This is a genomic window from Pseudomonas sp. R2-60-08W (assembly GCF_003852335.1).
In the GTDB taxonomy this organism is placed as follows: Bacteria; Pseudomonadota; Gammaproteobacteria; order Pseudomonadales; family Pseudomonadaceae; genus Aquipseudomonas.
Map to the genome: position 1 here is coordinate 5,624,677 of NZ_CP027731.1, position 56,706 is coordinate 5,681,382.

The following is a 56,706-nucleotide window of genomic DNA, read 5'->3' on the forward strand; positions in this document are numbered from 1 at the left end:
CTTTTGCGCATTGGGCATCGCATTCAAACGCTCCAGCAGCGCCTTCGCCTTCGGCATTTCAGCCAGCAAATCCAGCCCAAACAGTTTCTCGCCCACGACACAGGCGAGGTTCATGCTGTACATGAAATACAGATCGGCAATGGTGAAGAGCTCCCCTGCTACATAAGGCGCGAACTTGCCGTGCCGACCTAAACTTCCTACCCCAAGCAACAATTCAGCTCGGGCTTTCTCCTTGATCGCCTCCGGCACCTGCATACCAAAGAATGCCTCGGCGAAGCACGCCCGTGCTGGCAATTCAATGTACAACTCGATCTCCCTGCACAACGCCAGCACCTGGGCGCGCTGGAACGGCTCGGCCGGCAGCAGCGCAGGCCCTTCCTGAGTCTGCTCGATGTATTCGAGGATCACGCTGGTTTCATTGATGAAGCCTTGCTTGACGCCGAGCACCGGCACTTTGCCTCGTGGGCTCACCGCCAGGGCTTCAGGCGTTTGTCCTGCATAAAAAGGCACCTCTTCGAAAGGTAGGCCTTTCTCCATCAGCGCCAGCTTGACCATGTTGTAGTAGTTGCTGACCGAAAAACCGTAGAGCTTGAGCATTGCGAACGCCTCCAGGCCGGGTGTGGGGTTGGCTGCAAGCGTTATAGACGCTGAGGCGCGGCCTGACCAGCAGCATCACCCGCCTGAATGGAGTTAGACTGGCGCCCTTTCCTTGAGGAGCCTGCCATGAGCGAGCCGACCGATATCGACAACGACGAAGAAGAATTCACCGAAAACACGCTGATCGAAGCGATTGAAAACCAGATCGAAAGCGACAACCCGCCAGCGGCCAAGGCCACGTTCAACAAACTGACGCTGGTCGGTTATGAGCGCGAAGAAATTCTGAATCTCATGGCCCATGTGCTGGCCTTCGAGATCGATGCAATGCTGGACGAAGACCGCGCTTTTGATACCCAGTGGTATGAAACAGCGCTGCGAGCATTGCCTGAGTTGCCGCCGGAAAAACAATAACCCTCGGGCGCGCAGCAACACGCTGGACAGTTCGGCAAAGTGCGTTCACCTTATGGCCTGCTAGCCTCTAATAAATTTTAGAAAGTCTGGAGTCCTTATGTCGTATACCCCTGAGTTGGTTGCCGAACTGGAAATCCTTGTACTCTTCCCCCTGGACAGCACCAAGGAAGGTCTGAAAGTCCATCAGACCGCCGCCCCCACTGCCATCGCCGCTGCCAAGCGTCTCCATGCGAAAGGGCTTATCGACCAACCGGATGGAGGCTATCTGACCAGCCTTGGCCGGGACGCCGCCGAGCAAGCGCAGACCTTGCTGACTATCTTGACCACCGCCTCCACCAAAGAAGCCGCCTGACACCTGATCCCGCCCATGGAGTCCGCCCCTCTGCGGATTCCACGGGTGTTGCTGTGCAAGGTGCAAAATTCTGGCGCCAACCGCCATTTCCCTCTAAACCTCCTACGCTACTGCCTGTAAACTCCTACACGGCCGCCCACGTCGGGCCCTGCGAGCCACCGAATTCGACATGACCCGCACCCATGAAATCCGCCCCGACCTGGACGAAGGCATCGACCGTAAGGTGCTGACCCAATTGCGCGCGCGCTTCATGGCCCTCAATGAAGGCCGCATGGCCCGGGCCGTCGAAGGGTTGACCCCGCGCCAACAAAGCGTGCTCACCTTGTTGCCGCTGTTTTTCCACGTTAATCACCCTTTGCTGCCGGGCTATGTCTCCAGCGGCACACCGGCCGGGCTGTCGAATTTCGAACCCGATACCCAGGCCCTGGCCGAAGCCCAGCGCCTGACCCGTTCGTTCTCCTACAAGCCGCGCCATGGCAACCCGCCCCGCCCGATCCACGGTCTGTTCCTGATGGGCAGCCTGGGCACGTTGGCCCAGGCGGATCAGAGCGATATGGACGTGTGGGTGTGTCACGCTCCGGACCTGAATGAAAACGAGCTGGCCGAGCTGCGCAAGAAGTGTCAGCTGCTGGAAGCCTGGGCCCAGACCATGGGTGCCGAGGCGCATTTCTTTCTGATCGAACCGACGCGCTTTGTGCTCGGTGAACGGGACGCCCAACTGAGTTCCGACGATTGCGGCACCACCCAACACTATTTGCTGCTGGACGAGTTCTACCGCACCGCCATCTGGCTGGCCGGGCGCACGCCGATCTGGTGGCTGGTCCCGGTGTATGAAGAAAGCCGCTACGCTGAGTTCACCCACACGCTGATCTCCAAACGCTTCATTCGCGCCGACGAAACCCTCGATCTCGGCCATCTGGCGCGCATTCCTCCGGGGAATTCATCGGCGCCGGGCTGTGGCAACTGTTCAAGGGCATCGAGTCGCCCTATAAATCGGTGCTCAAGCTGCTGCTGACCGAGGTCTACGCCAGCGAACACCCCAACGTGCACTGCCTGAGCCTGCGCTTCAAGCGCGCGGTGTTTGCCAATCAACTGGACCTGGACGAGCTGGACCCGTACATCGTGGTCTACCGCCGCATCGAGGAATACCTCAAGGCCCGCAATGAACCCGAACGCCTGGAACTGGTGCGGCGCAGCCTGTACCTGAAGGTCAACCGCAAGCTCAGCGCCGGCCAGCGCACCGCCAGTTGGCAACGACTGCTGCTCGAACGCCTGGCCGATGAGTGGGGTTGGGACCAGCGCCAACTGGCCTTGCTGGACAGCCGCAGCCAATGGAAGGTGCGCCAGGTCGCCTCCGAGCGCCGTGCCCTGGTCAACGAGCTGAACTACAGCTACCGCTTCCTCACCCAGTTCGCCCGTACGGAACAGACCGTCAGCCTGATCAACAAGCGCGACCTCAATGTGCTGGGCCGCCGCTTGTACGCAGCCTTTGAACGCAAGGCCGGCAAGGTCGAGTTCATCAACCCCGGGATTGCCCCGGACCTGGCCGAAGACACCCTGACCCTGGTGCATTCACCCAACCGCAAAGAGCCGGGCCAGCACCACTGGGGCCTGTATAACGGCAACCTCACGGCTCTGGAATGGGAGCACTTCGCGCCGATCAAACGCAGCCGCGACCTGCTGGAAATGCTCACGTGGTGCCATCGCAACGGTGTGATCGACAGCAGCACGCGCCTGGCGCTGCACCCCGGCGCCAGCGACATGACCGAGTTCGAGCTGTTCAACCTGCTGGGCAGCCTGCAACAGACCATTGCCCCGCCCCTGGCCAGCGTCGATGAAGCGCGCCTGTTGCGTTCGGCGGTACCGGAAGAAGTGCTGTTGCTGATTAACGTCGGCGTCGACCCACTCAAGCATCACCGTGACCTGAATATTCTGATGACCACCGAGCGCACCGACTCCCTGAGTTATGCCGGCGTGCGTGAAAACCTGGTATTGACCTTGGACCAGGTCACGGTCAATAGCTGGAACGAGGTGATGGTCAGCCGCTACGACGGCCCCCATGCGCTGCTCGACTGCCTGCGCGACTACCTCAACCAACTGCCGCCGGCTCATTTGCCGCGGTTGCGGGTGCGCTGTTTCTGTCACAACCGAGCGCAGTTCATTGCCCAGCGCGTCGAAGAAATATTCGACACCGCACAGCATCTGCTGCTCGGCCAAAGCAACCACCGCTACCTGCTCCAGGTGCAGCAGCACTATCACGTCATGGAACTGATTCCCGGCCAGGCCACCCACGTGTCACTGCCAACCCAGGACGCCTTGGTCGCCTACCTCAGCGAAGAGCTGGCCAGCTACAGCCCGTGGCACCTGGACGCCATGGCGCTGGAAGACCACGACCTGGCGCTGCTGCTGCCCATGGGCCAGGCCGATTGCGTACAAGTGTTCTATCGGGTCAATGAAGGCTTCGCCGAGCTGTATGTGCTCGACGAATTCAACGCGCTCTGGCAGCAGCGCTTGCCGTTCCATGATGAACAGAGCCTGTTGGCACCGCTGCAGCGGTTCCTGCTGTCGATCATCTATCGCCGCGAAGCGCTGTCACCGCTGGACACCCAACAGCCGCTGGGCGAAGTACAAACGCTGTACTACCAACTGTTGCCATCGGGCAGCGCTCGCGCACGCGTTGTCGAACCAAGGCCGGCGCCGCAACACCCGGCCAACAAGCCGTTTTATGACGTGCAGGCGATTATCGGCAAGGCGGCGCCCGGCCAGGTGGGTGTCACGCTGTACTGCAATCAGCGGGAATTTTCCGAAATGGAGTTTGGCGACCAGCTGTTTGCGGTGGTCGCCCGGGAGATCATCGGGCAGCGCCGCGAGTCCGAGCGTTACCGTTGCTACATCACCGACCTGGACCTGTCGGGCCTGCTGGGCGACGTGCAAAGCCCGAGCAATCTGTACCTGCGCTACAAGGCCGAGCTGGAGCTCGCGCTCAATGAAGCGCTGAGCCAGATTTAAAGCGGGAAGGCGCCGCCGTCTTTGGGCTGGCCTTCGACACTCAGCAATTCAAGCTTGAGGGTCTTGCCGCCCGGTGCGGGCCAATCGATGTGCTGGCCCACTTGCAGGCCCAGCAAAGCACTGCCGACCGGCGCCAGGATCGAGATCTTGCCTTCATCAGCATTCGCGTCCTTGGGGTAAACCAGGGTCAGGTGATAGTCCTTGCCACTGCCTTGTTCACGGCAATGCACGCTGGAGTTCATGGTCACGACAGTTGCAGGCACTTCATCGTGACCAACCACGTCTTCGGCGCGGTCGAGTTCGGCCTGCAACGCTTCGACGCCGGGAAACTCGTCGCCCAAGCGGTCGATCAGTTGCTCCAGACGCTGCACGTCAAGACGGGTGAGAATGATGGACGGTGCGGTGGTCATGATTCAGGCAGACTCCTTTTTTCTGCACAAAAAAGCAAAACCCCGCCAGGAAAAGGCGGGGTTCTCACGGGCCTCGATGAGTTGAGGCGTACCCCGACACTACCACAGCGTCACAAATAAACAAGATGGCGTCAGGTCTGGGCCCGGCGCTGCTCGGCCTGCGCGCAGATCACTCGACGCCGGGCATCGTCGGCGGAGCGCCATTCGCGGATGTCTTCGACATGCCGGAAGCAGCCGAGGCAGACTTTTTGCTCATCCAGGCGACACAAACTGATACAAGGCGACGGCACTGCCGGGCTGACGTTGCTGAACAGCGGCTTGGGCGGGCGTACGAGGGCAGGCTGAGTCACTGTCAGATCTCGTCGAAGTCCAGCTCGGCGCCGGTATATTCCTCGACCAGCCGCGTGAGCATCTCGCCCAGCAACTCTTCACTTTTGTCGCACTGCCATTTGCCGCTGTCTTCGTCGTAGTCGAAGTGAACGCCACCAGAGCGCGCCGCCAGCCACAACTGACGCAGCGGTTCCTGGCGACTGAAGATCAGTTGCTGGCCGCTCTCGAATTTGACGGTCAGCACACCGGCCGAGTTTTCCAGATCCACATCCAGGTCGCTGTCGTCGAAAATATCTTCCAGCTTCTCCTGGGTGGCATCCACCAGGTCGTGAAAACGGGCTTCGGTCAAACTCATTGTGGCAACCTCAAAAGTGTCTGGTTCTGCTCAAGCGCCGCACGATACGGACGCGCCCCGCCGATTGCAAAGGATACCGATTTCAACGCGATTGACGGCGTGAAATATCCTCAAACAGCGTAGTCCGCTTCCCGACCCTCTCGGCAAACCCCCGCCGGACGGGTATTCCGGCGCATAGGCAAGCTGGCGGGTGGTCGGTATACTCGGGCGCAATTAATGCATATTCAAGGATTTCGCCATGAAGCGCCTGATCTCTTCCCTTGCTGCGCTCGTCGCGGTCGCTTGCCTCGTTAGTGCCTGTGGTCAAAAAGGCCCGCTGTACCTGCCCGACGACAGCAAAGACCCGAACGAACAGGCGCAGTCGTCGCAAAAGCCATCGAAAGCGCACAAGCACGACACTTACTAAGGGACCCTCATGGACGCTTTTAACTACCGGGACGGCGAGCTGTTCGCGGAAGGCGTGGCGCTGTCTGCGATTGCCGAGCGCTTTGGCACCCCGACGTATGTGTATTCCCGTGCACATATCGAAGCGCAATACCGCTCGTTCACCGACCCGCTGGAAGGCGTGCCGCACCTGGTGTGCTACGCGGTGAAAGCCAACTCCAACCTGGGTGTACTCAATGTCCTGGCGCGTCTGGGCGCTGGTTTTGACATTGTGTCCCGTGGCGAACTCGAACGTGTATTGGCCGCCGGTGGCCAGGCCGACAAGATCGTGTTCTCCGGCGTCGGCAAGAGCCGCGAAGACATGCGCCGCGCCCTGGAAGTGGGTGTGCACTGCTTCAACATCGAGTCCACCGACGAGCTGGAGCGCCTGCAGGTCGTGGCCGCCGAGATGGGCGTTCGCGCGCCGATCTCCCTGCGCGTCAACCCGGACGTCGATGCGGGCACCCACCCGTACATTTCCACCGGCCTCAAGGAGAACAAGTTCGGCATCGCCATAGCCGACGCCGAAGACGTGTACATCCGCGCCGCCCAATTGCCGAACCTGGACGTGTTGGGTGTCGACTGCCATATCGGCTCGCAACTGACCACCCTGCCGCCGTTCCTGGATGCGCTCGACCGCCTGCTGGCGCTGATCGACCGCCTCGGCGATTGCGGCATCTACCTGCACCACATCGATCTGGGTGGCGGTGTGGGCGTGCGGTATCGCGATGAAGAACCGCCGTTGATCGCCGACTACATCAAGGCGGTGCGCGAGCGTATCGAAGGCCGCGATCTGACGCTGATGTTCGAGCCGGGCCGCTACATCGTCGCCAATGCCGGTTTGCTGCTGACCCAGGTCGAGTACCTCAAGCACACTGAGCACAAGGACTTCGCCATCGTCGACGCGGCGATGAACGACCTGATCCGCCCGGCGCTGTACCAGGCCTGGATGAATGTCACCGCCGTTGCCCCTCGCGACAGCGAAACGCGCGCGTACGACATCGTCGGCCCGATCTGTGAGACCGGCGACTTCCTGGCCAAGGATCGTCAGCTGGCCCTGGAGGAAGGCGACCTGCTGGCCGTGCATTCGGCCGGTGCCTATGGGTTTGTCATGAGTTCCAACTACAACACGCGCGGGCGAGCCGCCGAGGTGCTGGTGGACGGTGATCAAGCGTTCGAAGTGCGTCGCCGCGAGACGGTAGCCGAGTTGTATGCTGGCGAAAGCCTGCTGCCGGAGTAAGCCATGCTGCTGCGTTTTACCAAGATGCACGGGCTGGGCAATGACTTCATGGTTCTCGACCTGGTCAGCCAGCACGCACACATCCTGCCCAAGCACGCCAAACAATGGGGCGACCGGCATACCGGTGTCGGCTTCGACCAATTATTGCTGGTGGAAGCGCCGACCAACCCGGAGGTGGATTTCCGTTATCGGATCTTCAACTCTGATGGCTCTGAAGTGGAACAGTGCGGCAACGGTGCGCGCTGCTTTGCGCGCTTCGTGCTGGACAAGCGTCTGACCGCCAAGCGCCAGATCCGCGTCGAGACCAAAGGCGGCGTGATCGAACTGGATATCCGCAGTGACGGCCAGATCAGCGTCAACATGGGCGCGCCACGCCTGGTGCCGGCGGACATTCCGTTCCAGGCGCCCGAGCAGGCCCTCAGTTATGCGCTGGAGGTGGACGGCAACAGCGTGGATATCGCCGCCGTGTCCATGGGCAATCCCCATGCGGTGCTGCGGGTCAATGACATCAACAATGCGCCCGTGCATGAACTGGGGCCGAAGATCGAACATCACCCGCGCTTTCCGGCGCGGGTTAATGTGGGCTTCCTGCAGGTGATCGACCGTTCCCGCGCGCAATTGCGTGTGTGGGAGCGCGGCGCCGGCGAAACCCAGGCCTGCGGCACCGGTGCCTGCGCCGCTGCCGTGGCCGCGATCAGCCAGGGGTGGATGGATTCACCGCTGCTGATCGACCTGCCGGGTGGGCGCTTGTCCATCGAATGGGCAGGCCCTGGCCACCCGGTGATGATGACCGGGCCGGCCTCGCGTGTATACGAAGGACAGGTCCGTCTATGAGTGAGCCAAGCCAATGACCGATAAGCCTCAAGTACCCGCACACGTCACCCCAAGTGAAAGCCTGGAGGCCGCTGCAGTCGCGGCGTACCTTGAGGCTCATGCGGATTTTTTCGTCGAGCACGAGCAATTGCTTCCGGCCTTGCGCATCCCCCACCAACGCGGCGATACCGTGTCGTTGGTGGAGCGGCAAATGCAGATCCTGCGCGAGCGCAATATCGAAATGCGCCACCGGCTCTCGCACCTGATGGATGTGGCCCGCGACAACGATCGCCTGTTCGACAAGACCCGTCGCCTGATCCTGACCCTGATGGACGCCGCCAGCCTGGAAGAAACGGTGATAGCTGTGGAAGACAGCCTGCGCCAGGACTTCCAGGTGCCGTTTGTCAGCCTGATCCTGTTCAGCGACAACCCGATGCCGGTGGGGCGTTGGGTCAGCGGTGGCGAAGCGCAAACCGCCATCGGCGGCCTGCTTTCCGAAGGCAAGACCATCAGCGGCACCCTGCGCGAGCATGAACTGGACTTCCTGTTTGGTGCCGAACAGCGCCAACAGATCGGCTCCACCGCCGTGGTTGCCCTCAGCCATCAAGGCCTGCATGGCGTACTGGCCATCGCCAGCCGCGATCCCGCGCATTACAAAAGCTCGGTGGGCACCCTGTTTTTGACCTACATCGCCGAAGTGCTGGGCCGCGTCTTGCCGCGTTTCACCACTGCCCTGCGCGCGGTGCGCTAGCCATGGAACGGCAACTGGACGCTTACTGCGCTCACCTGCGCAACGAGCGCCAGGTGTCGCCTCATACCCTGGAAGCCTACCGGCGGGACTTGAACAAGGTCCTGGCCTATTGCGAAAAGCAGCAGATCGCCAGCTGGAAAGCCCTGGATATCCAGAGCCTGCGCAGCCTGGTCGCACGGCTGCACCAGCAAGGCCAGTCCTCGCGTAGCCTGTCGCGCCTGCTGTCGGCGGTGCGCGGCCTCTATCACTACCTGAACCGCGAAGGCCTGTGTGACCACGACCCGGCCAATGGCCTGTCGCCGCCCAAAGGCGAGCGCCGCCTGCCCAAGACCCTGGACACCGACCGCGCTCTGCAACTGCTCGATGGCGCGGTCGAGGATGACTTCCTGGCGCACCGCGACCAGGCGATCCTCGAGTTGTTCTACTCCTCGGGCCTGCGCCTGTCGGAGCTGACCGGCCTGAACCTCGATCAACTGGACCTGGCAGATGGGCTGGTGCAGGTGCTGGGTAAAGGCAGCAAGACGCGGGTGTTGCCCGTCGGCAGAAAAGCCCGTGAAGCCCTGCAACTGTGGTTGCCGTTGCGGGCGCTGGCCAATCCGCAAGACGACGCGGTATTTATCAGCCAACAGGGCCGACGCCTGGGGCCACGGGCCATTCAGTTGCGCGTAAAAGCCGCCGGCGAGCGCGAACTGGGGCAGAACCTGCACCCGCATATGCTCAGGCACTCCTTTGCCAGCCATATGCTGGAGTCGTCCCAGGACCTGCGCGCGGTACAGGAGCTGCTCGGCCACTCCGACATCAAGACCACGCAAATCTACACCCACCTCGACTTCCAGCACCTGGCAACGGTGTACGACAGCGCCCATCCACGGGCCAAACGCATCAAGGGCGGCGACTCATGAGCATCAAGCTGATCACCTTCGACCTGGACGACACGCTCTGGGACAACGTACCCGTCATCATCAGCGCCGAAGCGTCAATGCGCGAATGGTTGGCGCTCAACGCATCCAAGGTCGGCGACTTGCCCCTGGAGCATTTCGCCAGCCTGCGCCAACAGGTGCTGCAACGTCATCCTGAACTCAAACATCGCATCAGTATCCTGCGCCACCGGGTGTTGATGCATGCGTTTGAGGAGGCTGGTTATCCACAGCCTGAGGCCACGGAAATGGCCGACGTGTGTTTTGAAGCGTTCATTCATGCGCGGCATCAACTCACCGTCTTCCCCGAAGCCGAGCCGATGCTCAAAGCCCTGCGCCAGCACTTCCTGCTGGGGGTGATCACCAATGGCAATGCCGACGTACAACGCGTAGGCCTGGCGGACTACTTTCACTTTGCCTTGCGTGCCGAGGATATCGGCATCGCCAAGCCAGATGCGCGGTTGTTTCAGGAGGCATTACAGCGCGGCGGCGTGAAGGCCGAAGCGGCGGTGCATGTTGGCGATCACCCGGGCGATGACATTGCCGGGGCGCAACAGGCGGGGCTGCGAGCAGTGTGGTTCAACCCGGCGGGCAAGGCGTGGGAAGGGGATAAACTCCCGGATGCGCAAATTCGCAGCCTGACGCAATTGCCGGAGTTACTTCGCCGCTGGCAGTAACACCGATGGCCAAATGTGGGAGGGGGCTTGCCCCCGATTACGGTAGATCAGCCAGCCTATTTGGTGATTGATTCTCCGCTATCGGGGGCAAGCCCCCTCCCACATTTTGATCACCACAAGGCTCGAATAAATCAGCAGGCATGAAAAAACCCGCAGCGACGGCGGGCTCTTTCAGCAAGCAGGTGGCTGACCTCAGATAGGACGGCTGCCGTACTTGTTATCCGGCTTCTTCGGTGGATCAGCCACCACGTTGGGCTCGACTTCGACCACTTTGCCGCCTTTGGCGAGGAATTCTTCCATCGCACGGGCCAGGGCATCGCGTTCTTTGTTCTTGGCTTCAACGCTGGGCAGCTCGTCTACCGAAACAGCCGCCTTGGCCTTGCCTTTGGCTTTGGGCGCGACATCATCGCCAGCACTGTCATCGAGGTCTTCGGCAACGTCATCAGCCGCCGCTTCAAGACTTTCCTCAGTGTCGTCTTCGTCACCTACTTCGAGGTCGTCGTTTTCCAGATCATCGTCGCTCATGTTCTACCTCATGACTTGCGAAAAGCAGATTAGTTATAGCCCAGCTTCACCCTCTGTCGAGGTCGCCGGAAAAAAATCAACATCCACTGGATCACCAGTGGCTTATGCCCCTTCACCGTGCAAGGTGGCGAGGACTTTACGAGTACCGCCATGATCACGGTGCTCGCCCAGATAAACACCTTGCCAGGTCCCCATCGCCAAGCGGCCAGCCTTCACCGGCAAACTCAGCTGGCAGCCCAGGAGACTGGCCTTGAAGTGCGCCGGCAGATCATCCGGACCTTCGTCGTTGTGTTCAAACCCTGCATGGCCTTGCGGCACCAGCAAGTTGAAGAAACGCTCGAAGTCACGGCGAACCGCCGGGTCGGCATTCTCGTTGACCGTCAACGAGGCCGAGGTGTGCTGCAGCCACAGATGCAACAGGCCCACGCGACACGCCTTCAATTCAGGCAAGCCGGCGAGCAACTCGTCGGTCACCAGGTGAAAGCCCCGGGGCTTGGCCCGCAGGGTAATCAGGGTCTGTTGCCACATACAGTTCTCCGCCCATCGGCGCGCATTCTAGCGCGCTCTGGAAAAAAACAAAGTGCCGAATACGCCTACATGTCTGTAAGACATTCGCACCCTTAAAAGTGCCGTGTAGATCCCATCACAAAGTTGACGAAAAACCCATGCCACTTATAGGCAGAGACAAACGCCAGACAAAAAAATGCCCGGCAAGCCGGGCATCTTTTTTTCGCGTACTTACAGGTTGTAGCCACGCTCGTTATGTTGCGCCAGGTCGAGACCGACCGCCTCTTCCTCTTCGGTGACGCGCAGGCCCATGACCATGTCCAGCACCTTGAGGATCACGTAGGTGACGATCGCCGTGTAGATCACGGTGAAGCCGACGCCTTTGCACTGGATCCACACCTGGGCGGCGATGTCAGTGGTAGCGGCGTTGAAGCCACCCATCGACGGAGCCGCGAATACGCCGGTCAGGATCGCGCCGAGGATACCGCCGATACCGTGCACGCCGAAGGCGTCCAGGGAGTCGTCGTAGCCCAGCTTGCGCTTGAGGGTAGTGGCGCAGAAGAAACACACCACGCCCGCCGCCAGGCCAATGACCAGGGCGCCCATCGGGCCCACGGTGCCAGCCGCCGGAGTGATCGCAACCAGGCCGGCCACCACACCCGAGGCGATGCCCAGTGCGCTCGGCTTGCCGTGGGTGATCCACTCGGCAAACATCCAGCCCAACGCCGCCGCAGCGGTAGCAATCTGGGTAACCAGCATCGCCATGCCGGCCGTGCCGTTGGCTGCGGCAGCGGAACCGGCGTTAAAGCCGAACCAGCCGATCCACAGCATGGCCGCGCCGATCAAGGTGTAACCCAGGTTGTGCGGGGCCATCGGGGTGGTCGGGAAGCCTTTACGTTTGCCGAGCACCAGGCACGCTACCAGGCCGGCCACACCGGCGTTGATGTGCACCACGGTGCCACCGGCGAAGTCCAGCACGCCCCAGTCCCACATCAGGCCGCCGTTGCCGCTCCAGACCATGTGCGCAATCGGCGCATAGACCAGCGTGAACCAGATGCCCATGAAAATCAGCATCGCGGAGAACTTCATGCGCTCGGCGAAGGCACCGACGATCAGCGCCGGAGTGATGATGGCGAACGTCATCTGGAAGGTGATGAACACCGCTTCCGGGAACAGCGCCGCAGGCCCGGTAATGCTGGCTGGAGTGACCCCTGCCAGGAACGCCTTGCCCATGCCGCCGAAGAAGGAGTTGAAGTTGACGACGCCCTGCTCCATACCGGTGGTATCGAACGCAATGCTGTAACCGTAGACGACCCACAGGATGCTGATCAGGCCAGTGATGGCAAAGCATTGCATCATCACCGACAGAATATTCTTGGAGCGGACCATGCCGCCGTAGAACAGCGCCAGGCCAGGAATGGTCATGAACAGCACCAGTGCGGTGGCGGTCAGCATCCAGGCAGTGTCGCCGGAGTTGAGGACTGGAGCCGCCACTTCGTCTGCCGCCATTGCAAGGCTTGGCATTACGATGGACAACAGGGCTCCGAGCCCTGCGAATGTACGCAGAGTCATAGTGTTTTCTCCTGGGGCGTTGGGGTTTGGCGGCTTAGATTGCGTCGGTATCGGTTTCGCCGGTACGGATGCGGATAGCCTGTTCCAGATTGACCACGAAGATCTTGCCGTCACCGATCTTGCCGGTGTTGGCGGCCTTGGTTATCGCCTCGATAACCCGGTCAAGATCCTTGTCGTCAATGGCGACATCAATCTTCACCTTCGGCAGGAAATCGACCACATATTCCGCGCCGCGATACAGCTCGGTATGACCCTTCTGCCGACCGAAGCCCTTGACCTCAGTAACGGTAATGCCCTGCACGCCGATCTCGGACAGTGACTCGCGTACGTCGTCCAACTTGAACGGCTTGATGATGGCAGTGACTAGCTTCATGAAAACTCTCTCCCGAATTGGTGGACTTGCCCCAGGAAAACAAACCCGTCTCAAGTCTAAGCGCAGTGCCTGGCTTTGTAACGCATCGTCGCCTCGGCATTTACCGTGGCGACGCCAGCGAACCACTGGTGACGAAACCTGTACCCCTGATCCGTCGGCGCACTGCATTCGTCACAGCGACTGCATCAGTGCATGGGTCATGATCGTCTAAGCAGAAACCTTGCCAGCTCCGTAAAAATCACTGAAATCAGTCCGTTGCCCACTCATGCCCACCTGCGGGGCGTTCCGGCGGTGGCGATGCGCATCAAAACAGTGCGAGAGCGCCCATCCCGATGCGCGAAAAGCGTGCGCGCCAGGGCCGTGAAAAGACTATAGACGCTGCGTGATACACTGCCGGCCAACTGTTTTCCGGAATATTTCCCATGCTCGCGCCCAAAGACTTCCTCGACGCCCTGAGCGGCCACGCCTCTCGCCTGTTCAGCGGCGACACCCCGCTGCCCCGCAATGAAATCGAAAGCCAGTTCAAGGCACTGCTGCAAAGTGGCTTCAGCAAGCTCGATCTGGTGAGCCGTGAAGAGTTCGACAGCCAGATGGTGGTGCTCGCCCGCACGCGTGCGCGGCTGGAAAGCCTGGAGGCAAAAGTGGCGGAACTGGAAGCGCGGCTGACGCCACCGTCAGCCGAGTGAACGCAATCAGTGTGGGAGGGGGCTTGCCCCCTCCCACATTAGCCCCGCGTTGTCGCCTGGATACGTTCTGTAAAACCTCCCCCGCTTTGCTTTCCCCACCCTCGTCTACCCTTGAATAACCCGCAGGAAGCGGCCCCATTCAAGGATCGAGCATGTCCCTCGCCATCGTCCACAGTCGCGCCCAGATCGGCGTTGAAGCCCCCGTCGTCACGGTTGAAGTGCATATGGCTAATGGCTTGCCATCACTGACGCTGGTGGGCTTGCCTGAGACGGCGGTAAAGGAAAGCAAGGACCGTGTACGCAGCGCCATTCTCAATTCGGCCCTGCAATATCCGCCGCGTCGCATCACCCTCAACCTCGCGCCCGCCGACCTGCCCAAGGACGGCGGGCGTTTTGATTTGGCGATTGCCCTGGGGATCCTGGCGGCCAGTATGCAGGTGCCGGCGTTGATGCTCGATGACGTTGAGTGCCTGGGCGAGTTGGCACTGTCGGGCGAGGTACGCGCGGTGAAAGGCGTTTTGCCGGCCGCACTGGCGGCGCGCAAGGCCGGGCGCACCTTGATAGTGCCCAGGGCGAATGCTGAGGAAGCGTGCCTGGCATCAGGGTTGAAGGTGATTGCGGTGGACCACTTGCTGCAGGTGGTGGCGCACCTGAACGGGCATGTACCGATCGAGCCCTACCAGTCCGACGGCTTGCTGTATTTGAACAAACCTTACCCGGACCTCAGTGAAGTACAGGGCCAGTTGGCTGCCAAGCGTGCCTTGCTGATCGCCGCTGCGGGGGCGCACAACCTGTTATTCAGCGGGCCACCCGGCACCGGCAAGACCTTGCTCGCCAGCCGCCTGCCGGGTTTGCTGCCACCACTGAGTGAACACGAGGCGCTGGAAGTCGCGGCAATTCAATCGGTGGTCAGCCTGGCACCGCTGAGCCATTGGCCGCAACGGCCGTTTCGCCAGCCGCACCACTCGGCGTCGGGCCCCGCGCTGGTCGGCGGCGGATCGAAGCCGCAACCGGGGGAAATCACCCTGGCCCACCACGGCGTGCTGTTCCTCGATGAGTTGCCGGAGTTCGATCGCAAAGTCCTGGAGGTGCTGCGTGAGCCACTTGAGTCGGGGCATATCGTGATTTCCCGCGCCCGCGACCGGGTGAGCTTCCCGGCACGCTTCCAACTGGTCGCGGCGATGAACCCCTGCCCTTGCGGCTATCTGGGCGAACCCAGCGGCCGCTGTCGTTGTACGCCGGAGCAGATCCAACGCTATCGCAACAAGCTGTCCGGGCCGCTGCTGGACCGGATCGATTTGCACCTGACCGTGGCGCGGGAGGCCACGGCACTGAGCCCGGCACAACAGACCGGTGACAACACCGCGAAAGCCTCCGCAGCAGTGGCCGATGCACGGGAACGCCAGCAACGCCGCCAAGGATGCGCCAACGCCTTCCTCGACCTGCCGGGGTTGCGCGAGTACTGCAAGCTGGCAAAGGTTGATGAAGGCTGGTTGGAAAGCGCATGCGAACGACTGACGCTGTCGCTGCGGGCGGCCCACCGGTTGCTCAAGGTAGCGCGTACCCTGGCGGACCTGGAACAAACAGAGAACATCGCTCGCCACCATCTGCAAGAGGCCTTGCAGTACCGTCCGGCGGCGAGCTCGTGAGCCATGCGCTCGCGCATTCTGAATGGCGGTGGCTTAGCGGAACCGGTCTACTTCATGCCGCAGGCCCGCCGCCAGGGTCTCCAGTTCCTTGGCGGTGATCGCCAGGTTCGACACCACTTCACGCTGCTCGCTGTTAGCCAGCGCAATGCTCTGCAGGTTGCTGCTGAGCAAGGTCGCGGTGCTGCTCTGCTCCTGGGTAGCGGTGGTGATGGCGGCGAACTGCTGACCAGCCGAGCGGCTCTGCTCGTCGATGCGCGCCAGGGCCGAGGCCACGTCGGCATTGCGCGACAGGCCTTCCTGCATCAGCACATTGCCGTGTTCCATGGTGCTGATGGCATTCCCGGTTTCCTGCTGGATGCTCTGGATCATGCCGGAAATTTCATCAGTGGCCTGGCGGGTGCGCGAGGCCAGGTTGCGCACTTCGTCAGCGACCACGGCAAAGCCACGGCCTTGCTCGCCCGCGCGGGCAGCTTCGATGGCGGCATTCAGCGCCAGCAAATTGGTCTGTTCCGCGATCGACGTAATCACGCCAACGATGCCGCCGATTTCCTGGGAACGCTGGCCCAAAGTGTTGATCACCGTCGCGGTGCTGTTCAGGGCGGTGGCGATATGTTCCAGGGACGACGAGGCCTCCTGCATCGAGGCACGCCCGATGCGGGTCTGCTGGGCATTTTCCTGGGCCAGACGCTCGGTGCTGCCCATGTTGTCAGCGATATTCAGGGAGGTGGCGCTGAACTCTTCCACCGCGCCCGCCATGCTGGTGATCTCGCCGGACTGCTGTTCCATGCCTTCATAGGCACCGCCAGACAAACCGGACAACGCCTGGGCACGGCTGTTGACCTCTTCAGCCGCCTTGCGGATGTGCGAAACCATGGTCGACAGCGCTTCGCCCATCTGGTTGAAGCTGCGCGCCAACTGGCCGATTTCATCATGGCTGGAAACATTCAGGCGTGCGCTCAGGTCGCCTGCACCGAGCGCTTCGGCTTGGCGTACCAGGTCACTCAGGGGCGCGAGCTTGCTGCGCAACAGCCACACGGTGGCGCCCACCGCCAACAGCATGGCCAGCACGCTGCCGATGACCAGGCGCAGACCGACGTCCCAGGTCACTGCACGAATCTCAGCCTTCGGCATGCTCGCCACCACCGCCCAGGGGCCGCCCTCGAACGGTACCGAAACACTGTAGAAATCTTCGTTCTTGTCGCTCCAGAAGCGCCCTTCACCCGGCTTCTTCGCCAGGTCGAGCATCACCGGAATGGCTTGATCCAAGGCTTGTACACCGGCCGGCGGCACCAGCCAGTGCTTCTGTTCATCCAGCAACGAGAGAGAGCCAGTCTGGCCGATACGGAAGCGCTTGAGATTGTCGAACTGGGCTTTCTGCTCGTCGGTGTAGTCGAAACCGATGAACAGCACCGCAATGACTTTTCCGCTGGCGTCACGCACTGGGCTGTACTGGGTCATGTACGAGCGATCGAACAACACTGCCCGACCGACGTAGGTCTGTCCGCTGAACACACGCTGGTAGGCCGGCCCCTGGCGGTCCAGCACAGTGCCGATGGCGCGGTTGCCATCCTGCTTGGTCAGGGACGTGCTGATGCGGACAAAGTCATCGCCGCTGCGCACGAATACCGTGGCCACGCCGCCGGACATGTCCTTGAATTCATCCACTTCGCTGAAGTCGTTGTTCAGCAACTGGCTGCCCAGGTAGAGGCTCGGGGTTTGCACACCGGCCACGGCGACTGGCTCGTCTGCACGCACGCTCAAGCCGGCGCCGAAGCGCTTTTCAAACAGCCCGCTCAAACGCTGGGTGCTCTCGCGCAAGGTGCTGTGGAAGGTATTGAGTTGGTCGGCGAGCAGGCGCGCCTCGCTGGCCAGGTGTTCCTCGCGGGTGGCGAGGTTGGCGGTGTCGAGGGAGCGTAAAGCGAAAACGGTACTGCCGCTGATAACGACAGCAAGAATCACGGCCAATGCGAGGCCTAACTGGGAGGCGATCCGAGCGCGAGGTTGAGACATGACAGCTCCTGAGCCGAGGCCAGGATCATCCTGATCTCTTAGCGCTGCTCGGCGAATTATCTGGTGGGAAACGTAAGTGCACGATGGTTCCAACACTCCTACTTCGGCGGAGTTTTACAATACTTGAGCGATTCACAGGGGTATCGCGCAAACGATTGCCGTACACATGCCAAACCCTTCATTCGAGGCGGGCCACTTCGGGCAAAACCATCGCATGCACCTCGCCCTGGAGAAACTCCGCCAAACGCCGCAAGCGCTCACCACCGGGCCGGGTTTTCGGCCACACCAGGTAATAGCTTTCCCCGCTGGCGACGGCCGTTGGCCAAGGCAGGCTCAGGCGTTTCTGGGCGACGTCCTCGGCCACCATCAGCAGGTCACCCATGGACACCCCGTAACCCCGCGCGGCAGCGATCATGCCCAACTCCAGCGTGTCGAACACCTGCCCACCCTTGAGCGAAACCCGGGACGCCAGCCCCATGCGTTCCAACCAGTAACGCCAGTCGCGACGGTCCGGTGTCGGATGCAGCAGTTCGGCCGTTGCCAGCCGCGTCACGTCCCAGGGGCCGTCATCCAAGAGATTGGGCGCGCCCACCGGAATCAGCATTTCGGCAAACAGGTAACTGGCCTCCCAGTCTGCGGGAAAGTGCCCGTTACTGAGCAATACCGCGCAATCGAACGGCTCCTGGTTGAAGTCCACTTCATCGATGCTCATCCACGCACTGGTGAGCTGCACCTCATTGCCCGGCTGCAAGGCCCGAAAGCGACTCAACCGCGCCAGCAGCCAGCGCATGGTCAAGGTGGACGGCGCTTTCATACGCAAGATGTCATCTTCGGCATTCAGGGTATGGCAGGCACGCTCCAGGGCGGCGAAACCTTCGCGCACGCCGGGCAGCAACAAGCGCGCCGCCTCCGTGAGCTGCAGGGTGCGGCCGCTGCGCTGGAAAAGCCGGCAGGCGAAATGCTCTTCGAGCGTACGAATATGCCGGCTGACCGCACTTTGGGTAATCGACAACTCCTCTGCCGCGCGGGTAAAGGAGTGGTGACGAGACGCGGCCTCGAACGCCCGCAGGGCGTAAAGCGGAGGAAGACGACGGGACATTCTGAAAGCTCCGACAGCGCAATCCGCAAACCCTACCAGAATAGTTCAGGCATGAGTTTTAATCATGCAGACGATCGCTTTTATCCTTTTGTGCAATGCGCCCAAAGCGCCGAGAATCAGCCCTCTCCACCTATCTTACCTGTCGAGCGTGATGATCATGCAGCATCCGGTACGTACCGAACTCTGGGCCATTCTGCGGCTGTCGGGGCCGTTGATTGCCTCACAGTTGGCGCACATGCTGATGGTGCTGACCGACACCCTGATGATGGCTCGCTTGAGCCCCGAAGCCCTGGCCGGCGGTGGCCTGGGCGCGGCGAGCTATTCGTTCGTGGCGATTTTCTGCATCGGTGTAATTGCGGCGGTGGGCACCCTGGTGGCGATCCGTCACGGCGCGGGCGACATCGACGGTGCCACCCGGCTGACCCAGTCCGGGCTGTGGCTGGCCTGGTTGATGGCCCTGGCGGCGGCGCTGCTGCTGTGGAACCTGAAGCCAGTGCTGCTGCTGTTCGGCCAGACCGAAACCAACGTGCAGGCCGCCGGGCAATTCCTGACCCTCCTGCCATTCGCCCTGCCCGGCTATCTGAGCTTCATGGCGTTGCGCGGTTTCACCAGCGCTATCGGCAAAGCCACGCCAGTGGTGGTGATCAGCTTGTGCGGCACGGTGGTCAACTACCTGCTCAACCATGCGCTGATCGAAGGCATGTTCGGCCTGCCGAAGCTCGGGCTGATGGGCATTGGCCTGGTAACGGCCATCGTCGCCAATGGCATGGCGTTGGCGCTGATGTGGTACATCCGCAGCAACCGGACCTACGCCGCCTACCCCCTGAGCACCGGCCTGCTGCGTCTCAATACCCACTATCTGCGCGAGCTGTGGCGCCTGGGCCTGCCGATCGGCGGCACCTATGCAGTGGAAGTCGGGCTGTTCGCGTTTGCGGCGCTGTGCATGGGCACCATGGGCAGTACGCAGTTGGCGGCGCACCAGATTGCCCTGCAGATCGTCTCGGTGGCGTTCATGGTCCCGGCGGGGATGTCCTACGCGGTGACCATGCGTATCGGCCAGCACTATGGCGCCGGGCGGTTGTTGAGCGCGCGCTTGGCCGGGCGGGTCGGCATAGGGTTCGGCGCCATGGTCATGCTGGGGTTTGCCGTGGTGTTCTGGCTGTTTTCCGACCCGCTGATCGGGCTGTTCCTCGACCATGACGACCCGGCCTTTCATGAGGTGATCGTGCTCGCCGTCAGCCTGCTGGCCGTCGCGGCCTGGTTCGAGCTGTTCGACGGTGTGCAGACCATTGCCATGGGCTGCATCCGTGGCCTCAAGGACGCCAAGACCACCTTCCTGGTGGGGCTCGGTTGCTACTGGCTGATCGGCGCGCCATCGGCCTGGTTGATGGCGTTCACGTTAGGCTGGGGGCCGACCGGCGTGTGGTGGGGCCTGGCGCTGGGCCTTGCCTGCGCGGCGGTGAGCCTGACGTGGGCGTTTGAGGCGAAGATGAAGCGGATGATTCGACAGGAGCCGGAAATACAAACTGCTTTCGAGGCCGCGCAGACGCACTAAGGGCCTACTCGATTAGAAATGTGGGAGGGGGCTTGCCCCCGATAGCAGTGGGTCAGCCAACACATTTGTTGCCTGATACACCTCATCGGGAGCAAGCCCCCTCCCACATTTTTAGATTGTGGTTTATTCAGCCCAACAACGCCTGCTGGCCCTTGCCAAACGTCAGGTACTCCACCAGCTCGGCCAGTGGCAGCGGTTTACTGATCAAGTAGCCCTGGGCTTGATCGCAACCAAACAGCCTCAAAAGCGCAAGCTGCTCGGCGGTCTCCACGCCTTCGGCCACCACTTCCAAGTTGAGGTTGTGGGCCAGGTTGATCATGGCGTGCACCAGTTTGCGATTCTCTTCGCGCTCTTCCATGCCGCCGACGAAGCTCTTGTCGATCTTCAACAAGGCAATCGGCAGGCTGTTGAGGTGCACGAACGATGAGAAACCGGTGCCGAAGTCATCCAGGGAAAACCGCACGCCGAGGCGACCGAGGGCGTCCATGGTCTGTTTGACCAGGTCGCTGCGACGCATCACAGCGGTTTCGGTCAACTCGAACTCCAGCCATTGCGCTTCCACGCCACGCTCGGCAATCAGCCGACTGAGTGTCGAGAGCAGTTGACTGTCCTGAAACTGGCGAAACGACAGGTTGACCGCCATGTGCAACGCCGGCAGGCCACGTTCGCGCAGGTCCTGCATGTCGCGCAGGGCACGGGAAATTACCCAATACCCCAACGGCACGATCAGGCCACTTTGTTCGGCCAGGGGCACGAACTCGCTGGGTGGCAACAGGCCACGCTCGCCATGGCGCCAACGCACCAAGGCTTCCAGGCCCACAATATGCCCATCGTCCAGGTCAAGGCGCGGCTGGTAGTGCAGCTCCAGCTCATCGCGGCGCAACGCACGGCGCAATTCGCTTTCCAGGTCGGCCAGGCTGCGCGCGTTGCGGTTGATGCGTTCGTTAAAGATATGAAAGGTACAGCCCTGGGTGCTTTTAGCCTGCTGCATGGCGATATGGGCGTGCCACATCAACGGGTCGGCCCCGGCGCGGGCGCGGGCATGCGCCACACCCAGGCTGCAGCCGATCAGCAGGCTTTCACCGTCCACCCAGTAAGGCTCGGCCATGACTTCGGTGATGCGCTCGGCCATCCACTCGGCACGCTGCGGCGCACGGCGGGTGTCGATCAGCAGCGCGAACTCATCGCTGCCCAGGCGCGCCAGTTGGTCACCGGCTTCAAGCTGGCTCTTGAGCCGCGATACCACCTGCAGGATCAAGCGGTCGCCGGCCTGATGACCGAGGGCATCGTTGGCGTGACGGAAATTGTCCAAGTCCAGGTGACCGAGGGCCAGGCCGCGACCTTCGTTATCCGCCAGCCGCGCCGCCAGCAAGGTCTGGAAACCCTGGCGGTTGGCGATACCGGTGAGCGGGTCCTGTTCGGCCAGGCGCTGCAACGTGTTCTCCAGTACGCCACGCTCGCGCACATGGCGCAGGCAGCGGCGCAAGGTATCGGCGTCCAGCACGGAATGGACCAGCCAATCGCTGACACCGAGCGGCGAAACCAGGGGTTCCTGTTCCAGCAACAATACACACGGCAAGCTGCACCGGCCCGGGCCGGGTTGCAGAGGGGGCGTGGTCAAGAGCACCGCACCGTGGTCGTCGTCGAACAGACGACTCACCGAGTCCCAGTTGGGCGCGCTGATCAGCACAGCCCCGTCGCCCATCGGCGCCAGGCACTCGCGCAACAACGCTGCCCACTCAGGCTCATCGGCCAGCAGCAGCAAACGCAAGGGTTCGACAGGCGTAGACAAGCTAGCTCCCTAGACTCTGCAAGAATTCGTTGGCGGTGGCATTATGACGTGCGGTCGGACAATGACCAATGCCTGACAAATGATAGGTGCTATCAAACACGCAGACTGTGAAAAATAGTCGCAATACCCCGCACATCCTGCGGCAAAGTAGCAAAACCGGCAAATTTAGATCGAGTGGTACGTCACACCGTCGATCCAGGGCAGCAGAAACTTGCCAGCCTGTTAAAATGCCCGCCCTTTTGAACGACGACTCCCCGAACTCTGTATGTCCCGACTCAATCCCCGGCAGCAAGAAGCCGTGAACTACGTCGGCGGCCCTCTATTGGTGCTCGCCGGTGCTGGCTCCGGCAAGACCAGCGTGATCACCCGCAAGATCGCGCACCTGATCCAGAACTGCGGCATCCGCGCCCAGTACATCGTCGCCATGACTTTCACCAACAAGGCGGCGCGGGAAATGAAAGAGCGCGTCGGCACCCTGCTCAAGGGTGGCGAAGGCCGTGGCCTCACCGTGTGTACCTTCCACAACCTCGGGCTGAACATCATCCGCAAGGAACATGCGCGACTGGGCTACAAACCGGGCTTTTCGATCTTCGACGAGGCCGACGTCAAAGCCCTGATGACCGACATCATGCAGAAGGAATACGCGGGCGACGACGGCGTCGACGAGATCAAGAACATGATCGGCGCCTGGAAAAACGACCTGGTCCTGCCCGCCGAAGCCCTGGAAGCCGCACGCAACCCCAAGGAACAGACCGCCGCCATCGTCTACACCCACTACCAGCGCACGCTCAAGGCGTTCAACGCGGTGGACTTCGACGACCTGATCCTGCTGCCGGTCAAACTGTTCCAGGAACACAAGGACATCCTGGAAAAGTGGCAGAACAAAGTGCGCTACCTGCTGGTGGACGAATACCAGGACACCAACGCCAGCCAATACCTGCTGGTGAAGCTGCTGATCGGTACACGCAACCAGTTCACCGTGGTGGGCGACGACGACCAGTCGATCTACGCCTGGCGCGGTGCGCGCCCGGAAAACCTGATGCTGCTCAAGGACGACTACCCGTCCCTGAAAGTGGTGATGCTGGAGCAGAACTACCGCTCCACCAGCCGTATCCTGCGCTGCGCCAACGTGCTGATCTCGAACAACCCCCACGAGTTTGAAAAACAACTGTGGAGCGAGATGGGCCATGGCGACGAAATCCGCGTGATCCGCTGCCGCAACGAAGACGCCGAAGCCGAGCGCGTGGCCGTGGAAATCCTCAGCCTGCACCTGCGCACCGACCGGCCTTACAGCGACTTTGCGATCCTGTATCGCGGTAACTACCAGGCCAAGCTGATCGAGCTGAAACTGCAGCACCACCAGGTGCCGTATCGCCTGTCGGGCGGCAACAGCTTTTTCGGGCGCCAGGAAGTGAAAGACCTGATGGCCTACTTCCGCCTAATCGTGAACCCGGACGACGACAACGCCTTCCTGCGCGTGATCAACGTGCCGCGGCGGGAAATCGGTTCGACGACCCTGGAAAAGCTTGGCAACTACGCCACTGAACGCAAGATCTCGATGTACGCCGCCACCGACGAAATCGGCCTGGGCGAACACTTGGACACGCGTTTCACCGACCGCCTGTCGCGCTTCAAGCGCTTCATGGACAAGGTACGCGAGCAGTGCGCCGGTGAAGACCCGATCAGCGCCCTGCGCAGCATGGTCATGGACATCGACTACGAAAACTGGCTGCGCACCAACAGTTCCAGCGACAAGGCCGCGGACTACCGCATGGGCAACGTCTGGTTCCTGATCGAAGCCCTGAAGAACACCCTGGAAAAAGACGAAGACGGTGAAATGACCGTCGAAGACGCCATCGGCAAGCTGGTGCTGCGCGACATGCTCGAGCGCCAGCAGGAAGAGGAAGACGGCGCCGAAGGTGTGCAGATGATGACCTTGCATGCATCCAAGGGTCTGGAATTTCCCTACGTGTTCATCATGGGCATGGAAGAGGAAATCCTCCCGCATCGCTCCAGCATCGAAGCCGACACCATCGAGGAAGAACGGCGCCTGGCCTACGTGGGCATTACCCGTGCGCGTCAGACACTGGCCTTCACCTTCGCCGCCAAGCGTAAGCAATACGGCGAAATCATCGATTGTGCCCCCAGCCGCTTCCTCGATGAGCTGCCGCCGGATGACCTGGCCTGGGAAGGCAACGACGACACCCCGACCGAGGTGAAGGCCGTTCGCGGCAACAGCGCCTTGGCTGATATACGCGCGATGTTAAAGCGCTAGAATCGACTACTTTTTAATCTACTTTCGGCGCCTGTTGCGCTAACAGAGGAAGCTTTCCGTGGAAGCACTGCACAAGAAAATTCGCGAAGAAGGCATCGTGCTTTCCGATCAGGTACTCAAGGTTGATGCCTTTCTGAACCACCAGATCGATCCGGCACTGATGAAACTGATTGGCGACGAATTCGCCGCGCTGTTCAAGGACTCCGGCATCACCAAGATCGTCACCATCGAAGCCTCAGGCATCGCCCCGGCGATCATGACCGGCCTGAACCTCGGCGTGCCGGTGATCTTCGCACGCAAGCAGCAGTCCCTGACACTGACCGAAAACCTGCTGTCGGCGACGGTGTATTCCTTCACCAAGAAAACCGAAAGCACCGTGGCAATTTCCCCACGCCACCTGACCAGCAGCGACCGCGTGCTGGTCATTGATGACTTCCTGGCCAACGGCAAGGCCTCCCAGGCGCTGATTTCGATCATCAAGCAAGCGGGCGCGACCGTCGCCGGCCTGGGCATCGTTATCGAGAAGTCATTCCAGGGCGGCCGTGCGGAACTCGATGCCCAGGGTTATAGGGTTGAGTCGCTGGCGCGGGTGAAGTCGCTGGCGGGTGGGGTTGTGACCTTTATCTGATTCAACACAGCTCAAAATGTGGGAGGGGGCTTGCCCCCGATGGCAGTGGGTCAGCCAACCTTTTTGGTGACTGATACACCGCTATCGGGGGCAAGCCCCCTCTTATCAAACAAAAAATAACTCATTGTTTTTGCTCTTAATTTCAAGCCGCTTTAACCAGCTGCATTCCTAACTTACGCGCCTTGCGCTCCAAGGCGCGCATCTGCCGGTCACGGCTTTTTTCTTCAAACTCCTCGATTCCTTTTTCAACGTACGGTTGACCTTTAGTCAGCATCGCGTAAATCAGCCGGGCCAGTTGATGCGCTGTCGCCTTGATTGCGCAGCAAGTATCCATTCGGGTTAGGCGCGCCCGATGGCTTGCTCCGATAAAGCTTTTATCATTGCGTGCGATAGAAGCGGCTTGCTTTAAAGCCTGTGCAGCTCGGTTAATCACTTTTAGAGATTTCCCGGGCAAGGGTTTTCCTCCCGAAATTCGCGTTGGCGGCGCGAGGCCCAGCCAGGAACAGAAGTGCTGTGAGGTCGGAAACCGCGACAAGTCCGATCCCAATTCGCTAGCCAAAACCAACGCCGTATCGATGCCGATAGTAGGAATTGCGGTTAAATCTACCCCCATCACCTTATTCAGCGCTCGATGCAGGGTCAATTGCTGCTCAGTGGAGCGGTGTGGGTTGCGCAGCGTTTTAGCTGGGAGCACGACCTCGTCTTGAAGAACAGGCAACCGTTCAAGTGCAAAGGCGATGGCTAGGTCGCATTCACCAATCTGTTTTTCAAGGAAGTCGTAAGCCGCCAGTTCCTGACTCAGTGCATGCAAATGCTCAGCTCGCCAGTTACCCCGCAAACTTCGGGCGACAGTGGCCTGGTCGGCTTTGACGCGCTTGTCTCTAAGCATGGCAAGTACTTCGGGGTCACGTTCTCCATCAACGATTGCCCGCAAAATACTCATGCCTGTCACCCCGGCAATGTTGCTGATGACTTGAGCCAGTTGGATGTTCATCTGGACCAAAGCCTTTTGCATCCGGTTGAGGGCCTTGGCTTGGTCGCGGACCTTATTGCCACGCTGACGGACCAGTGAGCGCAATGAACACACATCGTCCGAGGGCCGAAAAGCGCCTCGCAGCAGCCCGTGCGTCATGAGCTGAAGGATCCACTGACAATCCAGTACGTCGGACTTGCGACCGGTTATTTGCCGGGTCGCACGGGAATTCACGAGATAGACTTCAAACCCTCGTCTATCGAGTATTTCAAAGAGCGGGATCCAATAAACTCCAGTCGCCTCCATCGCCACCACCTTGACGCCCATGGATTCAAACCAATCGGCCATGGCATGCAAATCATCGGTGAAGGTTGAAAACCGCTTAACCGGATCATCGCATTTGGTCGGATCAACAGCGGCCAAATGCTCACTGCCGCCCACATCAACGGCAGCGCAGTCCGGATGGATAACCTCAAAACGCTTTTGGTTCTTGCGCGTCATGACAATTCCTCGCAGGATTGAACGACGCGGGCGGGGTACACGGTGGCGAGCGGATTCACTCTCTTATACGTGGTCACAGCTTTGCTGTGCCGACAATGACTCCACGCCGATACCGTGCAGGCCACTCTCCCACTCGGGTGCTGTCACACCAGTGTTGGCTACGGCCTTTGCCCCGCACGCGTTCTTCAACCTTACGATGAACCAGTTTGATGCGCGACAGCGCTACGTCGAAGACTTAGTGGGACCTCCCACATTTTGTCTGATGTTGGCTTTTAGTGCGCAGTGGCCTGTAGGCCGGCGAGTAACAGGCGCTGATACAGATCCTCTTTCAACCCCTCCGGCTGATCCAACCGCATCCGCTTCAAATGTTCGGGAAACGCTTCCGGCTCCGGCGCATCCAGCGCCGCCTTGCCCAGTTCCAGCATCTCCGTGAGCTTGAATTTGCTCTTGAGCCAATTCAGAGCACGCAACAGGTCCCGCTCCTCATCCGTGAAATCACTGCCCAACGGGTATTCCGGGAACAGTCGCCGATGCTTGGCTTGAATCGCCTGGAGCCGTTGCGGTGTGTTGTCGGCAAAACGCGGGTCCAGCTTGAAATCCTTGGGCAGCTTGCCGGCTTTTTGCGCCTGTTCGATCAAGCCTTCCTGGAAGCGCGAGTCAGTGACATTGAGCAACGCCTCGATCACCTGGGCATCCGTCTGACCGCGCAAATCGGCAATCCCGTACTCGGTAATGACGATATCCCGCAGGTGCCGGGGAATGGTGCAATGGCCGTACTCCCAGACGATATTCGAACTGACCTCCCCGGCCGACTCGCGCCAGCTGCGCAGGATCAGGACCGAGCGTGCGCCTTCCAGTGCGTGGCCCTGGGCAACGAAGTTGTACTGCCCGCCCACGCCGCTGAGCACGCGGCCATCTTCCAATTGGTCGGCCACACCGGCGCCGAGCAAGGTGACCATGATCGCGCTGTTGATAAACCGTGCGTCCTGGCGCTGCAAGCGCTTGAGCTCTTCCTGGCCGTACAGCTCGTTGATATAGCTGATGCGGGTCATGTTGAATGCCAGCCGCCTGGCGTGGCTCATCTCCTGCAAGCGCTGGTAGAAACTGCGCGGACCGAGGAAGAAACCGCCATGGATCGAGATGCCATCGGGCTGCGCCGCATCATCGAGCAGCCCCGCGTTGGCCTGCTCCTGGGTCGCCACATCCGGGTACACCTTGCGCCGGATGATTCCGGCATCGGCTAGCACCAGCAAGCCGTTGACGAACATTTCGCTGCAACCGTAAAGGCCACGGGCGAATGGCTCAACGCCGCCTTCACGGCTGATCAAGGGCGCCCATTGATACACATCCAGGTCGGTCAGCAACAATCGATAGGCTTCATTATCGGCCTGGCGCGCCAGCAATGCGGCGGTCAGCGCGTCGCCCATGGAGCCGATACCGATCTGCAAGGTGCCGCCATCGCGCACCAGCGTGCTGGCATGCAGGCCGATAAAGTGGTCCTGGAAGCCCACCGGCATGTTTGGCGTGGAGAACAGCGTAGTGCTGTCTTTCTCATCGAGCAGGTAGTCGAAGGCGTCCATGCCCAACTCGGCATCGCCGGGCATGTAGGGCAAGTCGCTATGGACCTGGCCGACGATCAGGATGGTCTCACCCGCCGCGCGCCGCTTGGCGATCATCGGCAGCAGGTCGAGGGTGATATCCGGGTTGCAGCTCAGGCTCAGGCGGTCGGGGTGCTCGGCGCTGCTGGCAACCAGTTGCGCCACCAGGTTCAGGCCGGCGGCGTTGATGTCCCGCGCGGCATGGCTGTAGTTGCTGCTGACGTAATCCTGCTGCGCCGAGTCGCTGTGGAGCAGGCTGCCGGGCTGCATGAAGAACTGCTGCACGCGAATATTCTTCGGCAGGCTGTCCGTGTGCAGGTCAGCGAGGAAATCCAGCTCGGGGTAATCGCCGAATACCCGCTGGATAAAAGGTTCGAGAAAGCGCTTCTGCAACCCGTCGCCTATCGTCGGCCGGCCCAGACTCAATGCGGTGTAGATCGTCAGCGCGCGCTCGGGCAGCTTGGCGATACGCCGGTAGAGCGCATTGGCGAAGAGGTTGGGTTTGCCCAAACCCAGGGGCATGCCCATGTGGATATGCGCCGGCAAGCGCGCCAGTACGTCGTCAACTGCTTGCTCGATTGAACACAACTGCACCATCCGACTGCTCCCGAACATTCCATGAATTGGGGTTGGACCGAGCTTGCCGGGTCTTTGCTGCAATGAACAGCCACGAAACGCAAATCGCGGGCACAAAAAAGCCGCTCGTGAGCGTAATGCTGTTCACTTAAGCGGAGCAGCATTGCGATCCACTGGAAATCGGGTTTTTGAGATCTTCACCGTCCTCGGCCTTGCAGGTCTGGGGCGGTGATCCAGAAACAAGCTGCCGATACCCTTCCTTAGTTCGGCCAAGCGTCTGCCTGTGGCTGATACCGGATTGGCTGCCGCCATCACGATCAACTGCACGGCGATATACTGGCAAACGGGCTTAAAGCGTATGTCCGACGGAGCTCGACCAAACGCTACCGCTGCTTGACCGGCCTCCCGGCGAATCACGTTGTAAGCGAGTAAAAGCCCCCAGACCTCCTGATAGACCAAGTCGATTTTTTTACTGCGCAAGGTCACGGCATTCTGCTGCATAGAGCTTTTGATATCCCTAAAGCCCAATTCGATTTCCCAGCGTTCCTGATAAAGTTTGGCAACGACCTTGGTGCTGTAGGTGTTGGCTGGTAACGACGTCATGACAGTTTTTAATCTGCCTTGGATTTCATAGCTGACTTCGCGGGCTTCCCAGTGGGTGCCAAGAGCCGGATTTCTCTTTCTGGCTTGCGGTGAGACCTTCATGCGCACCAAGCGGTCGTGCTCGCCGTAACGGATCACTTCTTCACAGACCATGCCTTTTTTGGCGGGAATCAACCAATGACGGTGGGTTCCGGTGTTACTCAGGCTCAACAGCATTTCTGCGCCCCAAAATCCTTTATCGAATAGCGTCACGGAGTGGTCGGGGACTTGCTGCAAAAACTCGTCGGCCAAGCGCATTTCACTGCGCCGGTAAGGCCCTAATTGTGCATCCAGGATTAAGTGCGAACGCACGTTCATCAGCGCTACCAAGCGCATCATGGGGAAGGGAGTCTGACGATCACTGGGCGTATTTCCTGACCCGAAATGATCTCGAAGCTCGGGTGTGTCCGGCGTGCGCAAGAGCGCACCGTCCACCGCGAAGACCTGCAAACCGTGCCAGTCGTCCTCGTCGTAGCGCTCCAAGCCCCATTGAGTGCCGGTTTTACGGAATAACCACTCAACGGGATCGGCCCCTAGTCGCTTGCGGGCTTCAGTGACGCCGCTTCGGGCCAACAAGTGGTCGGAGGCGAGGCCTTGAGCGCAAATGTTCAACCGTCTAGCGACCTCATGGACAGGCTCATCACGAAACAACGCCATGCCAAGCACCAACCAAAGCACCTGATCGGCGGGCAAGCGACGCCGACGAATAGTGGCCTGACTGGATAGATCCAGCGCAGACGCAACCCATTCAATGGGGATGTTCTGGGTGAAAGTGCTTAGGTCGCAGAAGTTGAAAAGGTCGCCGAGGTCGAGCAGGTCCTGTTGAACAGACATAAAAAAATCCGATGCCAGAGGTCTGGCATCGGATTTTCTAGGAAGCCCCGCTTTAGCTCAAATGCTTAAGTGAACAGCATTACGCTCGTGAGCGGCATTTTTGGCGAAGATCTGCGAGTTAGAGCCCGGACATCTTCTTGATCGCGCCCTTCAGATCGTCATCCGAGCAATCCGCGCAAGTGCCCTTGGGCGGCATGGCATTGATGCCGGTGATCGCCTTAGCGAGGATGCCGTCAAGGCCGCCCTGGTGATCGGCGCGCTCTTTCCACGCGGCGGTATCGCCAACTTTCGGCGCTCCCAACAAGCCGGTGCCGTGGCAAGCGTTGCAGTGCTTGGCGATGATCTCGTCCGGGGTTCTCGCCCCACCGCCGCCCGCCACTACGGCGACTTCCATGCCCTTGCATTCCTGGCCCTGGACACACACCTGGCCCACAGGCTCCAGGCGCTTGGCGATGTCATCGTTGGTCGCAGCTTGAGCGCTGACAGCCCATAGGGCCAGTACGGTTGCTGGTGCAGCCAGCATTTTCATAATTAGGTTCACGCGTTCACCCTCAATGGTGGCTATTCACGCCTGCGGCCACGGTTTCACAGGCGGCGAAAGTATAGCGGTTAGCCCGCCCGGCCGAAACAACCCTATTAAATAAAGGGAGATTCGGCCTCACGGTGTACAGCTGCGCGAACCCCTGCAACGCTGGCAGGGCGCCTCTGTTTTAAAAGTTCGCGGGTGTGGCTGCGCTGATTAGTCGCGCCGGCACGTCGAACGGATTGCGAAAACGATGGGGCTTGGTGCTTTCAAAGTAGTAGCTATCGCCTGCTTCGAGCACAAAAGTTTCAAGACCGACCACCAGTTCCAAGCGCCCTTCCACCAGAATCCCGGTTTCTTCGCCTTCGTGGGTGAGCATTTCTTCGCCCGTGTCGGCGCCTGGCGGGTAGATTTCGTTGAGAAACGCGATGGCCCGGCTCGGGTGCGCTCGGCCTACCAGCTTCATGGTGACGGCACCGTCAGAGATGTCGATCAGCTCATTGGCTTTATAGACGATCTGCGTCGGTATTTCCTGGAGGATCTCTTCGGAAAAGAACTCGACCATGGACATGGGAATGCCGCCCAGGACCTTGCGCAGGGAACTGATCGAGGGGCTGACGCTGTTTTTCTCGATCATCGAAATGGTGCTGTTGGTGACGCCCGCGCGCTTGGCAAGCTCGCGCTGGGAAAGACCTTTGAGTTTACGGATGGATTGCAGTCGTTCGCCGACGTCCAATGCAGGAGCCTCCTAGGATTCAGGCTTTGTTGTAATTGAGCGTTATCATGGCGACAGCGTTCAGTATTTACAACACTTGGGCCTAAATCCCGGACAGCTGTATTCGTACTGGGCGATCAAGCGCCGCAATAGAGCCTTGGCACCCGGCGCAGGTTGCAGAAGATCTGGTAAGGGATGGTCTCGGCAGCGGTCGCGACGTCGCTGGCGAGGATGTGCTTGCCCCACAATTCCACTGTGGAACCCAGGCCCGCCTGGGGCACATCCGTCAGGTCGACGCAGAGCATGTCCATGGACACCCGGCCCAGCAACTGGCTGCGCTGGCCGGCGACCAGCACCGGCGTGCCCGTCGGCGCGTGGCGCGGGTAGCCATCGGCATAGCCCATGGCAACCACGCCGATACGCATCGGCTTGGGTGTGACGAACCTGGCGCCGTAGCCTACCGGCTCGCCGGCTGGCAGTTCGCGCACACAAATGATCTTGGACTCCAGGGTCATCACCGGCTGCAAGCGGGCAGCGATGGCCTGGTCGTCACCAAAGGGCGTGGCGCCGTAGAGCATGATGCCTGGGCGCACCCAGTCGCTGGGCACACTCGGCCACCCCAGGACGGACGGTGAATTGCGCAGGCTCACCTCCGCCGCCAGCCCTTGGCGGGCCGCTTCGAATACCGCCACTTGTTCGTTGCTGCTCACGCAATCGAGTTCATCGGCGCGGGCGAAATGGCTCATCAACACGATCTTTGCGACGTTGCCGCTGGCCAGCAGGCGCTTATACGCCTCCTGGAAATCCTTGGGATGCAGGCCGACACGGTGCATGCCCGAGTCCAGCTTGAGCCAGAGGGTCAACGGTTGGCTCAGCGTGGCCTGCTCGATAGCCTCGAGTTGCCACAGCGAATGCACCACGCACCACAGGTTTTGCTCGACGATCAGCGACAGCTCGTCGGCTTCGAAAAAACCTTCCAGCAGCAGCACCGGCGCACGTATCCCGGCGGCGCGTAGTTCCAGGGCTTCTTCGATGCACGCCACCGCGAACCCGTCAGCCTCGGCCTCCAGCGCCTGGGCCACGGGCACCGCGCCATGCCCGTAGGCATCGGCCTTGATCACGGCGAGGGCTTTGGCCCCGCTGACTTCGCGGGCCAGTTGGTAGTTGTGGCGCAGGGCTTGAAGGTCGATCAGGGCACGGGCAGGACGCATGGCGGCAGGCTTCTAGGCGGCAGAGTAAAAAAACCGGTGCCGACCAACAACGTCGGCGCCGGGAGAGGGATTCAGGTTAAGGCAGCGCAGCCACGACGGACAGCTCTACCAGAATGTTCGGCTCACACAATTTGGCTTCAACCGTAGCGCGAGCGGGCGCGGCGCCTTTGGGCAGCCACGTGTCCCACACCGCGTTCATACCGGCGAAGTCGGCATCGATGTCCTTCAAATAGATGGTTACCGACAGCAACCGGGTCTTGTCGGTGCCGGCCAGGTCCAGCAGACGCTCGATGTTGGCCAGGGTTTCACGGGTCTGCTGCTCGATGCCGGCATTCATGTCGTCGCCGACCTGGCCTGCCAGGTACACGGTGCCGCTGTGAACAACGATCTGGCTCATACGCTCATTGGTGAGCTGGCGCTGGATTGACATGTCTTGCAGACTCCTGGTGGTTGCCGTAACGGGAAATAGCGAGGCCTTCGGCGCTGATCTGCGGGGTTTTCTTCGCCATCAGGTCAGCCAGCAAACGACCGGAGCCGCATGCCATGGTCCAGCCGAGGGTGCCGTGGCCGGTATTCAGGAACAGGTTCTTGAATGGGGTGCCGCCGACAATCGGTGTGCCATCGGGTGTGGTCGGGCGCAGGCCGGTCCAGAAACTGGCTTGGGCCAAATCGCCGCCCTGAGGATAAAGGTCGTTGACGATCATCTCCAGGGTTTCACGCCGGCGCGGGTTGAGCGACAGGTCAAAACCGGCTATCTCAGCCATGCCGCCGACGCGAATGCGGTTGTCGAAACGGGTGATCGCGACTTTGTAGGTTTCGTCGAGGATCGTCGAGGTAGGCGCCATTGCCGGGTTGGTGATCGGCACGGTCAGCGAATAGCCCTTGAGGGGATACACCGGCGCCTTGATCCCCAGCGGCTTGAGCAGCTTGGGCGAATAACTGCCGAGGGCCAGCACGTATCGGTCGGCGGTTTCCAACTTGCCGTCGATCCACACGCCATTGATGCGGTCGCCTGCATGATCGAGGCGCTGGATGTCCTGTTCGAAACGAAACTCAACGCCCAACTGCTCGCACATCTGCGCCAGGCGCGTGGTGAACATCTGGCAGTCGCCGGTCTGGTCGTTGGGCAGGCGCAGGGCACCGGCGAGAATATCGGTGACGCTGGCCAGGGCTGGCTCGACCCGAGCGATGCCGGCACGATCAAGCAACTCGAAGGGCACGCCAGACTCCTGCAACACGGCGATGTCCTTGGCCGCACCATCGAGCTGGGCCTGGGTGCGGAACACTTGGGTGGTCCCCAGGCTGCGCCCTTCGTAGGCAATCCCGGTTTCTGCGCGCAATTCGTCAAGGCAGTCGCGGCTGTACTCAGAGAGGCGGACCATGCGCTCCTTGTTCACCGCATACCGGCTGGCGGTGCAGTTGCGCAGCATCTGCGCCATCCACAGGTATTGGTCGATATCGGCAGTGGCCTTGATTGCCAGCGGCGCATGGCGCTGCAGCAGCCACTTGATTGCCTTGAGCGGCACGCCCGGCGCGGCCCATGGCGACGCGTAGCCTGGGGATACCTGGCCGGCGTTGGCGAAACTGGTTTCCATGGCGGCAGCGGGTTGGCGGTCGACCACGACGACTTCAAAGCCGGCCCGCGCCAAATAATAGGCACTGGTCACCCCAATGACGCCGCTACCCAAGACCAGAACGCGCATTTTTATATCCTCACCACGGGCTGAGCCGCTGACGTGTGTTATTCGAGCAATGATGGACGCAGTGTAAAAAACAATCGCCAGTGCATTTCACTATATAAATGCCTATATTTGGCGACAATTCTCGGCACAAACCGTTTTAACAGAGGCGTATCCCCTATGCGTACCAACACCCAGACCAAGCGGGAGCTGGACAAGATAGACCGCAATATCCTGCGCATCCTGCAAACCGATGGGCGCATTTCGTTCACGGAACTGGGCGAGAAGGTTGGGCTGTCGACGACTCCGTGCACCGAGCGGGTACGCCGGCTGGAGCGCGAGGGGATCATCATGGGCTACAACGCGCGGCTCAATCCGCAGCATTTGAAGGGGAGTTTGCTGGTATTTGTCGAGATCAGCCTGGATTACAAGTCTGGCGATACGTTCGAAGAGTTCCGACGCGCCGTGCTCAAACTGCCCCATGTGCTGGAGTGCCATTTGGTGTCCGGGGACTTCGACTATCTGGTGAAAGCGCGGATTTCCGAAATGGCTTCGTACCGCAAATTACTCGGCGATATCCTGCTCAAGTTGCCCCATGTGCGCGAATCCAAGAGCTATATCGTGATGGAAGAAGTGAAGGAAAGCCTGAACCTGCCGATTCCGGACTGACTGACACAACTCATTCAAATGTGGGAGGGGGCTTGCCCTCGATTGCAGTGTGTCAGGCATCGCAGAATGACTGACACACCGCTATCGGGAGCAAGCCCCCTCCCACATTGACCGAGTACACCTGCTAGACCAGTACTTGCCGGGTGCTCGCCATGTACTCATGGATCTGCTTTTCCACCCGTGGGTGAATCAGCTCCACCGGTCGCCGACCATTGGGGCATGGCAGGGTCTTGGTGGTGCCAAACAGCCTGCAGATCAACGGGCGCTCGTCGTAAACCGTGCAGCCGTTCGGCCCCAGGTGCACGCAGTTCAGCTCGTCCATCGCAGCTTCCTGCTCGGCGGCCGTCTTGCGTGGCAGGCGCGACATTTCCTCGGGCGAGGTGGTGACCGGCCCACAGCAGTCGTGGCAGCCAGGGACACACTCGAACGAAGGAATCTGTCGGCGCAGGGCGCTGACTTTCTGACTGTTGCAACTCATCGACACCTACACCCCACCGCGAACAGGCCTGGATTCTGCCGTAAAACGGCGCGCACAGACAGCTCCGTCGGACCGTTGTATCCTGCGTCAAATTTTCCAAACAGGGAGGCCCCCATGACCGCCAGCGCCCGGCACACCGCGTCCTACTACGCCGCCAGCAGCGTGCCGCACCCCGATTACCCGGCGTTGACGGGCGAGGTGCGCGCCGATGTCTGCGTGATTGGCGGGGGGTATTCCGGGCTCAATACCGCCCTGGAACTGGCCGAGCGCGGCTTCAGCGTGGTGCTGCTGGAAGCGCGCAAAATCGGCTGGGGCGCCAGCGGGCGTAACGGCGGCCAACTGATTCGCGGCGTCGGCCATGGCCTTGACCAGTTCGCCAATGTGATCGGCACCGACGGCGTGCGCCAGATGAAACTGATGGGCCTGGAAGCGGTGGAGATTGTGCGCGAGCGTGTCGAACGCTTCCAGATCCCCTGCGACCTGACTTGGGGCTACTGCGACCTGGCCAACAAACCCCGCGACCTGCAGGGCCTCGCCGAAGACGCCGAAGAGCTGCGCAGCCTGGGTTATCGCCATCCAGTGCGCCTGCTGCAAACCAGCGAAATGGCCAGCGTGATTGGCTCCGACCGCTATGTGGGCGGAATGATCGACATGGGCTCCGGACATTTGCATCCGCTGAACCTCGCCCTGGGTGAAGCCGGCGCGGCGCAGCAACTGGGCGTGAAGTTATTCGAGCAGTCGCAAGTGACGCGCATCGACTACGGCTCGCAGGTCAAGGTGCACACCGCCCAGGGCCAGGTACAGGCCAAGACCCTGGTGCTGGCCTGTAACGCCTACCTCAACGACCTCAACCCACACTTGAGCGGCAAGATATTGCCCGCAGGCAGCTACATCATCGCCACCGAGCCCTTGAGTGAAGCGCAAGCCGCCCGCCTGTTGCCGCAGAACATGGCGGTGTGTGACCAGCGGGTAACGGTGGATTATTTCCGCCTGTCCGCCGACCGCCGCCTGTTGTTCGGCGGCGCCTGCCACTATTCCGGGCGCGACCCGAAAGACATCGGCGCCTACATGCGGCCGAAGATGCTGCAGGTATTCCCGGAATTGGCCGACGTGAAGATCGACTACCAATGGGGCGGCATGATCGGCATCGGCGCCAATCGGTTGCCGCAGATCGGACGCCTGGCGGATCAACCCAATGTGTATTACGCCCAGGCCTATGCCGGCCATGGTCTCAACGCCACACACCTGGCGGGCAGGTTGCTGGCCGAAGCCATCAGCGGCCAGCAGCAAGGACGCTTCGACCTGTTTGCCCAGGTGCCGCACATGACTTTCCCTGGCGGCAAATACCTGCGCTCGCCGCTGCTGGCCCTGGGGATGCTCTGGCACCGCCTCAAAGAACTGGTCTGATCAATCGCGCCAGAACGGTTTCAAGCCTTCATGGCGCGCCTGTTCTGCCGTCAGGCCCACGTCGCGCAACTGCTCGCGCGTCAGCGTCAGCAACGCCTTGCGGGTATGACGGCGGCGCCAGAACAGGCTCCAGCGATTGTCGGCAGGCATAGACAACCTCCGCTCCTGCGCTGCTTCCAGTTCCTGGCCATGTAATGCCAGCCGTACATCGCTCATGCCGTTCATTTACCGTCCCCTCGTTAGCGTGCCGCCTTGAGTGACTAGGATGAGCCCGCGAGCAAAACCAATACAGATTCAACCTCCCTTTATTAAATCCATACAGATGCTGCTATGAACGGCTGAATCCTGTATTTTCCATCTATCTGTATTGGTCTGCTGGGAGTGGCCGCCGTGACCCTGTACGTCAACCTCGCTGAATTGCTGGGCACCCGCATCGAACAAGGCTTCTACCGCCCCGGCGACCGACTGCCCTCCGTGCGGGCCTTGAGCGTGGAGCATGGGGTCAGCCTGAGCACCGTGCAGCAAGCCTATCGATTGCTGGAGGACAATGGCCTGGCGATGCCCAAGCCCAAGTCCGGCTATTTTGTACCGGTGGGCCGTGAACTGCCGGCGCTGCCCGAGGTGGGTCGCCCTGCCCAGCGGCCGGTGGAAATTTCCCAATGGGACCAGGTGCTGGAGTTGATCCGTGCCGTGCCGCGTAAGGACGTCATACAGTTGGGCCGTGGCATGCCGGATGTATTGTCGCCGACTATCAAGCCATTGCTTCGCAGCCTGGCCCGCGTCAGTCGTCGCCAGGATCTGCCGGGGCTGTATTACGACAACATCCTTGGCTGTATGGAATTGCGCGAGCAGATTGCGCGACTGTCATTGGATTCCGGTTGCCAACTGACTGCCGAAGACATCGTCATCACCACAGGCTGCCACGAGGCCCTTTCCACCAGCATCCGCGCCATTTGTGCGCCCGGCGATATCGTTGCGGTGGATTCGCCGAGTTTTCACGGCGCCATGCAGACCCTCAAGGGGCTGGGCATGAAAGCCTTGGAAATCCCCACCGACCCGATCACCGGCATCAGCCTTGAAGCCCTGGAACTGGCGCTGGAACAGTGGCCGATCAAAATCATCCAGCTCACCCCCAACTGCAACAATCCCTTGGGCTACATCATGCCGGAGGCGCGCAAGCGCGCACTGCTGACCCTGGCCCAGCGCTTTGACGTGGCGATCATCGAAGACGATGTGTATGGCGAATTGGCCTACAGCTACCCGCGCCCGCGTACGATCAAATCCTTCGACGAGGACGGCCGGGTGCTGTTGTGCAGCTCGTTCTCCAAAACCCTGGCGCCTGGGCTGCGCATTGGCTGGGTCGCGCCGGGACGCTACTTGGAACGGGTGCTGCACATGAAATACATCAGCACGGGCTCTACCGCCACGCAGCCGCAGATTGCGATCGCCGAATTTCTCAAAGGCGGGCATTTCGAGCCTCATTTGCGCAGGATGCGTACGCAATACCAGCGCAATCGCGACCTGATGCTCGACTGGGTCAGCCGCTACTTCCCCGCCGGCACGCGCGCCAGCCGGCCTCAGGGTAGTTTCATGCTGTGGATAGAATTGCCGGAGGGCTTCGATACCCTGAAACTCAACCGCATGCTGATGGAACAGGGCGTACAGGTGGCGGTAGGCAGCATTTTTTCTGCATCCGGCAAGTACCGTAATTGCCTGCGCATGAACTACGCTGCCAAACCGACCCCACAGATTGAAGAGGCCGTGCGCAAGGTCGGTGCCGCTGCGCGCATCCTGCTGGCCGAATCGGCGGACTGACCTTTTCCGAGCAATTGCCGTCATATGCCGACAACCGCCCTGACCTGGATGGCGCTTCCTTGATGACTCAACGGCTTTTATCGCTTTTCCTGTTGGGAGCGCTGGCACTGGGTGGCTGCGCGACGGCCCCCACACCGCGTGTGCCCAGTGATGCCCTGCCCGCGGCACAGTCTTCCTTCGGCCGCTCGATCCAGGCCCAGGCGGCGCCGTATCAGGGCCGTTCGGGCTTTCGTTTGCTGCCCAACAGCAGCGAAGCCTTCATGGCCCGCGCCGAGTTGATCCGCAACGCCCAGACCAGCCTCGACCTGCAGTACTACATCGTGCATGACGGCATCAGCACGCGCATGCTGGTGGATGAACTGCTCAAGGCCGCCGACCGCGACGTGCGTGTGCGCATCCTGTTGGATGACACCACCAGCGACGGGCTCGACCAGATCATCGCGACCCTTGCCGCCCATCCCAAGATCGAAATTCGGCTGTTCAACCCGCTGCATCTGGGCCGCAGCACGGGCGTGACACGCGCCATGGGGCGCCTGTTCAACCTGTCGCTGCAACACCGGCGCATGCATAACAAACTCTGGCTGGCAGACAACAGCGTCGCGATTGTGGGTGGGCGCAACCTGGGGGATGAATATTTCGACGCCGAACCCAACCTGAATTTCACCGATATCGACATGCTCAGCGTCGGGCCGGTGGCTGAGCAACTGGGCCACAGTTTCGATCAGTACTGGAACAGCGCGCTGAGCAAACCTATCGATGAGTTTGTCGCAACCATGCCCTCCAAGGTCGACCTGGCTGTCGCACGCGCACGCCTGGAAGCGTCACTGGCCCAATCGCGCCAGCAGAACCACGCCCTGTATAACCGCCTGCGCACCTACCAGACCCAGCCGCGCATGGATATCTGGCGTCGCGAATTGATCTGGGCCTGGAACCAGGCGCTGTGGGATGCGCCGAGCAAGGTGCTGGCCAAGGCCGACCCGGACCCGCAATTGCTGCTCACCACGCAACTGGCGCCGCAGTTGGCAGGCGTCAGCCGTGAGCTGATCATGATTTCGGCGTACTTCGTTCCGGGCCCGCCCGGGCTGGTGTATCTGACCGGCCGCGCCGACGCGGGCGTGTCGGTGAGCCTACTGACCAATTCCCTCGAAGCCACTGATGTACCAGCCGTGCACGGCGGCTACGCACCCTATCGCAAGGCGCTGCTGGAGCATGGCGTGAAACTCTATGAGCTGCGTCGACAACCGGGCGACCCCAGCGCAAGCAACGGCCCGCACCTGTTTCGACGAGGCAGCTTGCGCGGTTCCGACTCCAGCCTGCACAGCAAGGCGATGATTTTCGATCGGGAGAAGTCGTTTATCGGCTCGTTCAATTTCGATCCACGCTCAGTGCTATGGAACACCGAAGTCGGCGTGCTGGTGGACAGCCCGGAACTGGCGGAGCATGTGCGTAACCTGGCGCTGCAAGGTATGGCGCCGGCGTTGAGCTACGAGGCGAAGCTGCAGGACGGGCAGATCGTGTGGGTGACCGAAGATAACGGCCAATTGCACACCCTGACCCGGGAGCAGGGTAGTTGGTGGCGCCGGTTCAATGCCTGGTTCGCCACCAGCGTCGGCCTGGAGCGCATGCTCTAGAAACACGCTTATCCCATGTGGGAGGGGGCTTGCCCCCGATTGCGGTGTGTCAGTCACCAGATGCAGCGACTGACCCTAAGCTATCGGGAGCAAGCCCCCTCCCACATTTGTTAGAGCTTGATCCAGGTCGCCTTCAGCTCGGTGTATTTGTCGAACGCATGCAGCGATTTATCGCGACCGTTACCCGACTGCTTGAAGCCACCGAACGGTGCCGTCATGTCGCCGCCATCGTACTGGTTGACCCACACACTGCCCGCACGCAGGGCCTTGGCAGTCAGGTGTGCCTTGGAGATATCCGCCGTCCACACCGCTGCGGCCAGGCCATATTGGGTGTCGTTGGCGATAGCGATGGCTTCTTCGGCGCTGTCGAACGTGATCACCGACAGGACCGGGCCGAAGATCTCTTCCTGGGCAATCTTCATGGCGTTGGTCACGCCGTCGAAAATGGTCGGCTCGACGTAAGTGCCACCGGTCTCTTCCAGGGTGCGCTTACCACCGGCGACCAGCTTGGCGCCATCGGCATGACCCGATTCGATGTACGACAGCACGTTGTTCATCTGCTGGGTATCCACGAGCGCGCCCACATTGGTGGCAGGGTCCAGTGGGTTACCTGGCTTCCAGCCCTTGAGCGCCTCGATCACCAGCGGCAGGAAAGTGTCCTTGATCGAACGTTCCACCAGCAGGCGCGACCCGGCGGTGCAGACTTCGCCCTGGTTGAAGGCGATGGCACTGGCGGCGGACTCGGCGGCGGTTTGCAGGTTCGGCGCATCGGCAAACACAATGTTCGGGCTCTTGCCGCCGGCTTCCAGCCACACGCGCTTCATGTTCGATTCGCCGGAACGGATCAACAGCTGCTTGGCGATTTTGGTGGAACCGGTAAACACCAGGGTATCCACGTCCATATGCACCGCCAGCGCGTTACCCACGGTGTGGCCGTAACCTGGCAGCACGTTGAACACGCCTTTTGGAATGCCGGCTTCAACGGCCAGGGCAGCGATGCGGATGGCGGTCAGCGGAGACTTTTCGGACGGCTTGAGGATGACCGAGTTACCGGTCGACAGCGCCGGGCCGAGTTTCCAGCAGGCCATCATCAGCGGGAAGTTCCACGGCACGATCGCACCGACCACACCCACAGGCTCACGGGTCACCAGACCCAGTTGGTCATGGGGGGTGGCCGCCACTTCATCGTAAATCTTGTCGATGGCCTCGCCGCTCCAGCTCAGCGCCTGCGCCGCGCCGGGTACATCGATGTTCAGGGAGTCGCTGATCGGCTTGCCCATGTCCAGGGTTTCAAGCAAGGCCAGCTCTTCGGCATTGGCCTTGAGCAGCGCGGCGAAACGGATCATGACGGACTTGCGCTTGGCCGGCGCCAGGCGCGACCAGACACCGGAATTGAAGGTGGCACGGGCATTTTCCACGGCGCGCTGGGCGTCGGCGGCGTCACAGCTGGCTACGTTGGCGAGCAGACGGCCATCGACCGGGCTGATGCACTCGAAGGTGTCACCGGAAGCGGCGGCGGTGTATTCGCCATTGATGTACGCGCGGCCTTCGATCTTCAGGTCCTTGGCGCGTTGTTCCCAGTCGGCACGGGTCAGGGTGGTCATGCAAGTGTCCTCCTCTTATTTGGATACAAGGGCCTGGGAGATTTGATCCCGGCGCCTCCACGAATTCTTGCCTGGCCAGCCTGCTGTTCGGCTCAAGGCACTTGCCACCCTAAACCAGCGACTGGGGATGTTTCAATATATTTGACATAAGGGCGGCAAACGCCCTTGCGATGTTCATTTTAATAAACATAGACTTTGAGCTTTCCAACCGCAGGCCTGACGGGATAAGCCCATGAGCATCCAGGACATCGTTGATTTCAGCCAAGCCAACACCGCCCCCGAACGCTATCGCCCTGCCCCCGAAAAAATCCTCAAGGGCGATCCCGAACAGACGATCTACAACCACTACAACAGCCCATGCGGACAAATGAACGCGGGCGTCTGGGAAGGCAATGTCGGGCAGTGGACAGTCAATTACACCGAACATGAATACTGCGAGATCGTGCAGGGGGTGTCTGTGCTGCGCGATGCCGAGGGGAACGCCAAAACCTTGCGCGCCGGCGACCGCTTCGTGATCCCTGCCGGCTTCAGCGGCACCTGGGAAGTGCTGCAAGCGTGCCGCAAGATCTATGTGGTGTTCGAACAGAAAGCCTGATCAGTGAACAGCGGGACGCGGAGCGCCCGAGGCGGCGTTACCACGCAGAGCGTGGGAACGATCATCACAGGCAAAAAAAAGCCCGTATCGTGAGATACGGGCTTTTTTTCACAAGGAAGGAAATCAATTACTTGATTTTGCCTTCTTTGTAGATCACGTGCTTGCGAACGCGCGGGTCGAACATTTTCTTTTCGAGCTTGTCCGGGGTAGTACGCTTGTTCTTGTCGGTAGTGTAGAAGTGACCAGTACCGGCGCTAGAGATCATTCGAATCAATTCACGCATGATAGAGCTCCTTAGATCTTGCCGGCGGCGCGGATTTCGGCCAGCACGACAGTGATGCCACGCTTGTCGATGATACGCATGCCTTTGGCAGATACACGCAGGCGAACAAAACGTTTCTCTTCTTCAACCCAGAAGCGGTGATGCTGCAGGTTCGGCAGGAAACGACGACGGGTTTTGTTATTTGCGTGGGAAATGTTATTCCCAGTCACCGGACCCTTACCGGTAACTTGACAGACTCTCGACATGCCTCAGCCCTCTAAAACCACATGCCCAACCCGGCATGGGTTGGCCGCTTAATCTCTCAGTCATTTGGCGCCAGGCGCCGCGTTTCTTTAGGGTCTTACCGGCTACACCTACAAGCGAAGGAACCGGGCCCCTAGAAAAGAGCGCTGCTTTATACCAGAAAGACCCAGATGCAACAACAGCGAGTGTGTTTTTACCTGGGTAAATCTCGGCTATTGGCGCCTGAACCGTTGCCAGGAGGGGCCGCTACAACAGCCGACCGCTCGTCGCACAGAATGATTTTCAGCGCCCGCAAGTACTCGGACCTGCAAGGTGAAACGCGCTGAGGCGCCATCAAAACAGCATTTGAGCCAAAAGCACAGGCAAAAATAGGCTAGTCATTTAACCAACAGGCCACTACGGTAGGCCTTTTCCAGACTGCACTCGCAGATGGGCCTTCGATTTGCACAGGAAACCTAATATGCGCCTCGCTGCCCTACCGCTATTGCTAGCCCCCCTCTTAATCGCGCCGACGATGGCCGTTGCCGCCACCAATCTGAGCGTTTGCACCGAGGCCAGCCCCGAAGGGTTCGACGTGGTGCAGTACAACTCGTTGACCACCACCAACGCCTCGGCGGATGTGCTGATGAACCGTCTGGTGGACTACGACGCAACCGGCGCAAAACTGGTGCCGAGTCTGGCGGACAGTTGGGACGTCTCGCCAGACGGCCTGACGTACACCTTCAAGCTGCACCCGAACGTGAAATTCCATCGCACCGAGTATTTCACCCCGAGCCGTACCCTGACCGCCGAAGATGTGCGCTTCAGCTTCGAACGCATGCTCGACCCAGCCAACCCGTGGCATAAGATCGCCCAGAGCGGCTTTCCCCATGCGCAATCCCTGCAATTGCCCACGCTGATCAAGAAGATCGACGCACTCGACCCGCTGACCGTGCGCTTCACCCTCGATCACGCCGATTCCACATTTCTTGCAGCATTGAGCATGGGTTTTGCCTCGATCTACCCGGCCGAATATGCCGACAAACTGCTCAAGGCCGGCACCCCGGAAAAACTCAACAGCCAGCCCATTGGCACCGGGCCCTTCGTTTTTGTGCGATTCCAGAAGGATGCGGTGGTGCGCTACAAGGCCAACCCGGACTACTTCGCCGGCAAACCGACGGTGGACAACCTGATCTTCGCGATCACGCCGGATGCCAATGTGCGCCTGCAGAAATTGCATCGCGATGAATGCCAGATCGCCCTGTCGCCCAAACCCCTGGATGTGGGCGAGGCCGAAAAAGACCCAGCCCTGAAGGTGGAAAAAACCGCAGCTTTCATGACCGCGTTCGTCGCCATCAATAGCCAGCACCCGCCGCTGGACAAGCCCGAAGTACGCCAGGCGATCAACTTGGCCTTCGACAAAGGCAGCTACCTCAAGGCCGTATTCGAAGGCACCGCCGAAGCGGCCAACGGTGTTTACCCACCCAATACCTGGAGCTACGCCAAAGAGCTGTCGGGTTACCCACAGGACCTGGCCAAAGCCAAGGCGCTGCTCAACCGCGCCGGCCTCAAGGATGGATTCAAGACCACTATCTGGACCCGCCCGACCGGCAGCCTGTTGAACCCCAACCCAAATCTTGGCGCTCAACTGTTGCAGGCCGACCTGGCCAAGGTCGGCATCCAGGCCGACATCCGTGTGATCGAATGGGGCGAGTTGATTCGCCGCGCCAAAGCCGGCGAGCATGACCTGCTCTTCATGGGCTGGGCTGGTGACAATGGCGACCCGGATAACTTCCTCACCCCGCAATTTTCCTGCGCGGCAGTCAAGTCCGGCACCAACTTCGCCCGCTACTGCGACCCTGCGCTGGACAAGCTGATCAGCGCTGGCAAGACCACCAGCGAACAAGGCGTGCGCAGCAAGCTCTACCAGCAGGCGCAGGCGCAGATCCAGCAGCAGGCCCTGTGGCTGCCCTTGGCGCACCCCATGGCGTTTGCCCTGACACGCAAAAATGTCGACGGCTATCAGGTGAGCCCGTTTGGTCGCCAGGATTATTCCAAGGTCAGCGTCAAGCCTTAAGCTGCAAGCTGCAAGCCCGCTTGTGGCTTGCAGCTTCAAACTTGCAGCTGTCCTCACATCCATCCATATTCCGCCATCGACAACGGATCACCATCACCCACGATGATGTGATCCAGCACCCGCACGTCCACCATTTCCAAGGCCTTCTGGAGAACTTTGGTCAACTTTCGATCAGCGGCGCTTGGATCCGCGCTTCCCGAAGGATGGTTGTGGCACAGGATCAATGCCGCCGCGTTGTACGCCAGCGCGCGCTTGACCACTTGCCGGGGATAGACCACAGCCGTATCGATAGTGCCGTGGGACAGCGCTTCGAAACCCAGCACTCGATGTTTGGAGTCGAGAAACAGGCAGCCAAACACCTCGTGAGTTTCATGACGCAGCAGCGCCTTGAGGTATTCGCGCACGGCCAGCGGACTCTCCAGCACCGAATCGTTGCGCAGGCGCTCGGCCATATGGCGCCGGGACATTTCCAGTACCGCCTGCAACTGGGCAAACTTCGCCGGCCCCAGGCCCAACTGCTGATTGAACAGCGTCTGGCTGGCTTCCAGCAGCGGGCGCAGGCCTCCGAATTGCGCCAATAAATGGCGCGCCAGGTCCACCGCACTCCTGCCAGACACTCCGGTGCGCAGGAAGATCGCCAGCAATTCGGCATCGGACAGACTGGCCGCGCCCCACTCCAAAAGCTTCTCTCGCGGCCGCTCGGCAGCAGGCCAATCGCGAATACTCATCCCACCTCCTCTCCATGATGTACGCCGTATGCGCCGCTGTTGCCAGACGGACGCTGTGTTATCGTAGGCCCTCTTTTTTGCATGCGATTTCACCTGGGGAGGGGTCATCGCAGGCGTCACTGAACTGGCTTCACTGAACTGGAAAGGCAAACCAATGCAGCGTCTGTATCGGAAACGCATCGTTCTCGGCGTCGGCGGCGGCATTGCCGCCTACAAGAGCGCAGAGCTGGTTCGCAGGCTCCTGGACCAAGGCGCCGAAGTGCGCGTGGTCATGACCCGTGGTGGCAGTGAGTTCATCACCCCGCTGACCATGCAGGCCTTGTCCGGCCACCCGGTTCACCTGGATCTGCTGGACCCGGCGGCCGAAGCCGCCATGGGCCATATCGAACTGGCCAAATGGGCCGACCTGGTCCTGATCGCGCCGGCTACCGCCGACCTGATCGCGCGCCTGGCCCAGGGCATCGCCGATGACCTGCTGACCACCCTGGTACTGGCCACCGACGCCACCGTCGCCATCGCCCCGGCGATGAACCAGGCCATGTGGCGCGACCCGGCCACCCAGGCCAACACCCAGCTTCTGCAAAGCCGTGGCCTCAAGGTCTTCGGCCCGGCGTCCGGCAGCCAGGCCTGCGGCGACGTCGGCATGGGCCGCATGCTCGAAGCCACCGACCTGGCGCTGTGCGCTGCCGAGTGCTTCCAGCACCTGGCTCTGACCGGCAAACACGTACTGATCACCGCTGGCCCGACCCAGGAAAACATCGACCCGGTGCGCTACATCACCAACCATAGCTCAGGAAAAATGGGCTTTGCCCTGGCTGAAGCTGCGGTTGAGGCAGGCGCACGTGTCACCCTGATCACCGGCCCGGTGCATTTGCCAACGCCTGATCGGGTGACGCGAATCGACGTAGTCAGCGCCCGGGATATGCTGGCGGCCTGTGAGGCTGCCATTCCGTGCGACCTGTTCATCGCCTCGGCAGCGGTTGCAGACTACCGACCGGAAGTCGTTGCGCCGCAAAAGCTCAAGAAAGACCCTACAAGCGGTGATGGCCTGCTCCTGCAAATGGTCCGTAACCCGGACATCCTGGCCACCATCGCTACCCGTCCGGATCGTCCGTTCAGCGTCGGTTTCGCCGCCGAGACCGAACATTTGCTGGACTACGCCGCACGCAAATTGAAAGACAAAAACCTCGATCTGATCGTTGCCAATGATGTCGCCAACCCGAGCATCGGCTTCAACAGCGAGGAAAATGCCATCAGCGTGATCGACCGCGAGTTGCACGCCACCGTTTTCGCCCAGACCAGCAAGGGCAAGATTGCCCGCCAACTGATCTCTTTTATCGCCCAACGGCTGAACCAGGTTTAATGTCCATGCACGCTTTGCAAGCCAAGATCCTCGACCCCCGCATCGGTAGCGAATTTCCACTGCCGGCCTACGCTACCCCAGGCTCCGCTGGCCTGGACCTGCGCGCCATGCTCAAGCAAGACACCGTGCTCGAGCCGGGCCAGACCCTGCTGATCCCCACCGGCCTGTCGATCTACGTCGGCGACCCAGGCCTGGCAGCCCTGATCCTGCCGCGCTCGGGCCTGGGTCACAAACACGGCATCGTGCTGGGCAATCTGGTGGGCCTGATCGACTCCGACTACCAGGGTGAGTTGATGGTCTCGTGCTGGAACCGTGGCCAGACCGCGTTCAACATTGCTGTCGGCGAGCGTATTGCCCAACTGGTGCTGGTGCCGGTGGTACAGGCACATTTCGAACTGGTGCAGGAATTCGACGAAACCCAACGCGGCGCCGGCGGTTTCGGGCATTCCGGCAGCCACTGACTAAGCTGAACCTGGCCGGATGCGATTGTCCGGCCAGACGCCACCGCCCGGCTATTCAGGATGAAGAATACGCACACGGCATCAGCGATTTTTCTACGATAAAATCAAAGAATTACGTACAAATAAGCACGCCGCCGAAGCGCCGATGGCACTTTTACACCACGAACTCTCTGCCGAAAACGCCGTCATACCCTTCAGTTTGAGCCTGCCGGCCAGCCACACCAGGCCAGCCTTGCCCCCTTTCAGATGGAGTTCTTCCCGCGATGAGTACCGCAGCCCGTGTAGCCCCGACTTTTCCCGACAGCATCTTTCGTGCCTACGACATTCGTGGCGTGGTGCCCAAAACCCTGACCGCCGAAACCGCCTACTGGATCGGCCGCGCCATCGGCGCGCAGAGCCTGGCCCAGGGCGAGCCGAATGTTTCGGTGGGCCGTGACGGCCGCCTGTCCGGCCCGGAGCTGGTGGAGCAACTGATCCAGGGCCTGGCAGACAGCGGTTGCCATGTCAGCGACGTCGGGCTGGTGCCCACGCCTGCGCTGTACTACGCCGCCAACGTGCTGGCCGGCAAATCCGGCGTCATGCTTACCGGCAGCCACAACCCGTCGGACTACAACGGTTTCAAGATCGTGATCGCCGGCGATACCCTCGCCAACGAACAGATCCAGGCCCTGCACACGCGCCTGAAAACCAACGACCTGACCAGCGGCACCGGCAGCATAACCAAGGTCGATATCCTGCAGCGCTACTCCGACGAAATCACCCGCGACGTCAAGCTCGACCGCCGCCTGAAAGTGGTGGTGGACTGCGGCAACGGCGCGGCTGGCGTGATCGCCCCGCAATTGCTCGAAGCCCTGAACTGTGAAGTGATCCCGCTGTTCTGCGACGTCGACGGCAACTTCCCCAACCATCACCCGGACCCAGGCAAGCCTGAAAACCTGGTGGACCTGATCGCCAAGGTCAAGGAAGTGGGCGCCGACGTGGGCCTGGCCTTCGACGGCGACGGAGACCGTGTAGGGGTGGTGACCGAAACCGGCGAGATCGTGTACCCGGACCGCCTGTTGATGCTGTTCGCCCGTGACGTGGTGGCGCGCAATGCCAACGCCGAAATCATCTTCGACGTTAAGTGCACCCGCCGCCTCACGCCGCTGATCAAGGAATACGGCGGCCGCCCGCTAATGTGGAAGACCGGACATTCGTTGATCAAAAAGAAAATGAAGGAAACCGGCGCCTTGCTGGCCGGCGAAATGAGCGGTCACGTGTTCTTCAAGGAGCGCTGGTTCGGTTTCGACGACGGCATTTACAGCGCTGCGCGCCTGCTGGAGATCCTCAGCAAGGAAAAATCCACAGCGCAAGAGCTGTTTCAGACCTTCCCCAACGATATTTCTACGCCAGAGATCAATATCCATGTGACCGAGGAGAGCAAATTCAGCATCATTGACGCACTGCACGATGCGCAATGGGGTGAAGGCGCCAACCTGACCACCATTGATGGTGTGCGAGTCGATTACGCCAAAGGCTGGGGCCTGGTTCGCGCGTCCAACACCACGCCGGTGCTGGTGCTGCGCTTCGAGGCGGATACCGAGGCTGAGTTGCAGCGCATCAAGGACGTCTTCCACGTCCAGTTGAAACGTGTTGCCCCTGATCTCCAATTACCGTTCTGATTTTTTACCGGAGCCCTGAATGACCCTCGAACGCGAAGCCGCTGCCAACACCGCCAAGGTCCTGTCCGAAGCGTTGCCTTACATTCGACGCTACGTCGGCAAGACGCTGGTGATCAAGTACGGCGGCAATGCCATGGAAAGCGACGAGCTGAAAACCGGCTTTGCCCGCGACATCGTGATGATGAAAGCCGTGGGGATCAACCCGGTTGTCGTCCACGGTGGCGGGCCGCAAATCGGCGATCTGCTCAAGCGCTTGTCGATCGAGAGTCACTTCATCGATGGCATGCGCGTCACTGACGCGCAGACCATGGACGTGGTGGAGATGGTGCTCGGTGGCCAGGTCAACAAAGACATCGTCAACCTGATCAACCGCCACGGCGGCAGCGCCATCGGCCTGACCGGCAAGGATGCGGAACTGATCCGCGCGAAAAAACTGACCGTGACCCGTCAGACGCCGGAGATGACCCAGCCGGAAATCATCGACATCGGCCAGGTGGGCGAAGTGATCGGCATCAACACCGATCTGCTCAACCTGCTGGTCAAGGGTGACTTCATCCCGGTGATCGCGCCCATCGGCGTGGGCGTCAACGGTGAGTCCTATAACATCAACGCCGACCTGGTGGCGGGCAAAGTGGCTGAGGCGCTGAAGGCTGAAAAGCTGATGCTGCTGACCAACATTGCCGGCCTGATGGACAAGCAAGGCAAGGTGTTGACCGGCCTGACCACCCAGCAGGTGGACGAGCTGATTGCCGACGGCACTATCTACGGCGGCATGCTGCCAAAAATCCGCTGCGCGCTGGAAGCCGTGCAAGGCGGCGTCGGCAGCTCGCTGATCCTGGACGGGCGAGTACCGAATGCGATCCTGCTGGAAATCTTCACCGATACCGGCGTGGGCACGCTGATCAGTAACCGCAAGCGTCCCTGATTTACAAAGCACCAAAAAACCGCAGTTTCTTACGGCGCCTACGACAATACGTACCCATGTACGGAATCTTCGTCAGGCAAAGTAGAATCTGCGGTTTTTTATGCACAATGGAAACGCAGCCTACAACGATGATCACGAAAACGCCGCTGAATTTTTTCAGTATTAACGGATATTTCAACACTCACTGAAAACATCATAAAGGGTGAAATTCCTCGACTTTTTTCACCGTAATAGCTATTTTCAACATTCGCTGAAAAGGGCTCAATTAATGAAAGAACTCGAAATTCACTCCAGAGACGCGCTGCGAAGCCTCCTGAGCAAGGTACCGATTCTCGAGATTAAAAGCCTCACATCCATGCCTCCTTCAAAAGGCTGGACTCCCGACTTCATTATCGAGATTAACGCATCAGGCAAATCACGCCCTCTGGTGTGCGAGGTAAAAGCAAACGGTCAGCCCCGATTCATAAACGCGGCCATACTTCAGCTTCGCGACTATGTGAGCGAGCAAAGGCCAGAGGCGACGCCTATTGTGGTAGCACCCTATCTTTCACCCGTAGCAAGACAACTGTGTCGGGAAAAGGGTGTGGGATATCTGGACCTGGAAGGTAATGCCTGGATCTCGTTCGATGGTGTATTCATTGATCACCAAGTAGCTGACAAGCCGCTCTCGGAGCACAGGGAGCTTAAGTCTTTCTTCAAACCGAAATCAGCGCAGATCATACGCACGATGCTTCGGGATCCGGGCCGAGCCTGGCGGGTGGTGGAACTGTGCGAAGCCGCCGGGGTGAGCCTGGGACAGGTCAGCAATGTCCGCACAGCACTACTGAATCGAGAATGGGCAAGAGCGACAAACGACGGCGTATGTCTATCCGATCCTCAAGCGCTCCTGGATGCATGGGCCGAAGCATACGAACCTCCATCAGGAGAGCGTAAGAGCTTCTATACCACCTTACATGGCAGCGCATTGGAAAATGCCGCGCGCATCGCTATTGGAGAAAGGAGCGGCGGACACGCACTTTTTTCCTCCTTTTCTGCCGCTCAATGGCTCGCACCCTATGCCCGCATCAGCACGAATTACTTTTATGCCGACATTGAAGGGCTAGAGAGACTGGTTAAAGCACTACAGTTGGTTCCTGCATCAAAGGGAGAGAACGTTGTCATCACTTTACCCAACGACGAAGGACTCCTACTGGACACCGTTGAACCCGCACCGGGCGCCCTGTGCACCAGCCCAGTTCAGACCTATCTGGATCTATCGGTTGCGGGAGAGCGCGGAAAGGAAGCCGCCGAATATCTACGACAGGAAAAACTGACATGGTCTCGTTAATCCCTCAAGAACCTCAATCTGCCTTAGATTATGACGACAGAACGACAGCTGCCGTGAAGGCGGTATTAGTCGAGATCGGTCAGATCCTTGGTTCCTTCAAAGGCAAGTTTGCAGTGATCGGTGGAGCGGTGCCTTGGCTACTGCTGGCGAACGACGATATGCAGCACGTTGGAACCCTTGATGTCGATTTGAGCTTGGACGCAGAGGCTCTAGGAGATGGCGAGTACGCGACGTTGATTGAAGCACTGATGGGTAATGGGTACGAACAAAGAGGAGAACTGCGGCGATTCCAGCTCGTTCGCCAGGTTCCCGTGCAAGACGGCGGATCGGCGATAGATGTGATCGTGGACTTCTTGATGCCGCGCGACGCCGAAATCATCCAGAACAAACCTCCCATTCTCAACGACTTTGCAGTTCAGCGCGCTGACGGTGCCGACTTGGCGATGCGCTTCTATCAAATGGTTGCCATTGAAGGCTCCATGCCTACGGGTGGCAAAAATCGTGTCGAGGTCGCGGTGTGCTCGATCCCCGCCCTGCTGGCGATGAAGGGATACGCCCTGAACGGAAGACACAAACAGAAGGACGCATATGACATCTACTACTGCGTCCGTAATTTCCCCGGTGGCATGCAAGCGCTTGCAGAGGAATGTCGATCAGTACTGGAAACCGGGAGTGGAGAGCTGGGGTTTCAGTTCATCGGCGAAAAGTTTGATATCGCCGATGGCTATGGTCCGACAGCCGTAAGGCGATTCGTCGAAGACAGCCAAATACTCGGAGATCGCACACCGGACCAATGGCAACAAGACGCTTTCGGGCAGGTTGACGCTTTATTGCGCGTCTTGCGACTGCGGGAGTAGCAGCCCCCCAAGACCCGAGCTGAAAAAAGGCCCCGACCAATTGAATTGGACGGGACCTTTTTTATTGTGGCGATTATTGAACGCCGAACTGCTCGCGATACGCCTTAACTGCCGGCAAGTGCTGCTTGAGCTGCGGATCATCTTCCAGGAACTGCAACACCTGGTTCAACGATACGATGCTTACCACGGGAATGCCGAAATCACGCTCCACTTCCTGGATCGCCGACAACTCACCGTTGCCGCGCTCCTGGCGGTTCAGCGCGATCAGCACACCGGCGGCCTTGGCGCCGTCCTGGGACGCGATGATCTGCATCACTTCACGGATAGCCGTACCGGCCGTGATCACGTCATCAATGATCAATACATCGCCAGTGAGCGGCGCACCCACCAGGCTGCCGCCTTCGCCATGAGCCTTGGCTTCCTTGCGGTTGAAGCACCATGGCAGATCGCGCCCATGGTGTTCCGCCAGGGCAACGGCTGTTGCAGCTGCCAGGGGGATGCCCTTGTAGGCCGGGCCGAACAGCACGTCGAAGGAAATACCGCTTTCAACGATGGCCGCCGCGTAAAAACGACCCAACTGAGCCAGCGCCGAACCCGAGTTGAACAAGCCAGCATTGAAGAAATACGGGCTGGTGCGCCCGGACTTGAGGGTGAACTCACCGAAGCGCAAAACCCCGCGATCGATGGCAAAACGAATGAAATCGCGTTGATACGCCTGCATGAAAAAAGCCTCAGATACCACGGATTTAGCTAATTAGGTAGACGGCGTGTATCATACACGCACGCGATTTTTGGGGCCATTTATGCGGATCATCAGTGTGAACGTTAATGGTATTCAGGCTGCAGTCGAGCGTGGTTTGCTCAGTTGGCTGCAAGCTCAGAATGCCGACGTCATCTGCCTGCAGGATACCCGCGCCTCCGCCTTTGAACTGGACGACCCAGCCTTCCAACTGGATGGCTACTTCCTTTATGCCTGCGATGCCGAAGTGCCCACCCAAGGTGGCGTGGCTTTGTACTCGCGGTTGCAACCCAAGGCGGTCATCAGCGGCCTCGGCTTCGAGACAGCCGACCGCTACGGGCGCTACCTGCAAGCCGATTTCGACAAGGTCAGCATCGCGACCTTGCTGCTTCCTTCGGGGCAGAACGGCGATGAAGACTTGAACCAGAAATTCAAGCTAATGGACGATTTCGCCCGTTATCTGGATAAACAGCGACGCAAACGTCGCGAGTACATTTATTGTGGCTCGCTGTACGTGGCGCAACAGAAGCTGGATATCAAGAACTGGCGCGACAGCCAGCAATCCCCGGGTTTCCTGGCGCCGGAACGGGCCTGGATGGACGAGATTGTCGGCAACATGGGCTATGTCGACGCCCTGCGCGAAGTCAGCCGCGAAGGCGACCAGTACAGCTGGTGGCCGGATAACGAACAGGCCGAAATGCTCAACCTGGGTTGGCGTTTCGACTACCAGCTGCTGACCCCGGGTCTGCGCCGGTTCGTACGCAGTGCCCGCTTGCCGCGCCAGCCGCGGTTCTCGCAGCACGCGCCACTGATCGTGGACTACGACTGGACCTTGACCATCTGAGGTCTTTTTCCAGGCAGAAAAAAACCGACAGCGATGTCGGTTTTTTTGTGGATGGCTATTATTTGACCAGACGCCAGGTCAGAGGATAGCGATAGGCGATCCCCTTGTTGGCCTTGATACTGCCGATGATGGTCAGCACCACCGTGGCAATCGCCAGGGCAATCATCAGGAAGAAACCAATCACTGCGAAGGCCAGCACGATGCAAGCGATCCAGGCGATGGCGACGGTGATCTGGAAATTCAGGGCTTCCTTGCCCTGATCATCAATAAACGCATCCTGCTCCTTCTTCATCTGCCACAGGATCAGTGGCCCCACAACGCTGCCGAAAGGGAACACGAACCCCAGAAACGCCGCGAGATGGCACAACATCGCCCCCTGCCGCACTTCATAGGAAGGCGCAGGCACCGGAATTTGGCTGTTGTCATTCATGGCGTTTCCCCTTGAGACCGGCTCAGTCAGCCAGTGCGGCGTTCTGCAGTTCGAAAATTTCGCTCATGCCTTTCTGCGCCAGGGCCAGCATGGCGTTCAGTTCAGCTGGCTGGAACGGCGCGCCTTCGGCGGTGCCCTGCACTTCGATGAAACCACCGGTGCTGGTCATGACCACGTTCAGGTCGGTCTCGGCGGCCGAGTCTTCCAGGTAGTCCAGGTCCAACACCGGCTCGCCCTGGTACATGCCGACCGAGACGGCGGCGATCATTTGCTTGAGCGGATCGCCGCCTTTGAGGCCGCCACGCTTCTTGATCACTTTCAGTGCGTCAACCAGGGCCACCATGGCGCCGGTGATCGACGCGGTGCGGGTGCCGCCGTCGGCCTGGATCACGTCGCAATCGACGTACAGGGTCACGTCGCCCAGCTTGGTCATGTCCAGGGCCGCGCGCAGGGAACGGCCGATCAGGCGCTGGATTTCAAGGGTACGCCCGCCCTGTTTGCCACGGCTGGCCTCACGCTGGTTACGCTCGCCAGTGGCGCGCGGCAGCATGCCGTATTCAGCGGTCAACCAACCCTGGCCCTGGCCTTTGAGGAAGCGCGGCACGCCGTTCTCGACGCTGACGGTGCAGATGACCTTGGTATCGCCAAACTCGACCAGTACGGATCCCTCGGCGTGTTTGGTGTAGTTGCGGGTGATGCGGATCGAGCGGAGCTGATCGGCAGCGCGACCACTTGGACGTTTCATAGGGAATACCTGTACTGAGGACGAAAAACTGCCGAGCATTATAGAGCCGCCAGCCGATTCGGGGCACTTCTAAAAATCCGGTTACGAATGCGCATGTTTGGGCGCCTCCTGCGCACTGCGCTACAATCCTGCGCCTTCTTAACCACCAGCCCGTGTTTGCGGGACTGTAACGCGAGGTACCTCCATGGTGCACAGCATGACCGCCTTCGCCCGCGTCGAAAAAGCCGGCGCACAAGGCACCCTGAGCTGGGAACTGCGCTCGGTCAACAGCCGTTACCTGGAGCCGCATCTGCGCCTGCCGGAGTCGTTCCGCGACCTCGAGGGCGCCGTGCGTGAAGCGCTGCGCCAGGGCATTTCCCGCGGCAAGCTGGAATGCACCCTGCGCTTTACCGAAGAAACCACCGGCAAACCATTGCAGGTCGACCGCGACCGCGCCGCGCAACTGGTGGCTGCCGCTGAAACCATCGCCAGCCTGATCAAGCAGCCGGCCGCGCTGAACCCCCTGGAAGTGCTGGCCTGGCCCGGCGTGCTGGTGGCCGACGCCACCGACCCGCAAGCCCTCAACGCCGAGGCCCTGGCCCTGTTCAACCTGGGCCTCAAGGAACTCAAGGCCGGCCGCGAGCGTGAAGGCGCCGAGCTGGCGCGGTTGATCAGCGAGCGCTTGAGCTCAATCGAAGAAGACGTCGTCACCCTGCGTGAGCTGGTGCCGCAGATGCTCACCACCCAGCGCCAGAAGGTCCTGGATCGCTTCGCCGACATGAAGGCCGACCTCGACCCCGTGCGCCTGGAGCAGGAAATGGTCCTGCTGGCACAAAAGAGTGATGTCGCCGAAGAGCTCGATCGCCTGAGCACCCACATCCTCGAAGTGCGCCGGGTGCTCAAGTCCGGTGGTGCCGCCGGTCGGCGCCTGGACTTCCTGATGCAGGAACTCAACCGCGAAGCCAATACACTGGGCTCCAAAGCGTTCGATCCGCGCAGCACCACAGCGGCGGTCAACCTCAAAGTGTTGATCGAGCAAATGCGCGAACAAGTACAGAATATTGAGTAAGGCACCCTCCATGACCCACAGCACCGGCACCCTTTACATCATTTCCGCCCCTTCGGGCGCGGGCAAGAGCAGCCTGGTCAAGGCCCTGACCGACGCTGACGAGCAGATCCGCATCTCGGTTTCCCACACCACGCGCGCCATGCGCCCGGGTGAAGTGAACGGCGTGCACTATCACTTCGTCGAGCGTACCGAGTTCGTCAAGATGATCGAGCACGGTGACTTCCTGGAGCGCGCCGAAGTGTTCGGCAACCTCTATGGCACCTCGCAAAGCCATCTGCAGCAGACGCTGGATGAAGGCCATGACCTGATTCTGGAAATCGACTGGCAGGGCGCCGAACAAGTGCGCCAGCTGATGCCCAAGGCGCGTTCGATCTTCATCCTGCCGCCCTCGCTTGAAGCCCTGCACCAGCGCCTGACCAACCGCGGCCAGGACAGCAACGAGATCATCGAGGGCCGCATGCGCGAAGCCGTCAGCGAAATGAGCCACTACGTCGACTACGACTACCTGATCATCAACGACGATTTTGCCCACGCGCTGGATGATTTAAAGGCGATTTTCCGCGCCAACCAGCTGCAGCAAAAGCGTCAA

The 56,706-nt window shown here is 60.4% G+C and carries 55 protein-coding genes and 2 pseudogenes (2 of these 57 cut by a window edge); 29 read left to right on the forward strand and 28 right to left on the reverse strand.

What is annotated here, in order from left to right:
- Positions 1–597, reverse strand: partial view of a glutathione S-transferase family protein gene (locus C4J90_RS25830; RefSeq protein WP_124421107.1) — the 5' portion only. 63 nt of this gene lie to the left of the window's left edge; the window shows 597 of its 660 coding nt (coding positions 1–597); the start codon lies at positions 595–597; the stop codon falls past the left edge of the window.
- A 126-nt stretch (positions 598–723) separates the two neighbouring features.
- Between C4J90_RS25830 and C4J90_RS25835 the strand changes: the two genes are divergently transcribed.
- From C4J90_RS25835 to C4J90_RS25845, 3 genes and pseudogenes are all read left to right on the forward strand, one after another.
- On the forward strand, positions 724–1,008 hold the full coding sequence (locus tag C4J90_RS25835; protein ID WP_124364938.1) for a hypothetical protein: 285 nt from the start codon (positions 724–726) through the stop codon (positions 1,006–1,008).
- 97 nt (positions 1,009–1,105) lie between these two features.
- Positions 1,106–1,360: a TIGR02647 family protein gene (locus tag C4J90_RS25840; protein ID WP_003195403.1), complete on the forward strand. Its 255-nt coding sequence runs from the start codon at positions 1,106–1,108 to the stop codon at positions 1,358–1,360.
- A gap of 169 nt (positions 1,361–1,529) precedes the next feature.
- Positions 1,530–4,369 (forward strand): annotated as a pseudogene (locus tag C4J90_RS25845) (class I adenylate cyclase).
- On the opposite strand, the gene rnk reads toward C4J90_RS25845, so the two are convergent.
- The 3 genes from rnk to cyaY form a co-directional block, all read right to left on the reverse strand.
- On the reverse strand, positions 4,366–4,779 hold the full coding sequence (gene rnk, locus C4J90_RS25850; RefSeq protein ID WP_124364940.1) for a nucleoside diphosphate kinase regulator: 414 nt from the start codon (positions 4,777–4,779) through the stop codon (positions 4,366–4,368). The pseudogene C4J90_RS25845 and the gene rnk overlap by 4 nt on opposite strands.
- 131 nt (positions 4,780–4,910) lie before the next feature.
- Entirely contained in the window at positions 4,911–5,129 is a 219-nt protein-coding gene (locus C4J90_RS25855; protein ID WP_124421108.1) for a DUF1289 domain-containing protein, read from the reverse strand.
- Between the two features lie 2 nt (positions 5,130–5,131).
- Positions 5,132–5,464: an iron donor protein CyaY gene (cyaY, locus tag C4J90_RS25860; protein WP_124364942.1), complete on the reverse strand. Its 333-nt coding sequence runs from the start codon at positions 5,462–5,464 to the stop codon at positions 5,132–5,134.
- Positions 5,465–5,702: 238 nt separating this feature from the next.
- On the opposite strand from cyaY, the gene C4J90_RS25865 reads away from it, so the two are divergent.
- The 6 genes from C4J90_RS25865 to C4J90_RS25890 are packed head-to-tail and all read left to right on the forward strand — an operon-like array spanning position 5,703 to position 10,285.
- A complete protein-coding gene (locus tag C4J90_RS25865; RefSeq protein ID WP_003195417.1) occupies positions 5,703–5,870 on the forward strand; it encodes a lipoprotein in 168 nt (55 codons plus the stop codon).
- Positions 5,871–5,879: 9 nt separating this feature from the next.
- Positions 5,880–7,127 (forward strand): diaminopimelate decarboxylase, encoded by a 1,248-nt coding sequence (gene lysA / locus C4J90_RS25870; RefSeq protein ID WP_124364943.1) that lies wholly within the window; start codon positions 5,880–5,882, stop codon positions 7,125–7,127.
- Between the two features lie 3 nt (positions 7,128–7,130).
- Complete coding sequence (gene dapF / locus C4J90_RS25875) at positions 7,131–7,961, forward strand: diaminopimelate epimerase (protein WP_124364944.1); 831 nt, start codon at positions 7,131–7,133, stop codon at positions 7,959–7,961.
- A gap of 13 nt (positions 7,962–7,974) precedes the next feature.
- Positions 7,975–8,691 (forward strand): DUF484 family protein, encoded by a 717-nt coding sequence (locus tag C4J90_RS25880; protein WP_124364945.1) that lies wholly within the window; start codon positions 7,975–7,977, stop codon positions 8,689–8,691.
- A 2-nt stretch (positions 8,692–8,693) separates the two neighbouring features.
- Positions 8,694–9,593: a tyrosine recombinase XerC gene (gene xerC, locus C4J90_RS25885; protein WP_124405640.1), complete on the forward strand. Its 900-nt coding sequence runs from the start codon at positions 8,694–8,696 to the stop codon at positions 9,591–9,593.
- Entirely contained in the window at positions 9,590–10,285 is a 696-nt protein-coding gene (locus tag C4J90_RS25890) for an HAD family hydrolase (protein ID WP_124364947.1), read from the forward strand. The genes xerC and C4J90_RS25890 overlap by 4 nt, the downstream gene beginning before the upstream one ends.
- Before the next feature lie 192 nt (positions 10,286–10,477).
- Here C4J90_RS25890 and sutA read toward each other — a convergent pair whose 3' ends face one another.
- The 4 genes from sutA to glnK form a co-directional block, all read right to left on the reverse strand.
- Positions 10,478–10,810, reverse strand: coding sequence for a transcriptional regulator SutA (gene sutA / locus C4J90_RS25895; protein ID WP_124364948.1), 333 nt, complete (start codon positions 10,808–10,810; stop codon positions 10,478–10,480).
- 102 nt (positions 10,811–10,912) lie between these two features.
- The gene (locus C4J90_RS25900) at positions 10,913–11,338 is read right to left on the reverse strand and encodes a secondary thiamine-phosphate synthase enzyme YjbQ (protein ID WP_124364949.1); all 426 of its coding nucleotides are present in this window, start codon (positions 11,336–11,338) and stop codon (positions 10,913–10,915) included.
- A 210-nt stretch (positions 11,339–11,548) separates the two neighbouring features.
- Positions 11,549–12,889 (reverse strand): ammonium transporter, encoded by a 1,341-nt coding sequence (locus tag C4J90_RS25905; RefSeq protein WP_124364950.1) that lies wholly within the window; start codon positions 12,887–12,889, stop codon positions 11,549–11,551.
- Between the two features lie 34 nt (positions 12,890–12,923).
- Positions 12,924–13,262 carry a P-II family nitrogen regulator gene (gene glnK, locus C4J90_RS25910; RefSeq protein WP_002555808.1) on the reverse strand — a complete coding sequence of 113 codons (339 nt, stop codon included), beginning with the start codon at positions 13,260–13,262 and terminating at the stop codon, positions 12,924–12,926.
- A gap of 422 nt (positions 13,263–13,684) precedes the next feature.
- On the opposite strand from glnK, the gene C4J90_RS25915 reads away from it, so the two are divergent.
- Positions 13,685–13,948 carry an accessory factor UbiK family protein gene (locus tag C4J90_RS25915; RefSeq protein WP_003195432.1) on the forward strand — a complete coding sequence of 88 codons (264 nt, stop codon included), beginning with the start codon at positions 13,685–13,687 and terminating at the stop codon, positions 13,946–13,948.
- A 152-nt stretch (positions 13,949–14,100) separates the two neighbouring features.
- Positions 14,101–15,597, forward strand: coding sequence for a YifB family Mg chelatase-like AAA ATPase (locus C4J90_RS25920; RefSeq protein WP_124421109.1), 1,497 nt, complete (start codon positions 14,101–14,103; stop codon positions 15,595–15,597).
- A gap of 33 nt (positions 15,598–15,630) precedes the next feature.
- On the opposite strand, the gene C4J90_RS25925 is transcribed toward C4J90_RS25920, so the two are convergent.
- Positions 15,631–17,607: a methyl-accepting chemotaxis protein gene (locus tag C4J90_RS25925; protein ID WP_124421110.1), complete on the reverse strand. Its 1,977-nt coding sequence runs from the start codon at positions 17,605–17,607 to the stop codon at positions 15,631–15,633.
- A gap of 178 nt (positions 17,608–17,785) precedes the next feature.
- Positions 17,786–18,706 (reverse strand): LysR substrate-binding domain-containing protein, encoded by a 921-nt coding sequence (locus tag C4J90_RS25930; RefSeq protein WP_124364954.1) that lies wholly within the window; start codon positions 18,704–18,706, stop codon positions 17,786–17,788.
- Between the two features lie 151 nt (positions 18,707–18,857).
- Here C4J90_RS25930 and C4J90_RS25935 point away from each other — a divergent pair, with 151 nt between their 5' ends.
- Positions 18,858–20,261, forward strand: a complete 1,404-nt coding sequence (locus C4J90_RS25935; RefSeq protein ID WP_124421111.1) for a NorM family multidrug efflux MATE transporter — start codon at positions 18,858–18,860, stop codon at positions 20,259–20,261.
- Between the two features lie 127 nt (positions 20,262–20,388).
- Here C4J90_RS25935 and C4J90_RS25940 read toward each other — a convergent pair whose 3' ends face one another.
- Positions 20,389–22,053, reverse strand: a complete 1,665-nt coding sequence (locus tag C4J90_RS25940) for a bifunctional diguanylate cyclase/phosphodiesterase (RefSeq protein ID WP_124408495.1) — start codon at positions 22,051–22,053, stop codon at positions 20,389–20,391.
- 265 nt (positions 22,054–22,318) lie between these two features.
- Here C4J90_RS25940 and rep point away from each other — a divergent pair, with 265 nt between their 5' ends.
- Entirely contained in the window at positions 22,319–24,328 is a 2,010-nt protein-coding gene (gene rep, locus C4J90_RS25945; protein WP_124364957.1) for a DNA helicase Rep, read from the forward strand.
- Between the two features lie 58 nt (positions 24,329–24,386).
- Positions 24,387–24,956 (forward strand): xanthine phosphoribosyltransferase, encoded by a 570-nt coding sequence (locus C4J90_RS25950; protein WP_003176890.1) that lies wholly within the window; start codon positions 24,387–24,389, stop codon positions 24,954–24,956.
- Between the two features lie 142 nt (positions 24,957–25,098).
- Here C4J90_RS25950 and C4J90_RS25955 read toward each other — a convergent pair whose 3' ends face one another.
- From C4J90_RS25955 to dadA, 8 genes are all read right to left on the reverse strand, one after another.
- Positions 25,099–26,430: an IS110 family transposase gene (locus C4J90_RS25955; RefSeq protein ID WP_124420083.1), complete on the reverse strand. Its 1,332-nt coding sequence runs from the start codon at positions 26,428–26,430 to the stop codon at positions 25,099–25,101.
- A 272-nt stretch (positions 26,431–26,702) separates the two neighbouring features.
- On the reverse strand, positions 26,703–28,625 hold the full coding sequence (locus C4J90_RS25960) for an acetyl-CoA hydrolase/transferase C-terminal domain-containing protein (RefSeq protein ID WP_124421112.1): 1,923 nt from the start codon (positions 28,623–28,625) through the stop codon (positions 26,703–26,705).
- Between the two features lie 123 nt (positions 28,626–28,748).
- Positions 28,749–30,080, reverse strand: coding sequence for an IS4 family transposase (locus tag C4J90_RS25965; RefSeq protein ID WP_124361991.1), 1,332 nt, complete (start codon positions 30,078–30,080; stop codon positions 28,749–28,751).
- Positions 30,081–30,198: 118 nt separating this feature from the next.
- Complete coding sequence (locus C4J90_RS25970; RefSeq protein ID WP_124421250.1) at positions 30,199–30,609, reverse strand: cytochrome c5 family protein; 411 nt, start codon at positions 30,607–30,609, stop codon at positions 30,199–30,201.
- 181 nt (positions 30,610–30,790) lie between these two features.
- Positions 30,791–31,339: a cupin domain-containing protein gene (locus tag C4J90_RS25975; protein WP_003176893.1), complete on the reverse strand. Its 549-nt coding sequence runs from the start codon at positions 31,337–31,339 to the stop codon at positions 30,791–30,793.
- A 116-nt stretch (positions 31,340–31,455) separates the two neighbouring features.
- Positions 31,456–32,529 carry an alanine racemase gene (alr, locus tag C4J90_RS25980; RefSeq protein ID WP_124421113.1) on the reverse strand — a complete coding sequence of 358 codons (1,074 nt, stop codon included), beginning with the start codon at positions 32,527–32,529 and terminating at the stop codon, positions 31,456–31,458.
- 76 nt (positions 32,530–32,605) lie between these two features.
- On the reverse strand, positions 32,606–32,959 hold the full coding sequence (locus tag C4J90_RS25985; RefSeq protein WP_124364960.1) for a RidA family protein: 354 nt from the start codon (positions 32,957–32,959) through the stop codon (positions 32,606–32,608).
- On the reverse strand, positions 32,931–34,232 hold the full coding sequence (gene dadA, locus C4J90_RS25990) for a D-amino acid dehydrogenase (protein ID WP_124368810.1): 1,302 nt from the start codon (positions 34,230–34,232) through the stop codon (positions 32,931–32,933). The genes C4J90_RS25985 and dadA overlap by 29 nt, the downstream gene beginning before the upstream one ends.
- Before the next feature lie 156 nt (positions 34,233–34,388).
- Here dadA and C4J90_RS25995 point away from each other — a divergent pair, with 156 nt between their 5' ends.
- Positions 34,389–34,877 (forward strand): Lrp/AsnC ligand binding domain-containing protein, encoded by a 489-nt coding sequence (locus C4J90_RS25995; protein WP_003176896.1) that lies wholly within the window; start codon positions 34,389–34,391, stop codon positions 34,875–34,877.
- Between the two features lie 124 nt (positions 34,878–35,001).
- Here the strand turns inward: C4J90_RS25995 and C4J90_RS26000 are convergent, their stop codons facing one another.
- The gene (locus tag C4J90_RS26000; RefSeq protein WP_124364962.1) at positions 35,002–35,355 is read right to left on the reverse strand and encodes a YkgJ family cysteine cluster protein; all 354 of its coding nucleotides are present in this window, start codon (positions 35,353–35,355) and stop codon (positions 35,002–35,004) included.
- A 114-nt stretch (positions 35,356–35,469) separates the two neighbouring features.
- Between C4J90_RS26000 and C4J90_RS26005 the strand changes: the two genes are divergently transcribed.
- Positions 35,470–36,762, forward strand: coding sequence for an FAD-binding oxidoreductase (locus C4J90_RS26005; RefSeq protein ID WP_124421114.1), 1,293 nt, complete (start codon positions 35,470–35,472; stop codon positions 36,760–36,762).
- Here the strand turns inward: C4J90_RS26005 and C4J90_RS26010 are convergent, their stop codons facing one another.
- Positions 36,763–36,987 (reverse strand): DUF1127 domain-containing protein, encoded by a 225-nt coding sequence (locus C4J90_RS26010; protein WP_124364964.1) that lies wholly within the window; start codon positions 36,985–36,987, stop codon positions 36,763–36,765.
- Between the two features lie 165 nt (positions 36,988–37,152).
- Here C4J90_RS26010 and C4J90_RS26015 point away from each other — a divergent pair, with 165 nt between their 5' ends.
- Together C4J90_RS26015 and C4J90_RS26020 are read left to right on the forward strand one after the other, a co-directional pair.
- A complete protein-coding gene (locus tag C4J90_RS26015) occupies positions 37,153–38,577 on the forward strand; it encodes a PLP-dependent aminotransferase family protein (protein ID WP_124415909.1) in 1,425 nt (474 codons plus the stop codon).
- 62 nt (positions 38,578–38,639) lie between these two features.
- Positions 38,640–40,208 (forward strand): phospholipase D family protein, encoded by a 1,569-nt coding sequence (locus C4J90_RS26020; RefSeq protein WP_124421115.1) that lies wholly within the window; start codon positions 38,640–38,642, stop codon positions 40,206–40,208.
- A gap of 110 nt (positions 40,209–40,318) precedes the next feature.
- On the opposite strand, the gene C4J90_RS26025 is transcribed toward C4J90_RS26020, so the two are convergent.
- Complete coding sequence (locus tag C4J90_RS26025; protein WP_124421116.1) at positions 40,319–41,812, reverse strand: aldehyde dehydrogenase; 1,494 nt, start codon at positions 41,810–41,812, stop codon at positions 40,319–40,321.
- A 232-nt stretch (positions 41,813–42,044) separates the two neighbouring features.
- Between C4J90_RS26025 and C4J90_RS26030 the strand changes: the two genes are divergently transcribed.
- A complete protein-coding gene (locus C4J90_RS26030) occupies positions 42,045–42,407 on the forward strand; it encodes a cupin domain-containing protein (protein WP_124421117.1) in 363 nt (120 codons plus the stop codon).
- A 127-nt stretch (positions 42,408–42,534) separates the two neighbouring features.
- On the opposite strand, the gene rpmG is transcribed toward C4J90_RS26030, so the two are convergent.
- Entirely contained in the window at positions 42,535–42,690 is a 156-nt protein-coding gene (rpmG, locus tag C4J90_RS26035) for a 50S ribosomal protein L33 (RefSeq protein WP_003176906.1), read from the reverse strand.
- Positions 42,691–42,701: 11 nt separating this feature from the next.
- On the reverse strand, positions 42,702–42,935 hold the full coding sequence (gene rpmB / locus C4J90_RS26040; RefSeq protein WP_003176907.1) for a 50S ribosomal protein L28: 234 nt from the start codon (positions 42,933–42,935) through the stop codon (positions 42,702–42,704).
- 458 nt (positions 42,936–43,393) lie between these two features.
- Between rpmB and C4J90_RS26045 the strand changes: the two genes are divergently transcribed.
- Positions 43,394–44,989 (forward strand): ABC transporter substrate-binding protein, encoded by a 1,596-nt coding sequence (locus C4J90_RS26045; protein WP_124364969.1) that lies wholly within the window; start codon positions 43,394–43,396, stop codon positions 44,987–44,989.
- Positions 44,990–45,042: 53 nt separating this feature from the next.
- On the opposite strand, the gene radC is transcribed toward C4J90_RS26045, so the two are convergent.
- On the reverse strand, positions 45,043–45,717 hold the full coding sequence (gene radC, locus C4J90_RS26050) for a DNA repair protein RadC (protein ID WP_124364970.1): 675 nt from the start codon (positions 45,715–45,717) through the stop codon (positions 45,043–45,045).
- Positions 45,718–45,871: 154 nt separating this feature from the next.
- On the opposite strand from radC, the gene coaBC reads away from it, so the two are divergent.
- The 6 genes and pseudogenes from coaBC to C4J90_RS26085 all read left to right on the forward strand — a co-directional run bounded on the left by coaBC (position 45,872) and on the right by C4J90_RS26085 (position 52,311).
- Positions 45,872–47,080: a bifunctional phosphopantothenoylcysteine decarboxylase/phosphopantothenate--cysteine ligase CoaBC gene (gene coaBC / locus C4J90_RS26055; protein ID WP_048723622.1), complete on the forward strand. Its 1,209-nt coding sequence runs from the start codon at positions 45,872–45,874 to the stop codon at positions 47,078–47,080.
- A 5-nt stretch (positions 47,081–47,085) separates the two neighbouring features.
- Complete coding sequence (dut, locus tag C4J90_RS26060) at positions 47,086–47,541, forward strand: dUTP diphosphatase (protein WP_124368818.1); 456 nt, start codon at positions 47,086–47,088, stop codon at positions 47,539–47,541.
- 257 nt (positions 47,542–47,798) lie between these two features.
- A pseudogene (locus tag C4J90_RS26070) lies at positions 47,799–49,202 on the forward strand (phosphomannomutase/phosphoglucomutase); the annotation flags it as partial.
- A gap of 19 nt (positions 49,203–49,221) precedes the next feature.
- Complete coding sequence (argB, locus tag C4J90_RS26075; RefSeq protein WP_124364973.1) at positions 49,222–50,127, forward strand: acetylglutamate kinase; 906 nt, start codon at positions 49,222–49,224, stop codon at positions 50,125–50,127.
- Positions 50,128–50,395: 268 nt separating this feature from the next.
- Positions 50,396–51,454 (forward strand): type IV toxin-antitoxin system AbiEi family antitoxin, encoded by a 1,059-nt coding sequence (locus C4J90_RS26080; protein WP_124364974.1) that lies wholly within the window; start codon positions 50,396–50,398, stop codon positions 51,452–51,454.
- Positions 51,442–52,311, forward strand: coding sequence for a hypothetical protein (locus tag C4J90_RS26085; protein ID WP_124364975.1), 870 nt, complete (start codon positions 51,442–51,444; stop codon positions 52,309–52,311). Before C4J90_RS26080 ends, C4J90_RS26085 begins: the two co-directional genes overlap by 13 nt.
- Positions 52,312–52,384: 73 nt before the next feature.
- Here the strand turns inward: C4J90_RS26085 and pyrE are convergent, their stop codons facing one another.
- A complete protein-coding gene (pyrE, locus tag C4J90_RS26090; protein WP_027608288.1) occupies positions 52,385–53,032 on the reverse strand; it encodes an orotate phosphoribosyltransferase in 648 nt (215 codons plus the stop codon).
- 82 nt (positions 53,033–53,114) lie between these two features.
- Between pyrE and C4J90_RS26095 the strand changes: the two genes are divergently transcribed.
- On the forward strand, positions 53,115–53,894 hold the full coding sequence (locus tag C4J90_RS26095; RefSeq protein WP_003195493.1) for an exodeoxyribonuclease III: 780 nt from the start codon (positions 53,115–53,117) through the stop codon (positions 53,892–53,894).
- 58 nt (positions 53,895–53,952) lie between these two features.
- Here the strand turns inward: C4J90_RS26095 and C4J90_RS26100 are convergent, their stop codons facing one another.
- Positions 53,953–54,324 carry a DUF4870 domain-containing protein gene (locus tag C4J90_RS26100; protein WP_124421118.1) on the reverse strand — a complete coding sequence of 124 codons (372 nt, stop codon included), beginning with the start codon at positions 54,322–54,324 and terminating at the stop codon, positions 53,953–53,955.
- A 22-nt stretch (positions 54,325–54,346) separates the two neighbouring features.
- Positions 54,347–55,069, reverse strand: coding sequence for a ribonuclease PH (gene rph / locus C4J90_RS26105; RefSeq protein WP_124415913.1), 723 nt, complete (start codon positions 55,067–55,069; stop codon positions 54,347–54,349).
- A 184-nt stretch (positions 55,070–55,253) separates the two neighbouring features.
- Here rph and C4J90_RS26110 point away from each other — a divergent pair, with 184 nt between their 5' ends.
- The gene (locus C4J90_RS26110) at positions 55,254–56,117 is read left to right on the forward strand and encodes a YicC/YloC family endoribonuclease (protein ID WP_124421119.1); all 864 of its coding nucleotides are present in this window, start codon (positions 55,254–55,256) and stop codon (positions 56,115–56,117) included.
- A 10-nt stretch (positions 56,118–56,127) separates the two neighbouring features.
- Positions 56,128–56,706 carry the 5' portion of a guanylate kinase gene (gene gmk, locus C4J90_RS26115; protein WP_124405667.1) on the forward strand. Its footprint extends 42 nt past the window's final position, so the window shows 579 of its 621 coding nt (coding positions 1–579); the start codon lies at positions 56,128–56,130; its stop codon lies beyond the right edge, outside the window.

Bases quoted from the DNA above. Each gene is read 5' to 3' on its own strand.
- C4J90_RS25835 (WP_124364938.1), top strand. From the start codon at position 724: ATGAGCGAGCCGACCGATATCGACAACGACGAAGAAGAATTCACCGAA.
- C4J90_RS25840 (WP_003195403.1), top strand. From the start codon at position 1,106: ATGTCGTATACCCCTGAGTTGGTTGCCGAACTGGAAATCCTTGTACTC.
- rnk (WP_124364940.1), bottom strand. From the start codon at position 4,779: ATGACCACCGCACCGTCCATCATTCTCACCCGTCTTGACGTGCAGCGT.
- cyaY (WP_124364942.1), bottom strand. From the start codon at position 5,464: ATGAGTTTGACCGAAGCCCGTTTTCACGACCTGGTGGATGCCACCCAG.
- C4J90_RS25865 (WP_003195417.1), top strand. From the start codon at position 5,703: ATGAAGCGCCTGATCTCTTCCCTTGCTGCGCTCGTCGCGGTCGCTTGC.
- lysA (WP_124364943.1), top strand. From the start codon at position 5,880: ATGGACGCTTTTAACTACCGGGACGGCGAGCTGTTCGCGGAAGGCGTG.
- dapF (WP_124364944.1), top strand. From the start codon at position 7,131: ATGCTGCTGCGTTTTACCAAGATGCACGGGCTGGGCAATGACTTCATG.
- C4J90_RS25880 (WP_124364945.1), top strand. From the start codon at position 7,975: ATGACCGATAAGCCTCAAGTACCCGCACACGTCACCCCAAGTGAAAGC.
- xerC (WP_124405640.1), top strand. From the start codon at position 8,694: ATGGAACGGCAACTGGACGCTTACTGCGCTCACCTGCGCAACGAGCGC.
- C4J90_RS25890 (WP_124364947.1), top strand. From the start codon at position 9,590: ATGAGCATCAAGCTGATCACCTTCGACCTGGACGACACGCTCTGGGAC.
- sutA (WP_124364948.1), bottom strand. From the start codon at position 10,810: ATGAGCGACGATGATCTGGAAAACGACGACCTCGAAGTAGGTGACGAA.
- C4J90_RS25900 (WP_124364949.1), bottom strand. From the start codon at position 11,338: ATGTGGCAACAGACCCTGATTACCCTGCGGGCCAAGCCCCGGGGCTTT.
- C4J90_RS25905 (WP_124364950.1), bottom strand. From the start codon at position 12,889: ATGACTCTGCGTACATTCGCAGGGCTCGGAGCCCTGTTGTCCATCGTA.
- glnK (WP_002555808.1), bottom strand. From the start codon at position 13,262: ATGAAGCTAGTCACTGCCATCATCAAGCCGTTCAAGTTGGACGACGTA.
- C4J90_RS25915 (WP_003195432.1), top strand. From the start codon at position 13,685: ATGCTCGCGCCCAAAGACTTCCTCGACGCCCTGAGCGGCCACGCCTCT.
- C4J90_RS25920 (WP_124421109.1), top strand. From the start codon at position 14,101: ATGTCCCTCGCCATCGTCCACAGTCGCGCCCAGATCGGCGTTGAAGCC.
- C4J90_RS25925 (WP_124421110.1), bottom strand. From the start codon at position 17,607: ATGTCTCAACCTCGCGCTCGGATCGCCTCCCAGTTAGGCCTCGCATTG.
- C4J90_RS25930 (WP_124364954.1), bottom strand. From the start codon at position 18,706: ATGTCCCGTCGTCTTCCTCCGCTTTACGCCCTGCGGGCGTTCGAGGCC.
- C4J90_RS25935 (WP_124421111.1), top strand. From the start codon at position 18,858: ATGATCATGCAGCATCCGGTACGTACCGAACTCTGGGCCATTCTGCGG.
- rep (WP_124364957.1), top strand. From the start codon at position 22,319: ATGTCCCGACTCAATCCCCGGCAGCAAGAAGCCGTGAACTACGTCGGC.
- C4J90_RS25955 (WP_124420083.1), bottom strand. From the start codon at position 26,430: ATGACGCGCAAGAACCAAAAGCGTTTTGAGGTTATCCATCCGGACTGC.
- C4J90_RS25960 (WP_124421112.1), bottom strand. From the start codon at position 28,625: ATGGTGCAGTTGTGTTCAATCGAGCAAGCAGTTGACGACGTACTGGCG.
- C4J90_RS25965 (WP_124361991.1), bottom strand. From the start codon at position 30,080: ATGTCTGTTCAACAGGACCTGCTCGACCTCGGCGACCTTTTCAACTTC.
- C4J90_RS25970 (WP_124421250.1), bottom strand. From the start codon at position 30,609: ATGAAAATGCTGGCTGCACCAGCAACCGTACTGGCCCTATGGGCTGTC.
- alr (WP_124421113.1), bottom strand. From the start codon at position 32,529: ATGCGTCCTGCCCGTGCCCTGATCGACCTTCAAGCCCTGCGCCACAAC.
- C4J90_RS25985 (WP_124364960.1), bottom strand. From the start codon at position 32,959: ATGTCAATCCAGCGCCAGCTCACCAATGAGCGTATGAGCCAGATCGTT.
- dadA (WP_124368810.1), bottom strand. From the start codon at position 34,232: ATGCGCGTTCTGGTCTTGGGTAGCGGCGTCATTGGGGTGACCAGTGCC.
- C4J90_RS25995 (WP_003176896.1), top strand. From the start codon at position 34,389: ATGCGTACCAACACCCAGACCAAGCGGGAGCTGGACAAGATAGACCGC.
- C4J90_RS26000 (WP_124364962.1), bottom strand. From the start codon at position 35,355: ATGAGTTGCAACAGTCAGAAAGTCAGCGCCCTGCGCCGACAGATTCCT.
- C4J90_RS26005 (WP_124421114.1), top strand. From the start codon at position 35,470: ATGACCGCCAGCGCCCGGCACACCGCGTCCTACTACGCCGCCAGCAGC.
- C4J90_RS26010 (WP_124364964.1), bottom strand. From the start codon at position 36,987: ATGAACGGCATGAGCGATGTACGGCTGGCATTACATGGCCAGGAACTG.
- C4J90_RS26020 (WP_124421115.1), top strand. From the start codon at position 38,640: ATGACTCAACGGCTTTTATCGCTTTTCCTGTTGGGAGCGCTGGCACTG.
- C4J90_RS26025 (WP_124421116.1), bottom strand. From the start codon at position 41,812: ATGACCACCCTGACCCGTGCCGACTGGGAACAACGCGCCAAGGACCTG.
- C4J90_RS26030 (WP_124421117.1), top strand. From the start codon at position 42,045: ATGAGCATCCAGGACATCGTTGATTTCAGCCAAGCCAACACCGCCCCC.
- rpmG (WP_003176906.1), bottom strand. From the start codon at position 42,690: ATGCGTGAATTGATTCGAATGATCTCTAGCGCCGGTACTGGTCACTTC.
- rpmB (WP_003176907.1), bottom strand. From the start codon at position 42,935: ATGTCGAGAGTCTGTCAAGTTACCGGTAAGGGTCCGGTGACTGGGAAT.
- C4J90_RS26045 (WP_124364969.1), top strand. From the start codon at position 43,394: ATGCGCCTCGCTGCCCTACCGCTATTGCTAGCCCCCCTCTTAATCGCG.
- radC (WP_124364970.1), bottom strand. From the start codon at position 45,717: ATGAGTATTCGCGATTGGCCTGCTGCCGAGCGGCCGCGAGAGAAGCTT.
- coaBC (WP_048723622.1), top strand. From the start codon at position 45,872: ATGCAGCGTCTGTATCGGAAACGCATCGTTCTCGGCGTCGGCGGCGGC.
- dut (WP_124368818.1), top strand. From the start codon at position 47,086: ATGCACGCTTTGCAAGCCAAGATCCTCGACCCCCGCATCGGTAGCGAA.
- argB (WP_124364973.1), top strand. From the start codon at position 49,222: ATGACCCTCGAACGCGAAGCCGCTGCCAACACCGCCAAGGTCCTGTCC.
- C4J90_RS26080 (WP_124364974.1), top strand. From the start codon at position 50,396: ATGAAAGAACTCGAAATTCACTCCAGAGACGCGCTGCGAAGCCTCCTG.
- C4J90_RS26085 (WP_124364975.1), top strand. From the start codon at position 51,442: ATGGTCTCGTTAATCCCTCAAGAACCTCAATCTGCCTTAGATTATGAC.
- pyrE (WP_027608288.1), bottom strand. From the start codon at position 53,032: ATGCAGGCGTATCAACGCGATTTCATTCGTTTTGCCATCGATCGCGGG.
- C4J90_RS26095 (WP_003195493.1), top strand. From the start codon at position 53,115: ATGCGGATCATCAGTGTGAACGTTAATGGTATTCAGGCTGCAGTCGAG.
- C4J90_RS26100 (WP_124421118.1), bottom strand. From the start codon at position 54,324: ATGAATGACAACAGCCAAATTCCGGTGCCTGCGCCTTCCTATGAAGTG.
- rph (WP_124415913.1), bottom strand. From the start codon at position 55,069: ATGAAACGTCCAAGTGGTCGCGCTGCCGATCAGCTCCGCTCGATCCGC.
- C4J90_RS26110 (WP_124421119.1), top strand. From the start codon at position 55,254: ATGGTGCACAGCATGACCGCCTTCGCCCGCGTCGAAAAAGCCGGCGCA.